The organism is Plantactinospora sp. B5E13 (assembly GCF_039871775.1).
Lineage (GTDB): Bacteria > Actinomycetota > Actinomycetes > Mycobacteriales > Micromonosporaceae > Plantactinospora.
In genome coordinates this window covers 1-57,671 of record NZ_JBDPLT010000038.1, presented here as the reverse complement: position 1 = coordinate 57,671, position 57,671 = coordinate 1, and the positions used below count along the sequence as shown (strand labels likewise).

The following is a 57,671-nucleotide window of genomic DNA, read 5'->3' as shown; positions in this document are numbered from 1 at the left end:
ATGGTGTGCCGGCGATGGCGCGGCATATCCCGGCGGCGCGGCATATCCCGGCGGCGTCGGATGTCCCGTCGGCTGCGGTGGGTAGCCCGCCGGTGCGGGATGTACCGGCGGTGGGCCGACGGTGGGACCGGCCCCGGTCGGCGGTGGAGCACCGGGAGCGCCGGGAGCGCCGGGCGGGAACCCCGCTGGCGGATAGGGCTGCGGCTGCCCGTACGGCGGCGGTTGGTGGTACGGATAGGACGGCTGTGACAACGCGGCGCTCTCTTCCCGCCCCTGAGCCACGTCGGGGCGATCACGAAAATCGGGGACCCGTGACGATGATCAACTGGTGATGTTATACCGATGCGTTCGGTAGGCCCTCGGCGTCGCTCGGGTGAGGAACGGCGGTTGGCGTGGGATGACGCGACTGGACCCGGGGGGTCAGCCGGTCGGTGCCCGGTGTTTCGCGGTCGCGGTGTCCTGGTGGCCCGGCCACCAGGCGGCGTGACCGAGCAGCGCGGTGATCGCGGGGGTGAGGAAGAGCGACATCACGAACGCGACGATGGCGATGCCGACCGAGATGGCGAAGCCCATCTGGGTGAGGGTGCTGTTGCCGGCCAGCATCAGCGAGGCGAACGTACCGGCCAGGATGAGGCCGGCGGCGGCGATGGTCGGTCCGGCGTGCCGGATCGCCATCGCGGCGGCGTCCCGGGGGTTACGTCCCTCCCGGGCCTCCTCACGGAGCCGGGCCACCATCAGGATGTTGTAGTCGGTGCCGAGCGCGACCACGAACAGATACATGATCACCGGCAGGATGAAGATCAGACCGGGTTCGCCGAGCGCGTCCTGGAAGAGCAGGACCGTGGCACCCAGCGTCGCGGCGAAGCCGAGGCCGACCGAGAGCATCAGATACCAGGGCGCCACGACGCTGCGCAGCAGCAGCCCCAGGATCACCATGATGAGCACGGCGGCGACCGGGAAGACGACCGCGTAGTCGCGGTTCACCGCGGCCTGGATGTCGACGAAGACCGCGGTGATGCCCCCGACGAACGCGCTCGTGCCCTCGGGTTCCGCCGCGTGTGCGGTGTGCCGCAGCGGGCCGCGTACGGTGCGCAGCGCCGCCGCGGACTGCGGGGTGTCGTCGAGGGTGACCTGGAAGTTCGCCACCGTCCGGTCGGCCGAGAGGGTCGGCGGGGCGACCTGGCCGACGCCCGGCACCCCGGCCAGTTCCGTCCGGTACGCGGCCAGCCGGTCGGCTGGCAGCGGTGCTCCGGTGTCCGAGCGCAGGAAGACGTTGGACGGTTCGGTCGCCCCGGCCGGCAGCCCTCTGAGCAGCTCCCGGCTCCACCGGTTGGACTCCGACTCGGTGGCGGTCGAGCCGCTGCTCAGGTCGAAGTTGGGGTGGAAGCCGAAGGAGAAGACCGCGAGCACGATCAGCGCGGCACCGGAGACCGCCGCGTACACCGCCGGTCGGCGGCCGAGGGAGCGGCCGAGCGCGGCGAACCGGGCTCCGCGCGGCTCGCGCCGCCACGCCTGGGACGGCCAGAACACCTTCGTGCCGAGCAGTGACACCAGGGCCGGGATGAGGGTGAGGCCGGCGAGCAGGGTGGTGGCGACGGCGATGGCCAGCGCGGGGCCCAGGGACCGGAACAGGCCCAGCGTCGACAGGGTCAGGGCGAGGAAGGCGATGATGACCGCCCCGGCGGCCGACGCGATCGCCTCGCCGGCCCGGGTGACCGCGCTGACCATCGCCGTCTTGGGATCCTCGCCGAGTCGCAGCCGTTCCCGGTAGCGGAACATCAGGAACAGGATGTAGTCGGTGCCGACGCCGAACAGCACGACGATCAGCATCGCGCTCACCGAGCTGTCGGTCTTCAGGTCGAACGCCTCGTTGGCCCAGGCGATCAGACCGGTCGCGATCTGGGAGATCAGGCCGATGGTGAGGACCGGGAGCAGGGCGATGATCGGGCTGCGGAAGATGATCAGGAGCAGCACCACGATCAGGCCGATGGTCGCCACGCCGATGATCAGGTTGGCCCGGTCCCCGGACTTCTCGGCGTCGAGCGCCTGGGCGGCCGTACCGGTGATGCCGGCCTTGAGGCCGGAGCCGGCGAGCTGGTCGCCGAGCGCGTCGCGTAGTGCCTGGACCGCCTTGGTCTGGGCCCGGTCGCCCGGGCCGCTCTGCGGGGTGAGTTGGACCGCGATGATCTGGATCAACCGGTTGGGTGACGGCGGTGTCGGGGTGAGCGCGCGGACGTCGGGGATCTGCCGGGCGGCCAGGGCCTGCCCGATGGCCGCGACCTTCGCCGCGTCGGCGTCGGTCAGCGCCGCGTCGTCCTGCCGTTCGAAGACGATGATCGCGGCCGGTGTGGCGGCCTGGGGGAAGGCGGTCTGCTGCAGTTCGGCGGCGCGGATCGACTCGTAGTGCGAGGGCAGGAAGGACGCCTCGTCGGTGGTGGCGGTCAGCCGGGGCGCGGCGCCGATCACCGCCGCCGCGATCACGACCCACGCGAGGATCACCCAGACCGGGTGACGGACCACGAACCGTCCCACAGGGGCGAACACGGCGGCACCTCTCGTGGTCGACGACTCTCTCTCCGTGATCAAGCTAGTCGTTCGGCCGGGTGTCCTGCGGTGAGTTCACCAGCTTTGCCCTGGTACGCGCGATGGCCCAGGGGTTATCCCGCCAGGTTGTCCGGTTGGAGCCCTTGCCGGACGTGGCGGGCGGCGCTATGTTGTTCTCCAGTTGAGAAATACTCGATCTGAGAATGACTGGGTGATGGACGTGGAGTCGCAGTTCCTGGCCGAGTACGACCCGACGGCCTATCCGTCGGTCGCGGTCACCGTCGACGTGGTGGTGCTGACCATCCGGGACGGGGCACTCAGCGTGCTGCTCGTCGAACGTGCCGAGCATCCGTACCAGGGGCGCCTCGCCCTGCCCGGCGGATTCGTCCGCGACGAGACCCTCGACGAGGCGGCCCGCCGCGAACTGTCCGAGGAGACCGGGCTGCGCCCCGGCGAGGACGCGCTGGCCCGGGTCCACCTCGAACAGCTCCGCAGCTACGGGGACCCGGGCCGGGATCCGCGGATGCGGGTCGTCTCGGTGGCCTACCTGGCCTTCGCGCCGAGCCTGCCGGACCCGCGTGCCGGCGGCGACGCCGCGAAAGCCGGCTGGTTCCCGGTCGAGACGGCCCGGGACCTGGCCTTCGACCACGACACCGTGCTCGCCGACGGACTGGAGCGCGCCCGCGCCAAACTCGAGTACAGCCCGCTGGCCGCCGCGTTCCTCGGACCGGAGTTCACCATCGCCGAACTGCGCGCCGTCTACACCGCCGTGTGGGGGGAGCAGCTGCACGCCGGCAACTTCCACCGCAAGGTGCTCTCGGTGCCCGGGTTCGTGGAGAGCACCGGGGGAACCACCAGCCGGGGCGGCGAACGCGGTGGGCCCCGGGCCCGGCTCTACCGGAAAGGCGACGCCGTCCTGCTGCACCCGGCACTGCTCCGGCCCACCCGTGAGGAGCAGGTGAGATGACCTCGACGAGGCCGGTCGATTTTGACGACGCCGTCGCGCTGGTCCAGCGGACGGACGATCCCGCCGAGGTGTTCGTCGACGGGGTCACCACGTACCGCCGACTGGTGAAGCTCCTGCACCCCGACGTGGCGCCGGCCGGCCGTACCGCCGTCGCCACCGCGGCCATGGCCCGGCTCGCCGCGCTCTGGGCCGCGACCACCCCCGTCATCCAGACCCGCCGACGCCGCTGGGTCGTCGGCACCGGCCACACCACCGGTGACCTCACCACCCTGCGCGAGGTCACCGACGGCGACCTGCGCGGCCTGCTCAAACTGCCCCGCGACCCGGCCGACAACGACCTGGTCCGAGCCGAGATCGACGCGCTCACCCGGCTCGCCGCCGAGGGCGACCCGCGACATCGGGCGTACGCGCCCCAACTGCTGGACACCGTCACACACGACGACCCGGCCACCGGGGTACGCCGTACCGGTCCGGTGCTGGAACACCTCGCCGGCTTCGTCAGCCTCGCCGAGGTGGCCCGGCACTTCCCCGACGGGCTCGACCCGCGCGACGCCGCCTGGATGTGGCGACGGCTGCTGGTCGGTCTCGGCTGGGCGCACCGGGCCGGCCTCGTGCACGGTGCGGTCCTGCCCGAACACGTCCTCGTCCACCCCGCCGCACACGGGCTCGCCCTCGTCGACTGGTGCTACTCGGTCCGGCCCGGCGAACGGATCCCCGCGATCGTCGCCCGCCACCGCGACCACTACCCGCCCGAGGTTTCGGGACGGCGACCCGCCACCCCGGCCACCGACCTCTACGCCGCCGCCGACCTGATGACCCGACTGATCGGCCCCCGACTGCCGGCACCACTGCGCCGCTTCGCCGACGGCTGCCGGCTCGACCGCCCGGCCATGCGCCCCGACGACGCATGGCGTCTCCTCGCCGAACTCGACGACCTGCTGCACCAGCTCTACGGCCCCCGCCGCTTCCGACCCTTCACCCTGCCGGCCTGACCAGAGGATCAGCCGGGATCACCCTGCCGGCCTGACCAGAGGATCAGCCGGGATCACCCTGCCGGTCTGACCAGAGGATCAGCCGGGATCACCCTGCCGGTCTGACCAGAGGATCAGGCCCCCACCCCGAAAGGAACCTGTCATGGGCAGTGGACGTTGGTCCACCGACGTGTACGCGGCCGCCGCGAGCTACCGCGCGGCCACCGGTACGAGCGCCTTCGCGTACAGCGACAGCGGTGCCCGCACCGTGCATCCCGACCTCGACCCGCGCGGCGTGACCGACCGGGAGAGCCGGGACAGTGCCGAACACCCCACCTCGACGCCGATCGCCGTGCTGTTCGACGTCACCGGCTCGATGCGGGCGGTGCCCCGGGTGCTGCAGGCCAAGCTGCCGCAGCTGCTCGGGCTGCTGCTCCGCAAGGGCTACGTCACCGACCCGCAGATCATGTTCGGCGCGATCGGTGACGCCACCTGTGACCGGGTGCCGTTGCAGGTCGGCCAGTTCGAGTCGGACAACCGGATGGACGACCAGCTGGCGAAGATCGTGCTGGAGGGCGGCGGTGGCGGGCAGCGCACCGAGTCGTACGAGCTGGCGATGTACTTCATGGCCCGGCACACCGCGTTGGACAGCGTGCGGCAGCGCGGCCGGCGCGGCTACCTGTTCCTGATCGGGGACGAGTTGCCGTACGACCGGGTCAAGCCGGCCGAGGTCCGCAAGATCATCGGCGACGAGCTGGCCGAGCCGATCCCGGTCAAGGAGATCGTCCGCGAGCTGTCCCGCAGCTTCGAGGTCTACTACATCCTGCCGAGCGGAGCGAGCTACGCCGGCGACGCGGGCATCCTGGACGCCTGGCGGGACCTGCTCGGCCAGAACGTGCTGGAACTCGACAACCTCGACGCGGTCTGCGAGACCATCGCGCTCACCATCGGCCTGGCCGAGGACTCCATCGACCTCGACACCGGACTGCGTGACCTCGACGACGTCGGTTCCACCGCCGGTCCGTCGGTCGGCCGGGCGTTGGCGCCGCTGCGTCGAGACCTGGTCGCCCGGACCTCGGTGCCGCTCACCGGCCTGCGGTCCGGCAGCGGCGACGGGACCATCCGGCTGTGACACACGTGGTCGTGGTCGACCTCGGCTACGGCGACGCGGGCAAGGGCACGACCGTGGAGTGGGTCTGCGCGCGACAGCCGGTCACCGCGGTGATCCGGTTCAACGGGGGTGCGCAGGCCGCCCACAACGTGGTGACGCCGGACGGGCGGCACCACACCTTCGCCCAGTTCGGGTCGGGGACGCTGGCCGGCGTCCCCACCCACCTGTCGCGGTTCGTCGTGGTCGACCCGCTGGCGCTGGCGGCCGAGGCCGAGCATCTGGCCCGGCTCGGCGTACCGGACCCGTTCGGGCTGCTCACCGTGGACGGCGACGCGTTGCTGGCGACGCCGTGGCACCGCGCCGCCAACCAGGTCCGGGAGCTGCGTCGGGGTGCCGGGCGGCACGGTTCGTGCGGCCTCGGCGTCGGCGAAACCATGCGGTACGCGTTGACCTGGACCGACGCGCCCCGGGCCGCCGACGTACGGGACCCGGCCCGGCTGCGTCGCCGGTTGACCGCGGTACGCGACCGGCTCGTCGACGAACTGCGGTCCGCCGACACCCCGCCGGTCGACGCCGCCTCGGTCGGGGCGGCTCTGCTGCGCGACTGTCCGCCGGTCGACGACGTGATGGCGGCGTTCCAGGCCTTCGGGGCGGCGGTGCCGGTGGTGGACGGAGAAGCCGTCCGGCGTCGCCTGCTCCGGGCCGGGCCCTGCGTCTTCGAGGGCGCCCAGGGGGTGCTGCTCGACGAGTGGTACGGCTGGCACCCGTACACCACCTGGTCGACGACAACCTTCGACAACGCGGCAACCCTGCTCGCCGAGGCGGACCAGTCGGCGCTGCGGCTCGGCGTGGTCCGGACGTACACCACCCGGCACGGCGCCGGCCCGTTGGTGACCGAGGACCCGACGCTGTCCGTTCCGGAGCCGCACAACGGAACCGGCTGCTGGCAGGGGCCGTTCCGGGTCGGGCACTTCGACGCGGTGGCCCACCGGTACGCGGTGCAGGTCTGCGGCGGGGTGGACGCGCTCGCGGTGACCCACGCCGACGTACCGGAACGGACACCCGCGCTGCGGATCTGCACCGGTTACGAGGTGGCCGGGACGCCGCTGCGGCAGCTGGTGCCCGGCCGCCGGGGTGACCTGACCCACCAGGCGCGGCTCACCGACCTGCTCCGGCAGGCCGGGCCGGCGGAGCTGCACCGGCCGGACGACTGGCCGTCGGCGATCGGTGAGCTGCTCGGCCTGCCGGTGCTGGTGACGTCGTACGGCCCGCGCGCCGGCGACAAGCACCCCGGCGCGCTCGCCCGCCGGCTCGACGCCGAGGTCGCAGCGGCCGGGCGGCCCGGGTAGGTCGGCGACGACCGACCCACCCGAGCCGCCCGGTGCCGCTGCCCGGGGCGCCGGCCCCGGGCAGCCACTCAGCCGAGCGGATTGAGCAGCTCGGCCCGGCCCTCGAAGGCGAACAGCAGCAGGTCGACCATCCGGAACCGCGCCTCGTCCGGGCCCAGGGTCGGCCGCCAGGCCGGGTCCCGCAGGATGGAGTCGCGGCTGCCCTCGATGGCCCGGTGGAACACCTCGGCGACGATCCGGGCACCGACCCCGTCGAGCCGCCCGCCGTTGAACTCGGCCTCGCGCAGGATGTAGAACCACAGTGGCGTGTTGCTGGTCAACGCGTCCTTCTGCGCGTCGCTCAGCCCGTCCAGCACGGCACCGTCGGCGCCGTGCAGGATCTCGTCGGGCTTGAGCGGCACCAGGTCGAGGAACTCGGCCATCTGCTGACCGCTGGCGAGCCGGACCATGACGGCCCGGGTCAGGTTGCGGAAGGCGAGGTTCCGCTCGAGGTCGGTCGGCGCGGTGCCGCGTCCGCCGAAGGACCCGAGCGGCAGGTTGCGCAGCGGGTCCACCAGCAGGGTGTCGATCCGCCGGGTCAGGTTCAGCCCGGGACCCTCCCGCTCCGGGTCGACCACCAGGTCGTCGCGGCCGGCCTCGGCGAAGTCGTAGAGCCGGCGGAAGTCGGCGATCCAGTTCGTCGGCAGCCGTTCGAACGAGCCGGACTCGGGATCGTCGAGCGCGCCGTCGGGGGAGAGGTTGCCGCTGGTTCCGGAGAACTGGAACAGCAGCTCCAGGGTGCCGGCCGGGAAACCGGTGGTGGTCCCGGTACGGAAGATCCGGTTCCAGTCGTACACCTCCCGGACCATGCTGTGCCCGAGCCGGTACGCCGCGACGGAGAACTCGATCGGCATGGTCGGCCGGTCGCCCGGCTGCACCCAGCGGCCCCGGTTCCGGCGGTCGTAGCCGGGGGAGACCTCGAAGAACCGGCGCCCGTTGGTGAAGACGTCGTCCACCACCTCGGGCGAGACGATCCGGGGCAGGAAGTCGGTGCGCAGCATCCACTGGTAGTGCTTCACCACGACCGACCGGGCGGCCCGGAACAGCGCCGGCCCGGCGAGGCCGCCGCTGGCGAGCTGGTCGACCACCCGGTTGTGGAACCGGATGAACGCCAGGTGGGTCTGGGCCACCGCGAGGTTCTCGTCGTTGCGGGCGTCCGGGATCAGCGCGGCCCGGCGCTCCCGCTTCGTTGAGCCCAGCCCGGACCGGGGCAGGTCGAAGCCGTCGAGGTCCTGGTTGGCGGCGGGGTCGACCGGCGGCGGTCCGGAGACCGCGGCGGTCCGCCCCACCAACAGGTGCACACCGTCGTCGGCGTAGAAGGTCCGGTCGTTCCGGTCGGTCGGGCCGCGCCCGTAGAGCGAGTCCAGGTCGAGCGCAGGCGACCGGCCCTGGAGCAGGTCGTCCACCGAGACGTCCGAGCCGAGTGCGGCGGCGGTGGCGTCCATGGTCAGGTCGTGGTCGACGAACTGGCCGAGGTAGGTGTAGCCGGCGGGAACCGCCGGGTCCGTCGAGTCGGTGGAGACGCCGGCGACCATCGCCCGGGCCAGTGCGGCGCGTAGTTCCTCCGACGGCTGCTCACCCTGCGGGCCGAGCCGGGAGAACCGGAACTTGCGCAGCTCCGCGGTTGTCGACGGCCGTCGCGCGGTCGGCTGCCGTTGCGCGTCGAAGGAGAGCAGGCCCTCGCCCTCGACGAGGTAGTCCTCCCGCATGTGCCGTTTCATCAGTCGTTCCTCCCTCGTGACGACCGGCGGCCGGCCGGGCCACCCGACAGCGGAGGACACCAATGGAAAATGCGCACGATTACGCGCGGAAAAGAGCCCCCGTGAACGTCCGCGATCGGCGCGGACCAGTCGATGTGGCGCGGTTCGGAATGCCGGTCTGGTCGACTGACCCCAGAGTCCGTCGCGTGTGCCGCAGCGTCCACCTACTGTCGACGTTGCGACTCCGGCAACCCAATCCAATTACGATTTGAATTTGCCCGATTACTCTCCGGAATTGATGTCCGGGTCTACGGCGTCTCAATCTTCAACGGGTACGGGACGAAGGTGCTGCGGTTCTCGTCCAGGTCCAGCCGGCGGCCGATCGGTGCGGCGGCCCGCTGCGGGCAGGTCAACCGCTCGCAGGTCTTGCAGCCGGGCCCGATCGGGGTCGCCGCCCCGGTCGCCTGCAGGTCCCGCCCGGCGGAGTAGACGAGCCGCCCGGCGTGCCGCAACTCGCAGCCGAGCCCGATCGCGAAGACCTTGCCCGGCTGGCCGTACCCGCCGTGGTGCCGGGTGACGGTCCGGGCGATCCAGAGATAGCGCTGCCCGTCCGGCATCGCGGCCACCTGGGTCATCACCCGGCCCGGTGCGCTGAACGCCTCGTAGACGTTCCAGAGTGGACAGGTGCCGCCCGAGCGGGAGAACGGGAAACCGGTCGCCGACTGGCGTTTGGACATGTTGCCGGCCCGGTCGACCCGGACGAAGGAGAACGGCACGCCGCGCGCCCTCGGCCGCTGCAGGGTGCTCAGCCGGTGGCAGACACTCTCCCAACCCATCACGAAGTGGTCGGTGAGCAGCCCGATGTCGTACCGCCGGGTCTCGGCGGCCTCGAGGAACTCCCGGTACGGCAGGATCAGCGCGGCGGCGAAGTAGTTGGCCAGCCCGACCCGCAGCAGGATCTGCGTCTGTACGTCGTAGATCCGCTCTTCCTCGATTATTTCGTCGATGACGTCGGCGTATTCCAGCAGGGCGATCTGGGCACCCATCCGGATCGCCTCCTGCCCGGAACGCAACGACGTCGACAGGTGCAGGGTGCGGCTCTGCGGCCGGTAGCGGTGCAGTTCCCCGGCGAGCGCGTCGGTCTCCTCGCGCACGATCCGTACCCCGTGCCGGTCGGCGAGCCGGTCGGTCAGCGCGGACCGGGCCTCGCCGCGCCGGATCCCGATCTCGGCGGCCAGCGCCTCGGCCGCCTCGTCCAGGTCCGGCACGTAGTTCTGGCGCCGGTAGAAGAAGTCGCTCACCTGGTCGTGCGGGCTGCGTCCGGGGACCAGCTCCCGGTCGCCGACCACCTCGGCGAGCTGGTCGTTGGTCTGCCGGTAGCGGCGGTAGAGGTCGATCACCGCCTCGGCGACCTCGGGCAGTTTGCCGGCCAGCTCGGTCAGGTCGGGCAGGGTGGCCCGGGCCGGCAGTGCCTCACGCAGTTCGGCCACCAGCCGTGGCGTGTCGTGCGGGGCGAAGTACGCGGTGTCGACACCGAAGACCTCGGTGATCCGGATCAGCACCGGCACGGTGAGTGGCCGGGTGTCGTGTTCGAGCTGGTTGAGGTAGCTGGGGGAGATGCCGAGCTGGCGGGCCAGTTCGATCTGGCTGACGCCGTGCTCCTCGCGCAGCCGCCGCAGTCGCGGGCCCGCGAACGTCTTGACCATGGCGCCTCCCAACGCCGCTGATCGGCTTACATTAACACAACTGTTAAGAATGCCTTTCGCAACTTCGCAAAATAGGGGTGGTGGATTTTCAATAATTCGCTGTTTCCGTATCTCGACCCCTCGATCGAGCCCGTGTCATGGTTTCGGTCAAACACCGGTGAACGGTACGTGATCACCGACCCCGAAGGAGCACACGATGAGCACGCCGGTCGAACAGTTGCGGAAAGAGTGGGCCACCGACCCGCGGTGGCGGGGCGTCGAGCGGAGCTACCGGGCCGAGGACGTCGTCCGGCTGCGCGGTGTGGTCACCGAGGAACACACCCTTGCCCGCCGGGGCGCGCAGCGACTGTGGCGGCTGCTGCACACCGAGGACCACCTGCCCGCGCTCGGCGCGCTGACCGGCAACCAGGCCGTGCAGATGGTCCGGGCCGGCCTCAACGCGATCTACCTCTCCGGCTGGCAGGTCGCCGCGGACGCCAACCTGGCCGGCCAGACGTACCCGGACCAGAGCCTCTACCCGGCGAACTCGGTGCCGGCGGCGGTCCGCCGGATCAACAACGCCCTGCTGCGCGCCGGCCAGATCGAGACCGCCGAGGGAGTCGAGCCGTCGGTCGACTGGCTCGCCCCGATCGTCGCCGACGCCGAGGCAGGCTTCGGTGGCGTGCTCAACGCGTACGAGCTGATGACCGCGATGATCGTGGCCGGCGCGGCCGGGGTGCACTGGGAGGACCAGCTCGCCAGCGAGAAGAAGTGCGGCCACCTCGGCGGCAAGGTGCTGATCCCCACCGGGCAGCACATCCGGACCCTCTCCTCGGCCCGGCTCGCCGCCGACGTCGCCGGTGTCCCCTCCGTGATCATCGCCCGTACCGACGCGCACGCCGCGACGCTGCTCACCACCGACACAGACGAGCGGGACCAGCCGTTCCTCACCGGCGAGCGGACCGCCGAGGGCTTCCACCGGGTCCGCAACGGACTGGAGCCGTGCGTCGCCCGGGGACTGGCGTACGCGCCGTACGCCGATCTGCTGTGGATGGAGACCAGCACCCCGGACCTGGAGCTGGCCCGCCGTTTCGCCGAAGCGATCAAGGCCGAGTACCCGGACCAGCTGCTCGCCTACAACTGTTCGCCGTCGTTCAACTGGCGCCGGCACCTCGACGACGCCACCATCGCCAAGTTCCAGCGGGAGCTGGGCCACATGGGGTACAGATTCCAGTTCATCACCCTGGCCGGATTCCACGCCCTCAACTACTCGATGTTCGAGCTGGCCCGGGGCTACGCCACCGGCGGGATGCCGGCGTACGTCGCGCTGCAGGAGCGTGAGTTCGCCGCCGAGCCGGCGGGCTACACCGCGGTCCGGCACCAGCGTGAGGTCGGCACCGGCTACTTCGACCTGATCAGTACCGTGCTCAACCCCACCGCCGAGACCACCGCGCTGCGCGGCTCGACCGAGGAGGAGCAGTTCGGCACCGAGCGGAAGTTCGGCCCGGAGCGGGACGGAGTGCCGGCATGAACATCCAGATCAGCGGCCCGATGGCCGACCGCTACGACGAGATCCTCAGCCCCAAGGCGCTGGACTTCCTGGTCGCGCTCGACCGCGAGTTCGCCGCCCGCCGGGTCGCGGTGCTGGACACCCGGCGGGCCCGACGCGCCCGGTACGCCGAGGGGCAGCTCCCCGGCTTCCTGCCCGAGACGGCGGCCGTTCGGGCCGACCCGGACTGGCGGGTCGCAGCACCCGCCCCCGGACTGGTCGACCGCCGGGTGGAGATCACCGGACCCACCGACCGGCGGATGACCGTCAACGCGCTCAACTCCGGGGCCCGGGTCTGGCTGGCCGACTTCGAGGACGCCCTCACCCCGACCTGGCACAACGTCATCGACGGACAGCTCAACCTGGTCGACGCCATCGACCGGCGGATCGACTTCACCGACGGTCGCGGCAAGCGGTACGTGGTCGGGTCCGACCCGGCCACCATCGTCGTCCGGCCGCGGGGCTGGCACCTGGTGGAGAAGCACCTGGTCGTCGACGGCCGGCCGATCTCCGCCAGCCTGGTCGACTTCGGGCTCTACTTCCTGCACTGCGCCCAGCGGCAGCTCGACGCCGGCAGCGGCCCCTACTTCTACCTGCCCAAACTGGAGGACCACCGGGAGGCGCGGCTCTGGAACGACGTGTTCCGCTTCGCCCAGCGGTACCTCGGCATCCCGCAGGGCACCATCCGGGCCACCGTGCTCGTCGAGACGATCACCGCCGCCTTCGAGATGGAGGAGATCCTCTACGAGCTGCGCGAACACGCCGCCGGGCTGAACGCCGGCCGCTGGGACTACATCTTCAGCATCATCAAAAACTTCGGCCACCGGGACGACTTCCTGCTCCCGGACCGGGGTGCGGTGACGATGACGGTGCCGTTCATGCGGGCGTACACCGAACTGCTGGTCCGGACCTGTCACCGGCGCGGCGCGCACGCCCTCGGCGGGATGGCCGCCTTCATTCCCAGCCGCGACCCCGAGGTCAACAGCGTGGCGCTGGCCAGGGTCCGGGCGGACAAGGAGCGCGAGGCGGCCGACGGCTTCGACGGCTCCTGGGTGGCCCACCCCGGCCTGGTGGAGATCTGCCGGGAGACCTTCGACGCGGTGCTCGGCGACCGCCCGCACCAGCTCGGGCGGCTCCGCGACGAGGTCACCGTCACCGCCGACGACCTGCTGGCGGTCGACCGGACACCGGGACGGGTCAGCGCGGCCGGCCTGCGGGGCAACATCGCGGTTGCGCTGCGTTACCTCGACTCGTGGCTCGGCGGCACCGGTGCCGCCGCCATCTTCAACCTGATGGAGGACGCCGCCACCGCAGAGATCGCCCGCTGCCAGGTCTGGCAGTGGCTGCACCACGCGACGCCGCTGGCCGACGGCGGACGGGTCACCTCCGACCGGGTCCGCGCGCTGGTCGCCGACGAGGTCGCCGCCCTCTGTGCGGAACGCCCGCCGGCCGACCGACAGCGGATCGCCGACGCGGCGGCGATCCTCGAACGCACCGCCCTCGCCGACGACCTGCCGGCCTTCTTCACCACCGAGGCCTACGCCCGCCACATGTAGGGACGGGCGCCTTCCCGTTCGGGTGAAAAGGGGGCCCTTTCCGACGTGTCAGGCCACCCGGGCGACCGCCCCGGCCGGCGGATCCGGTACGACACCCGGGTGCAGGACCGCCGCGAGCGCCTCGACCCCGTCGACCAGCCGGGGCCCGGGGCGTACCACGAGTCCGTCGGCGTCGATGGCCCAGACCGCTACGCCGGGCAGCCGCTCGGCGACCAGCCGGGCCTGTCCGACCGCACCCTCCAGGTGGAATCCACAGGGGGAGACGATCACCAGGTCCGGGGCGGCGCCGGCAAACTCCTGCCATGTCGTCTGGACCGACCGGGCGCCGGGCCGGGCCGCGACCGGTTCACCGCCGGCGGCCCGGACCAGGTCCGGAACCCAGTGACCGGCGGTGAACGGCGGTTCGACCCACTCCACCACCGCGACCCGGGGCCGGGGGCGTCCGGCGATGGCGGCGGCGACCGTGCCGAGCCGGGTACGCAGCCCCACGACGAGGGCCTCGGCCCGGTCCGGTACGCCGGTCCGGCTCCCCACCGCGACGATGGTGTCGAGCACCTCGTCCAGGCTGTACGGGTCGAGGGAGAGCACGTCGGACCGGCACCCGAGGTAGTCCAGGGCGTTCTCCACCTGGCCGGAGGGGAGCGCGCAGACCCGGCAGAGGTCCTGGGTCAGGATCAGTTCCGGGGCGAGGTCGGCGAGCGCGTCCGCGTGCAGCGTGTAGAGGTCCTCGCCGGCGGCCATCCGCGCCTTGACGTAGTCGTCGATCTCGCCGGGGCTCATGCCCCGGGTGTCTCGGCCGCCGACCACGACGGTCTTGTCGGTACGGGCCGACGGCGGTTCGTCGCACTCGAAGGTGACACCGACAAGGTCGTCACCGAGCCCGAGTGCGTAGACGATCTCGGTGGCGGATGGCAGCAGGGAGACCAGACGCATGTCCCCATCGTGCCGGGCCGGATGACACCCGGATCACCCGGCCCGGTCGTCCGATGCCCGGAGGTTGTCGTCAGGTCAGCCCTGGCGGGCCTTCCAACGCGGGTTGGTGCGGTTGACCACCATCACCCGGCCGTGCCGGCGTACCACCACCGAGCCCGGCTTCTGCTTCAACGCCCGCAGTGAACTACGAACTCTCATGGCCATCCTCCTCGGCTCAGGTCCGGAAACTGGTGTCCGTACGCCGAGCACAACGTCGGGGGAGGCGGTCGGGATTCCGGCGACCGATGGACCGCTGGGTGGTATGAGGTGTCATGTCCGGTTTTAATCGGCGACCCGGGAGTACGCCGTGACCTGGTCGATCCGCAGCCGGACCAGCAGCTCACCCGGTACGGCGTTGCGGGCGCCGAACTCCTCGGCGTGCTCCTCGCCGAGATAGCGGGCGGCGAGCCGGGTGGCCCAGTACCGCATCTCGTCCAGGTTCTCGCTGATCGTCGCCCGGCCCCGCAGGGTGACGAAGGCGAACGGTGGGTTCTCGTCGTCGACACAGAGCGCGGCCCGGCCGTCCCGGAGCAGCGCCCGGCCCTTCACCGAGGTCTTCCCGGTGTTGAAGACCACGTCGTCACGGTCGAGCAGGAACCAGATCGGCACGATGTGCGGCGAACCGTCGGCCCGTACGGTGGCGACCTTGCCGGTCCGGGTCCCCGCCGACACGAAGCTCCGCCATTCCTCCCCGGTCATCCGATGCGCCATGTGCCCATAATGCCCTTTGTCCCGACCTGGGTGGATCGTGCTTGGTAAAAACCTCGGAAGTGCGCCGCACCACCGCTGTTCAGAAGTACGTGTGCAGCACGTCGACCACGGTGTCGGTGTCGTCCAGGACCGGGATGTACCGCCACTTGTCGAAGGCGGTGCACGGGTGGGAGATGCCGAAGCAGACCAGGTCCCCGGGGTGCAGGTCGACGTCGGGCGGCGCGGCGAGGAAGGCGTGGTGGTCGTTGAGTCGGGTCACGGTCACGCCGGTCACCTCCGTGACCGAGCCGGAGGCCCGGCGGACCCGCAGCGGCACCGGGAGGCCCTCGTCGTACGGCGCATCGCGCTTGCCCATGGCGACGATCGCCAGCCCGGGTTCCGGGGTGGAGATGACCTGGGCCCAGAGTTCCAGCGCCCCGGCCAGCGACCCGTCCTCCGGACTGCGCCGGAACGGCGTGTGTGCGGCGTAGAAGCCGTGGTCGTGGCTGACGTACGCGCCGCTGCGCAGCACCACCCGCAGGTGACGGCCGGGGAGCCAGGCGCCGCCGAGCCGGTCGGCCACCACGTCGAACCAGGCGCTGCCCCCGGCGCTGACGATCACCTCGTCCGGTAGCAGCCCCCGGGCGGCCAGCTCGACCGTCGCCTCCCGGGTCCGGTCGAGGTACGTCGCCACCTCCGTCGCGTCCCGCAGGCCCCCCTCGTACGCGGTCACGCCGTCGAGGCGTACCCGGGCGGTGTCGGCGACCGCCTCGGCGACCTCGACCAGTTGCCGGATGGTCCGACAGCCGGTCCGGCCGCCGGCGTGGCCGAGTTCCGCGAGGACCCGTACCGCTGGGCCGTCCGGCCGGTCGGCGAGGGTGGTGCCGATCGCCTCGACCCCGGCGACCGAGTCCACGAAGAGGTACGCCTCGAAGCCCCGGTCGAGTTCGCCGGCCAGCCAGCGCAGTGGCACCGGGTCGAGCAGTTGGTTGGCGAGCAGCACCCGGGGCACCCCGAGGTGTCGACAGACGAGCAGCTGGTTGGCGGTGGCCACGGTGATCGCCCAGGCTCCGCCGGCGAGTTGGGCGGCGAACAGCGACGGGGCCATGGTCGTCTTGCCGTGCGGGGCGAACGAGAAGCCGTGCCGGGCGCAGAAGTCGGCCATCGTGGTGAGGTTGTGGTGCAGGGCGCTACGGCGGGCGACCAGCGCCGGCCAGCTGACGGCGCCGTCGAACAGCCGGTGGCCGGCGGCGACGAACTCGCTGGCCCGGATCGGTGGTCCCGGCTGCCAGAGGCCCTTGGCCCGCCAGTCGAGCGGTGGCTCGTCGAGGTCCTCGCGCAGCACCGGCCCGCCCTCCCGGTTCGCCTGATCAGGTTCGGATGTGGCTCGCTGTTGGCAGCTGAGATTGCCGGCTCGCCCGCGCCACGTCAACCTCGGACGGCCAGAAGTGGGCGGCGTTCCGGGGATCGGGTGGGGGTCTTGACGAGAGGGGGCGACAGGGCGCACCCTATCCCGACCGTAGTTAACGGACTAATTCCGAACCTGTTGCCCTAGTGTGGACTGGAGCGCCGATGGTGATCGGTCTGGTCATCCACGTCAGCCACCGGGCCGTCTTCGAGGACGCGGCCCGGACCCTGGCCGGGGTGAACCTGGAGTGGATGGTCTACGAGCACGAGGACCAGGTCCGGGACACCGTCGCCGACCGGCTCGCCCGACAGCACGTCGACGGCCTGCTGCTCGGCCCGGTGCCGTACGCGAAGTGCCGGGACCTGCTGCCGCCGGACCTTCCGGTGGCGATCCTCCGCTCGGCCGGGCTGGACCTCTCCCTGGCGCTGTTCAAGGCCCTGTCCCGGGGTTGGCGACCGACCCCGGTCAGCATCGACACCTACGACGCCCGCACGGTCGACGAGGTGGCCGGCGCGCTGGACCTGGACCCGGCCGGGATCAGTCTGCTGCCGTACGACCCGGAGCAGACCGTCGCCGAGATCGTCGGATTCCACCGCGCCGCACTGGCCCGGACCGGTGCCGACTACGTGATCAGCCTGCGCACCGCGGTCGCGGAACAGCTGCGCGGGGCCGTCCCGGTGCTCGGCGGACTGCCCGGCCCGGCGACCCTGCGGGCCCAGCTGCACGAGCTGGCGCTGCGGGTGCAGTCGAAACGGGCCAGCGCGCTGCGCTTCGCCGCCGGGGTCTTCCTGGTCGGCCGGACAAACCCGCAACCCGACCTCGACCGGGCCCGGGTAGGCCTGATGAACCTGCTGATCAACACGCCCGAGTTCGGCGACGCCTGGATCGAGAACCGGGGCCGCCGCGGTGTGGTGGTCTTCGCCCACCAGGCCCTCTTCGAACAGGCGACCAACAGCTGGGTGACCCTGCCGGCGCTGGGACAGGCACAGGAGACGCTCGGGATCCGGGTCGCCGCCGGGTTCGGGGTGGGCGCCTCGGCCCGCAGCTGCCTGCAGCTGGCCGAGCGGGCGGCCGCCCGGGCCGAACAGGAGGACACGCCGAGCGCGTACCTGGTCGAGGACAGCGGCGTGATCATCGGGCCGATGAGCCCGGCCGGATCGGCCGTCACCTTCACCTACCGGGGGCACGGCGCCGCACTGGAGCGGATTGCCGCCGAGGTGGGGCTCAGCGCGGCGACGCTGTCGCGGCTGGCGGCCGTCGAACGGTCGCTGGCGGGCCAGGCGATCTCCCCGGGTGACCTCGCCCGACAGCTCGGCATCACCGACCCGAGCGGGCGACGGCTGATCCGCAAACTGAGCGAGTCCGGACTCGTCGAGGTGGAGGGCAGCACCCAACTGCACCGCAAGGGGCGGCCCGCCCGGCTGTACCGACTGCGCATCGGCGCGACGGTCGAGCAGGCCCGATGACCGGGACCAGCGACACCCCCGGCTGGGACCTGCTGCTGACCGGCGGAGACCTGCTCGATCCGGCCGACCGGCGCGCCGGTCCGCACGACATCGCGATCCGGGCCGGTCGGATCGCCGCCGTGGCACCCCGGCTGCCCCGGGCCGGTGTGACCGAGGTGGTCGACCTGACCGGACGGTTGGTCACCCCCGGCCTGGTGGACCTGCACACCCACGTGCATCCCGGTGCGACGTACTGGGGAATCGACCCGGAACCGGTGGCCTGGCGGTCCGGGGTGACCACCTGGGTGGACGCCGGGTCGGCCGGGGCCTGGTCCTTTCCGGCCCTCGCCGCCGCCATCGCCGGCTATCCGGTACGGGTACCCGCCCTGCTGAACATCTCCGCGGCCGGGCTGGTCGCCCCGGTCGGCGAATCCCGGAACCTCGCGAACTGCGACGTCGACCTGGCGGTGGCGACCGTACAGGCGTACCGGGAGACCATCGTCGGCATCAAGGTCCGGATGGATCGGCACAACGTGGGATCACACGGGCTGGCCCCGCTCCGCCGGGCGGTCGAGGCGGCCGCGGCCACCGACCTGCCGGTGATGGTCCACATCGGAGCCGGACCGCCCACGATCGGTCAGCTGCTGCCCCTGCTGCGACCCGGCGACATCATCACGCACTGTGCCAGCGGCATCGCCGCGGGTCCGACCGGGTTCGACCCGGCGGCGAAGGACGCCTACCAGGCGGGCATCCGGTTCGACCTCGGGCATGGCTCCGGCGGCTTCGCCTTCGACGTCCTCGAGGCGCAGCTGGCCGCCGGTTTGCCGCCGCACGCGGTCTCCACCGACCTGCACAGCCGCTCGCTGCACGGCCCGGTCTTCGACCTGCCGACCACGATGGCCAAGCTGCTGGCCGTCGGGATGAGCCTGGAACAGGTGGTCGCGGCGGCGACGATCGGACCGGCCCGGGCACTCGGCCTCACCGACGGAGCCGGCACGCTCGCGATCGGCGCGCCGGCCGACCTCGCCGTCTTCACCGTCGAACCCGACCGGTTCGAGCTGTCCGACGTGCACGGACAACGCCGTACGTCGCCGATCCGGCTGGTCAACGAGGTGACGTACCGGGCCGGCCGGCCGATGCCGCCCCGGCTGTCCGGGCCCGTCCCGCCGTGGGTCCCGCTCACCGACGCCCAACGGCACGCACTCGCCGAACGGGACCGGGCGGTACGTCGACTGCTGACCACACCCCTGGTGGGCCCGGACGGGCTCGCCGAACAGTTCCCCCGAGACGGAGGCTGACCCATGCCCAAGCGGATCGTCGTCGCCGAGCAGGCGGCACCACCCGGCGGCCCCTACTCCCACGCGGTGGTCGCCGGCGACTTCGCGTACCTCTCCGGCGCCTGCCCGGTGCTACCGGACGGCACCTGGGTGAAGGGTGACTTCGCCGCGCAGGCGCGAGCCGCGTTCGGCAACCTGGCCCGGGTGGCCGAGGCGGCCGGCGGCGACCTGACCGACGCGGTACGGGTCGGGGTGTACCTGCGCGACTTCGCCGACTTCCCGGCGATGAACGAGATCTACCGGGAGTTCTTCGGCGCCGAGAACCTGCCGGCCCGGACCACCCTGCCGGTCGCGTTGAACGGCTTCGACATCGAGGTCGACGCGGTCCTCCACCTCGGCGGGTAGCCGGACGCGGCGCCCCGGCCCGTAGGACATCCAAGCCGACCCACCCCGAACCTGGCTCGCTACCAGAGGGAGACAACCTGTGCGGAAACTCCTCGTCCTGACCGCGCTCGGCGCCCTCGTCCTCGGCGCCGCGGCCTGCGCACCCTCCACCGACCAACCGACCACCAACACCGACTCCCGGACCGGCACCCTGCGGGTCTGGCTCTTCGACGAGGCCAACCGGACCGCCAAGGAGGCGGTGGTCAACGAGGCGATCGCCGAGTTCAGGACCCGCCACCAGGACGTCACGGTCGACGTCAGCTACCTCGCCACCGACACCCGGGCCGAGCGGTACCGGGGTGCGCTCAACGACCCGGCGAGCGCGCCGGACGTGACCGAGATCGGCAACACCGACCTGGCGAGCTTCGTCGCCTCGAACGGGATGGCCGACGTCACCGCGGAGAACCGGAACTGGGCCGAGGCCGCCGACCTGCCGCCCGACCTGGTCAGCACGGTGACCGTGGGCGACAAGGCGTACGGCGTACCGTGGTGGATCGGGGTACGGGCCCTGTACTACCGCACCGACGTCTTCGCCGCCCTCGACCTCGAACCGCCGACCTCGTACGCCGAACTGGTCACCGCCGCGAAGAAGGTGCGGGCGGAGAACCCGGAGATGCTCGGCATCGCGGTCGGCGGGCTCTACACCTTCGGCGCCCTGCCGTTCGTCTGGGACGCCGGCGGCGACATCGCCACCGGGTCGGCCGGCGGCTACACCGCCGCCATCGACTCACCGGCGGCCAAGGCCGGCGTCAAGGCGTACACCGACCTGTTCAGCCCGGACATCTGCCCGGCGCAGCAGTGCGTCGACCTGACCGGCGGCGGCACCGTCGAGGCGTTCGCGGCCGGCCGGGCCGGGATGGCCATCCTCGGCAACTTCAACCGTTCGGCGGTCGACGCCGGCGCGGTCAAGGGGAAGTACGGCGTCGTCCCGCTGCCCGGAGCCAGGCCCGGCTCGATCGCACCCGCCTTCGCCGGCGGCAGCAGCCTCGGCGTCTTCCGCTCCACCGGCCACCGCACCCTCGCGGTCGAGTTCATGCAGCTGCTGGCGAGCCGGAAGTACACGCTGAAGCTGTACGACGCGATGGGCTTCGTACCGGCGATGCGGTCGGCCCGGACGGAGGTGATCGGCAAGGAGCCGTTCCTCAAGCCGTTCGTCGACACGATGGACGCCGGTACGCGGTTCGTCCCGGTCGACAAGGCGTGGACCACCATCGACGCCGAACGGATCCTGCCGAACATGCTGCAGAAGATCATCACAGGTCGGGCGACCGTGGACGCGGCGACGGCCGAGGCGAAGACCCAGATCAGCACGGCGTTCGGGAAGTAGCCACCGGTGTCCGTGACGATCCGCCGGCGGCGGCTGACGCCCCTGTGGTTGCTGCTGCCGGCGTTCGCCGTACTGGTGCCGATGTTCGCGTACCCGCTCTACCAGCTTGGGCTGCTCTCCCTCTTCGAGTACGGGCAGCCGCAGGTCAGTGGCGGCGTACCGGCCCGGTTCCTGGGTGTCGGCAACTACCGGACGCTCGTCGCCGACCCGACGTTCTGGACCGTGCTCGGCCAGACGGTGCTCTTCGCCGCCGGCTGTGTGGTGGTGACCCTGGCGGTCGGCGCGGCACTGGCGGTGCTGCTGACCCGGGTCGGCCGGGTGGCCCGGGCGGTCCTGTCGTTCGCGGCGCTGACCGCCTGGGCCGCACCGGCGATGACCGGCTCGGTGGTCTGGATGTTCCTCTTCGACAGCAACCTGGGCCTGGTCAACGAGGTGCTCGGGCTGGGCGCGTACAACTGGCTCTACGACCGTACGGTGGCGTTCGCGCTGGTCGGCGCGGTGGTGGTCTGGCACTCCTTCCCGTTCGTGATGATCACCCTGTACGCCGGCATCGAGGCGATCCCCCACTCGGTGCGGGAGGCGGCCGCGCTGGACGGCGCGGGTGCGTTCACCACCTTCCGGCGGATCATCGCGCCGATGTTGCGGCCCCTCATCGTGATCGTGGTGATCCAGTCGATCATCTGGGACTTCAAGGTCTTCACCCAGATCTACGTGATGACCCGGGGTGGCGGCATCGCCGGCCAGAACCTGGTGCTCAACGTGTACGCCTACCAGAAGGCCTTCGCCTCCGCCCAGTACGGCCTCGGCTCGGCGATCGGAGTCGTGATGACGGTGATCCTGCTCGTGGTGACCCTGCTCTACCTGCGCGCCCTCCGCCGCACCACCGGCGAGTCCCTGTGAGTGCGAGGAGTGAGCGGGGTGTGCGAGCCCCGCAGTCACGAACGGACGGGGGTGCGGTGAGTGCGAGGAGTGAGCGGGGTGTGCGAGCCCCGCAGTCACGAACGGACGGGGGTGCGGTGAGTGCGAGGAGTGAGCGGGGTGTGCGAGCCCCGCAGTCGCGAACGGACGGGGGTGCGGTGAGTGCGAGGAGTGAGCGGGGTGTGCGAGCCCCGCAGTCACGAACGGACGGAAGTTGGGTGAGGACGAGCAGGAGTGGGCGGGGCACGACCCGGGTGTGGCGTCGGGCCGCCGACGCGGTCGCGGTCGGCGTCGCCGCGGTCACGGTCTTCCCGATCTACTGGATGGTGCTCTCCGCGCTGAAGCCGACCGGCGAGATCCTGTCCGCCGATCCGCGACCGTGGACCCTGCACCCGACCCTGGAGCACTTCCGTTCGGCACTCGGGGTCAGCGGATTCGGCCGGTACTTTCTGAACAGCCTGGTCGTGGCGCTGTCCGTGGTGGCGTTGAGCGCGCTGGTCGCGTTCCTGGCGGCGGTGGCGCTGACCCGCTACCGGTTCCGTACCCGCACCACGATCCTGGTGCTCTTTCTGATCGCCCAGATGGTGCCGGTCGAGGCGTTGAGCATTCCGCTCTTCTTCCAGATCCGCGACCTCGGCCGGAGCGTACCCGGGGTCGGGCTGAACACCCTCGGCTCGCTGGTGCTGGTGCAGTTGGCCTTCAGTCTGCCGTTCGCGATCTGGATGCTGCGCGGTTTTGTCGCGGCGGTGCCGCCGGAGGTGGAGGAGGCCGCCACCCTGGACGGCGCCGGCCGGTTCACCATCCTCTGGCGGATCCTCTTCCCACTGGTGGCGCCGGGTCTCGCCGCGACCTCCGTGTTCTCCTTCATCACCGCGTGGAACGACTTCCTGTTCGCCCGGACGTTCATCATCAGCGCCACCGAGAACCAGACCCTGCCGGCCGCGCTGCTGGTCTTCTTCAAACCGGACGAGAACGACTGGGGCGGCATCATGGCCGCCTCCACCCTGATGACCATCCCGGTGCTGGTGTTCTTCGTCTTCGTCAGGCGCCGCCTGGTCTCCGGCCTCGGTGGCGCGGTGAAGGACTGATGGAGGTCACGAGCGAGGCGGTCAACCTGCTGCCCCATCCGGTCGACCTCCGGGCCGGTTCCGGCGGCTGCCCGCTGACCCCGACCACCACGCTCGCCGCCGACCCCGCCTGTGCCGGGGTCGCCCGGTGGCTGCGGGAGACCCTGTCCCGGAGCACCGGCCTGCCGCTGCCCGCTGTCGGGCCCGGGGCGGACCCGCCGGCCGTCGTGCCACCGGACGGCGCCGGGCCGGCCACCGGCATCAGACTCTCCGTCGACCCCGCACTGCCCGCCGAGGGCTACCGGCTACGGGTACGCCCCGACGGTGTCACCGTCACCGGTGGTACGCCGGCCGGCGTCTTCTACGGTGCGCAGACCCTGCTCCAACTGCTGCCCCCGACGGTGTACCGGCGGGCGCCGGTGTCTTCCGGCCCGTGGACCGTACCGGTGGTGGAGATCGACGACCGGCCGCGTTTCGGCTGGCGGGGCTTCATGCTGGACGTCGCCCGGCACTTCATGCCGGTCGCCGGGGTGCTGCGGATCATCGACCTGCTCGCCGCGCACAAGCTCAACGTGCTGCACCTGCACCTCACCGACGACCAGGGTTGGCGGGTGCAGATCCGGCGCTACCCGCGGTTGACCGAGGTCGGGGCGGGGCGGGCCGAGTCGATGGTCGGCTCGCGCCAGCACGAGCGGTTCGACGGGCGGCCGCACGGCGGCTACTACACCCAGGACGACCTGCGGGAGATCGTGGCGTATGCGGCGCAGCGGTTCGTCACGGTGGTGCCGGAGATCGACCTGCCCGGCCACACCCAGGCGGCGATCGCCGCGTACCCGGAACTCGGCAACCGGCCCGACCAGCCGGTCACCGTCTCCACCCGGTGGGGGGTCTCGTCCCGGGTCCTGAACGTCTCCGACGAGACGGTCGCCTTCTTCCGCAACGTTCTGGACGAGGTGATGGAGCTCTTCCCGAGCCGACACATCGGGATCGGCGGTGACGAGTGCCGCAAGGACGAGTGGCGGACCAGCCTCGCCGCCCAGCGACGGATCCGCGAGCTCGGGCTCGCCGACGAGGACGCGCTGCAGGCCTGGTTCGTCCGACAGTTCCAGGAGCATCTCACCGCCGCCGGCCGGGTGGCGTACGGCTGGGACGAGATCCTGGAGGGCGGCCCGCCACCCGGCGCCACCGTCGCCGCCTGGCGGGGGCCGGCCCTGGCGGTGGCGGCGGCCCGGGCCGGTCACGACGTCGTCGCCTGCTGGGACAGTGCCGCCTACCTGGACTACCGGCAGTCCGCGGATCCGGGCGAGCCGATCCCGGTCGGTACCGTGCTCGACGTGGCGGCGGTCCGGGCCTTCGAACCGGTGCCGCCGGAGCTTCCGGCCGACCTGCGGCACCGGATCCTCGGCGCCCAGTGCAATCTCTGGACCGAGCACGCCGACAGTCCCCGGGCCGTCGACTACCTGGCCTTTCCCCGCCTCTCCGGATTCGCCGAGGCGGTCTGGTCGCCGTCGGGGGCCGCCCCGTGGCAGGGCTTCTCCCGGCGTCTGGCCGGGCACCTCGACCGGTTGACCGCGATGGGGGTGGAGCACCGCCCGCCCGACGGGCCGCTGCCCTGGCAGCGCCGGCCGGACGCGCGCGGCTGGCCCCGTGAGCCCGCCGACCGGGCGGCCGAACTCGCCGCCCTCACCGGCAACGTGCTGTCGACATCCGCCGCCGGTCACCCGACCGGCCGCCCCGGACCTACATGAAGTTGCGGGTGTGCAGGGCCGACACGGCCGCCGCCTCGTCGTCCGGAAAGCCGATGTACTCCAGCCGTCGACGTCGACCGGCGTCCATCGCCTCCTGCAGCCGGAGCACCTCCTGCCACCCCCGGGCGATCGCCGCCGGTTTCCACGAACCGGCGGCCAGCACCACCAGCGCGTCGAAGACCTGCCGGTTCAGGCCGGCGGTGTCGGCCAGTACCGCGTGGCGGCGTTCGACCGCGTTACGCAGCCGGTGCAGGAAGGCCGGGTCGGCGCGGACCACGTGCGCGGTGTGCGCGACCCCGAACGCGACGTGCCGAGCCTCGTCGCGGGCCGCGAGCCGGGTGACGTCGGCGGTGACCGGGTCGGGGGCGTGCCGGTGCAGGAAGTGCAGCAGGTCCAGGAAGCTTCCCTCACCGAGCACGGAGAGCAGGAACGAGGCGAGGGTGAAGTCCGGTTCGGCCAGCAGGGTCTGCAGCGAGGCCCGCCCACCGGCGCCGGAGAGCCCGAGTACGTCCCGCCGCAGCAACGCCCGACGGGTGAAGATCTCGACGTGCCGGGCCTCGTCCGCAGCCTGGGCCGCCAGCAGTTGCATCACCTCGCGGTAGTGCGGGTGCAGCCGGGCGAGCATCCGGGCCGGGATCATGAGCGCGGCCTGCTCGTTCTCCACCAGGTACGTCATCACCTGCACGACGAGGTCCTCGACGTCCTCCGGCACCGAACCGGCCGCCGCCCAGTCGACCGCGGTCGCCGGGTCCCACTGGTTCGCGGTCGCCTGCGCGTACAGCCGGGGTGCGATGTCGGCCCAGACGAGGTCGCGGTCGACCCAGTCCACAGCGAGCGGTGGACCACCCGGCTCGACCAGCGCGCCCCGGGCCGCCAGACCCCACTCCCGATCCGCGTGCGGTACGACGTCGGCGGCGGTCCGGCCGGCCCGCCGCGCCCCCCGCCACCGGTCGAGGTCGGCGCTGCCCCGGAGCACGGTCCGGGTGATCACCCCCGGGCCGGACGTCGCCGCCGACCCGTACCGGCCGCCGGTCGACACCTCCCCGCCCAGGTCACCGGTCGCGGTTGACATGGCTCCGCCCGGATTCCGCTCGTCCGGTCCGGGTTCGAGCCGGTGTCCCTCGGCCCGGCACCAGGCCGCCAGGTGCAGGCCGAGTGCCGGGTGACGGCCGTGCACGACCAGCCGGTCACCGGGGGAGAGCCCGGCCAGCGCCCGGTCGACCAGCAGGTGCCCGCCGGCGTCGAAGCCGAGGTCGTCAAGGTGAACGATGGCCGGCACCGAGGGCTCCGTCGGCTTGGTAGAAACCGGTGTCGGTGACCGCCCGGTCCAGTGCGGCGTACCGGTCGGTGCGGCCCGGCAGCCACTGCTTCAGTCCTTCGAGATCGAGCAGCGGACGGGCGGTGTCGTCCGCGTAGGACATTCCCAGCAGCAGGCCACCGAAGGTGTCGACGAGCGCGGAGTCGGCCCGGGGCCCGACGGTCATGGTGCAGTGGTCGTACGGTTCGGTCCGGGCGAGCACCCGTACCGAACCGGCCGGCAGGGTGCCCTCCCGCCCGAACAGCAGCAGGCTCGCGTCGAGCAGGCAGGCCGCGTCGGCCCGCCCGGTGCGCAGCGCCTCGGCGGCGTCCCGTTCGCCGCCGACGTGGTCACCGTGCAGACCGACGCCCACGTCGAAGCGGAGCAGGTCGAGCTCCTTCTCCGGGTCGACGCCGGCGTCGCGGAGCAGCGCCAGTGGCAGCAGTGTCGCCTGGGGTGAGTCGACGGCACCGGTGGCGACGGTCCGGCCGCGCAGGTCGGCGGGGGAGTGCAGGTCCGAGTCGGCTCGGACCACGATCACCGAGGTGAGGTCGCGGTCGGTGTCGCGCATCGCGACGGCGCGTACGGTGACGTTCCGGGCCCGGGCCAGCCGGTGGGCGCGGATCCAGGCCAGCGGTGAGTTCCAGGCCAGGTCGACCCGGCCGGCGAGCAGGTCGTCGACCTGCCGCTCGTAGTGGGCGTAGAGGACGTAGTCGAGGTCCAGGCCCCGCTGTGCGAACCAGGACCGGAAGCCGGTCCAGATGGTGACCACCTTGGGGTCGTAGGCGACCGCGCCGAGCAGCAGGGTGCGGGTCATCCGGCCGTTCCGTCCAGCAGTGGCAGGCCGCAGAGCGCCCGGCCGACGAAGTCCAGCAGCGCCGACGTGGTCGGGGCCATCACCCTGGCGGCCCGGGAGTCCCGGAACCGGCGTTCGATGCCGAGTTCGCGGCGGAACGCGGCACCGCCGCACGCCGTCATGGCCAGGTCGGCCACCTCGGCGGCGCCGCTGTCCGCCGCCGCCTTGACCTCCAGGACCAGCAGTTGGGCGTCGTCGCGACCCTCCTCCAGCGCGGCCAGGGTGCGGTCGAGGAGTGCGGTGGTGCGGTCGGTCTCGATCCGCATCCGGGCCAGCAGTGCCCGGGACTCGGGCTGCTGTGCCAGGGACCGGTCCAGGTGACGCAGGTGGGTACGGGTCAGGTGTTCCGCCGTCTCGCCGGTCACCGCCTGCATGAGCCCGCTGCTCGCGGCGGCGTTGAGCAGGAGGAACCACGGCAGTACGGCGGAGAGTGCCAGGTCGAGGCCGGCGCCGTCGGTGCCGAGCAGGGCCGTACGGGAGACCGTCAGGTCAGTGCCGGTGACCGGGCGGGAGTCGTTGCCGCGCAGGCCCAGCCCGTCGAATTCGGGACCGACCGACAGTCCGGGGGTGTCGGTCGGGACCAGCCACAGTGTCATCGGCCCGGGTGCGGCGAGTGGCCGGCTCGACCAGATGTAGCTGTCGGCGTGGCTGGCCGAGGTGACCCAGCTCTTGCGGGCGTCGAGTCGGATCTTGTCGCCGTCCCCGGTCGCGGTGCCCAGTGGCGCCCAGAAGTGGCTCCGGGAGCCGGTTTCGGAGAAGGCGAGGGTGGTCAGGTGCCGTCCGGCGGCGATCTCCCGCAGCACGTCCGCCCGGTCGGCGGCGACCAGGGCAGCAACCGCGCTGTAGTGCATCATCACCACCATCGCGGTCGAGCCGCAGGCGGTGGAGAGTTGCCGGACGACGTCGGCGGCGGCGGGTAGGCCCGCGCCGCCTCCACCGTGGCGGCTCGGCACGGTGAGGGCGAGCAGACCCGCGCCGGCCAGCGCGTCCACCGCCTCGCGGGGGAAGGTGGCGGTCCGATCGACGGTACCCGCCGAGGGTACGACGATCTCCTTGACGATGCGCTCCAACGGATTCTGGTAGGTCACGCGTCCTCCCGGAAAGTGGGCCGCCATCCATCGTAGGTGAATGCGTACTCTGCGTCACGGTCACGTTTCTGTGGGGATCCGGTCCGTTCCGTCGACCTCACCGGGGCCGGGCGACCGCCGGTACTTCCGGGGGATGCCCGCCGGCCCGGATCCGGGCCACCCGACGCTCCCGGGGTGGGCCGGCGACCAGGTGGCCGACGACCGCGAGCAGGCCGACCGCGCCGACGGCCAGCCAGTGCCCGTCGCCGAGGTACTGCAGACTCGTTCCGCCGATGGTCGGGGCGACGAACGCCGCGGCCGGGAAGGTGAGGTAGAAGACCGCCTGGTAGCGGCCGCGCAGCAGGGGCGGGGCCAGTTCGGCGTTGATCTCGGCGTTCGGCGGTGCGGCGAGCATCGAACCGACGGTCCAGACCAGCGCCGCCAGCAGGTAGCCGGGAAGTTGGTCGGCGAGTGCCAGGCTGGCGTACCCGATCGCCGTCAGGGCGGTCGCGGCGGCCAGCACCCGGTGTTTGCGGCGACCGTCGATCAACCGGGGCACGAAGAGCTGCCCGGCCACGATGAGTCCGCCGCCGAGCGCCACGACCAGCCCGTACGCCGAGGGGCTGAGTCCGTCGGCGCGCATCGACAGCGGCAGCACGGTGGAGTTCTGGGTGCTGAGGACGGCGAGCACGAAGGTCAGTCCGACGAAGGCCAGGAAGGTCCGGTCGGTGAGTGGGGTGCGCAGCCCGGCCCGGGGGCCGACGCTGGTCCGGTGCCCGGGGGTCAGGGTCTCCGGCACCTTCCAGGCGATGATGACGGCGGTGCAGAGCGTGGCGCCGGCGTCGACCAGGAACAGGGCCAGGTAACTCGCCTCGGCGAGCAGTCCGGCGAGCGCGGAGGCTCCCGCCGTGCCGAGGTTGAAGGCCCAGAACTGCAGGTTGAACGCGCGGGACCGCCGGGCCGCCGGCACCACGTCGACGATCGCGGCGACAAACGCGGGGCCGGGCATCGAGTGGGCGAGGCCGACCAGTGCGGCGAGCAGGGCGATGGTCGGCACGTCGGCGGCCACCGCCATCGCGGCCATCAACGCCGACGCGCCCAGGTGGGACCAGACCAGGGTGCGGCGTCGGCCCCAGCGGTCGGTGAGGACGCCGCCGAGCAGCACCCCGGCCACCCCGCCGATCCCGTACGCGCCGACCGCCAGCCCGGTGAGTGCCGGCCCGACCTGGCGGACCTCGGTGAGGTAGAGCGGGAGGAAGAGCATGGCGAACGCGCCGACGCGGTTGATCAGGAGTCCGGACCAGAGGTACCAGAAGGTTGCCGGTAGGCCACCGGCGGTGTCGACGAACCACGTCCGGACGGTGCGCACCGGTCCTCCGATAAAGATTGTTTCCAGTTCTTCGGCCGGGTAGACGCTAGGGCGGCAGCGGCCGCCACGCCAGGGTTTTCCTTGTCACGTACCTCGTGGGCAGGCCGACCGGCGACGTCCGTACTGTCACGATGGGGATACGCGCTGTTCTGGCCCGGGTGCGTTTCGTCCATCATGGTGGTGTGTTGGTGCCCCGACGCTGGATGCTGCCGATGTCCATGGCCCTCGCCGTAGGGCTGGGAGCGCTGACTGTCGCGGTGGTGCTGCGGTGGTGGGCTTGGCCCACCGGACCGGTCCCGGCCGCGGTGTGGGCCTGGACCGAGCGGGCGAGCTGGATCACCGGGGTGCTGGGCCTGCTGATCGCCGTACTGGCCCTTCGCAGCCAGCGCCGGCCGATGGTCCACCGCCCGGTCGGGACGACGGCCACGACACCACTGGCACCCGGTCTCGGCTCGGTCGAGGTCGGCCAGTTGACCACCCCGGTACGGGGCCGGGACGCACTGATCGACCAGGTGCTTCGGGAACTGCACAACGCGCCGCCGTCGCGGGTCCGCGTCCTCGCCGGGATGGGCGGGAGCGGGAAGACCACGGTCGCCCGGGCCGTGGCCAGGCGGGCCCGGGACGCCGGGTTCACCGTCTGGTGGGTTTCCGCCGCCACCACCACCGACCTCTGGACCGGCATGCGTCAGGTGGCGACCCGGCTCGGTGGCCGGGACAGTGAACTCGACCGGGCCTGGAGTGGCGCCCAGAGTGCACCGGACCTGCTGTGGCGGCTGCTGGCCGGATACCGTGGTCGATGGTTGCTGGTCATCGACAACGCCGACGATCCGGAACTACTCTCCGGCGGCGGCGCGACGGTGACGTTGGGTACCGGATGGCTCCGACCCGTGACGTCACGCCGAGGCCTGATCCTGGTCACCAGCCGCGACGCCGACCCGGAAACCTGGGGACCCTGGTGCCGGCTGTACCGGGTCGGCATGCTCGACCAGGCCGCCGCCGGGCGGGTGCTGCGCGACCACGCCGGCGATGCCGCCGGTACCGAGGCCGAGGCCGAGGCGCTGGCGGTACGGCTCGGCGGACTGCCGCTGGCGCTGCGGCTCACCGGAGCGTTCCTCCGCGAGGTTGCCGGCTCACCGTGGCCGGTGCCGGCCGCGACGTTCACCGGATACCGGAAGGTCCTGGACGCGGGGCGGCTCGACCCGTTGACGCCCCCGGACGAAGTCACCGACGCGACCGCGTCCGGGGTGGTCGGCCGGAGCTGGGATCTGTCGTTGGAACTGCTCGACCGGCGGGGGATGACCAGGGCCCGGCCGCTGCTCCAGTTGCTGTCCGGGCTCGCCGACGCCGACGTGCCGTACCGGATCCTGCTCGACCCGGCGACGCTGGCCGGTACGTCGCTCTTCACCGGCCTGGACGGCGCCGAACTGTGGCGGCTGCTCCAGGCGCTGGCGAGCCTCAGCCTGCTCGACCAACGCCCGGCGTACGGCCCAGCCGAGGAACTGCTCCGGATCCATCCGCTGGTGCGCAACGCCAGTTGGCGGAACGCCGACGAGGGTGACCGGGCCGTCCTCGCCGGCCTCGCCGCCGCGCTCACCGTCGGAGCCGCCGAACGCGAGCATGCGTCGTCGACACCCGACGGGCCCGATCGGTGGCCGGTCTGGCAGGCGCTGGCGCCGCACGTCCTACAGGTGCTGCAGACGGTCTCGGAGTCGGCGACGGTGCCGCCCGAGGCGGTCGTCCTGGCCGCGCGCGCCGCCCACCTGACCGCCCGGCACCTGCACCGGCGTGGGCTGTACGGGCAGGCGGAAGAGGGATACCGGGCGGTGCTCGAGACGCGTCGGAGGGTGCTCGGTGACGAGGCGCCGCAGACCCTCGCGGCGCGGCACGACCTCGCCCGGGTCCACCATGACCGGGGCAGGTACGACGTGGCCGAGGCGGCGCACCGGCAGGTGCTCGCGATCCGTCGGCGGACACTTGGCGACGGGCATCCGGACGTCGCCGCGACCCGGCACCACCTGGCCCGCGCGCTGCACCACGGGGGGCGGTACACCGAGGCGGAGGCGGAGTACCGGCGCGCCCTGGCGGTCCGTCGCCGTAGCCTTGGGGAAGAACACCGGCTGACCCTCGCGACCCGGCACCAGCTCGCCCGGGTGCTGCACAACCGGGGCCGGCTGGCCGCCGCCGAGGCGGAGTGCCGGGAGATCTACGCGACCGAGGTCCGGGTACTCGGCGCCGAACACCCGGACACCCTGATCACCCGGCACCAGTTGGCCGTGGTGGCGCAGGCCCAGGGACGGCACGGGCAGGCCGAGGCCGAGTACCGGGCGGTGCACGCGATCCAGCGTCGGATCCTCGGCGACCGCCACCCGGACACCCTGATGACCCTGCACAACGTGTACCGGGGCCTGCTCAACCTCGGCCGGCTGGAGGAGCAGTTGGCCGGATACCCCGACATCATCGACGGGCGGCGCGAGGTGCTCGGCGACGAACACCCGGCCACCCTGACCACCCGGAACAACTACGCCGTGGCCCTGCACGGCGCGGGTCGGCTGGCCGAAGCCGAGCGGGTGGTGCGCGACGTGTTGGAGGTCTACGTACGGGTCTTCGGCGCCGACCATCCCGACGTGCTGGCACCCCGGGACACCCTGGCCGCGATCCTGTTCGACCAGGGCCGTCTCGCCGAGGCGGAACGGGAGTTCCGGCTGCTGCGCGCCGTCGGTGCCCGGGTGCTCGGTGAGTCGCACTCCTACACGCTGATCATGCGGTACCAGATCGCCGCGACACACCTCAGCGCCGGTCGGTACGCCGAGGCGGAGGCGGGGTACCGGGCGGTGCTCGTCGACCAGGAGCGCCAGTTCGGCTCCGAGTCGACCGACGCCCTCATGTCCCGGCACGGCCTGGCCCGGAGCTGGTACGCCCAGGGACGGTACGCCGAGGCGGAGGCCGGCTACCGGGACGTCGTCGTGGCCTGGGGGCGTCGGCCCGGCGACCACCGGCTGGGAGCGCTGGCTCCTCGGGCGGACCTCGCGTTGGCGCTGGCCCGGCTCGGCCGGGCGGTCGAGGCCGAGGCCGAGGTCCGGGAGGTGCTGGACATCCAGTACCGGCTGTTGGGGCGGCGTCATCCGGACCTTCTCGACACCCGCGCGGCACTGGCCGAGATCCTCGCGGTGAGCGGCCGTCCGGACCGGAGCCGGGCCGAGGCCCGGGGGATCCTGCGGACCGCCCGGTCGGTGCTCGGCGACGACCACCCGTTCACCGGGTTCGTCCGACGGGCTGCCAGGACAGGCCGGTTCGACTGGTCTGATCGGACCCGCCCGAGACCGAACAGCCGCAGTTCCGACGTCTTCAACGACGCGGTGTCCGAGGTGAACATGCCACAGCACCGGCACGACGACTGGTGACGTAGTCCGGGTCGCCGCCGCCGAACGGACGGCTCGATAGGTTCCGCCTATTGATCAATCGGACCTACCGATATGCATATTGTATTCAGAGCGCCGTATCGTGGGACTCGACCGGTCGGAGCGAGCGGAGGGTGGGTCCCCGTGGGAAGTCCTGGCGCCACGACGAGGGCGGATCGGGTGCGGGCGCTGGTCGCCGCACACCGCGGCGACCGGGGTGCGCTGCTGCCGATCCTGCACCGGATCCAGCACGAGTTCGGCTACGTCGACGCCGACGACGTGCCGGTGCTGGCGAACGAACTCAACCTCTCCCGCGCCGACGTGCACGGCGTGGTCACCTTCTACACCGACTTCCGATCCGAGCCGGCCGGGCGGACCGTGGTCAAGCTCTGCCGGGCCGAGGCCTGCCAGTCGGTGGGCGCCGACCAGCTCGTCGGGTACGCCGAACAGTCGCTCGGCATCAAGCTCGGGCAGACCACACCGGACGGTGCGGTCACCCTGGAGCAGGTCTTCTGCCTCGGCAACTGCGCGCTCGGCCCGGCCGGTCAGGTCGACGATCGCGTCCACGGACGACTCACCCCGCAGCGGCTCGACGCCCTGCTCGACCCGGCCCGGCTGAGCGGATCCGCCGGGGTGGCGAACGGAAAGACGGTGAACCCATGACAACCCCGGTCACGGTGTACGTACCCCGGGACTCCGCCGCGCTCTCGGTCGGCGCCGACCTGGTCGCCGCCGAGCTGGAACTGGCGGCGGCGCGGGCCGGACGACCGGTCCGGGTGGTCCGCAACGGCTCGCGCGGCATGCTCTGGCTGGAACCGCTGGTCGAGGTGGTCACCGAGCGCGGCCGGATCGGGTACGGCCCGGTGCCGCCCGAGCGGGTCGGCGAACTGGTCGACGCCGGGCTGCTCGACGGCGCCGACCACGAACTCTGTCAGGGGGTCATCGAGGAGCTGCCCTGGCTGGCCGACCAGACCCGGCTCTGCTTCGCCCGGGTCGGGGTCACCGACCCGCTGGACCCGGAGGACTACCTCGCCCACGGTGGACTCGCCGGGTTGCGCCGCGCCCTCGAGCTGCCGCCCGCCGAGGTGGTCGCCCAGGTCACCGAGTCCGGCCTGCGTGGCCGGGGCGGCGCGGGCTTCCCGGCCGGCATCAAGTGGAAGACGGTCGCCGACACCCCGGGCGCGCTCAAGTTCGTCTGCTGCAACGCCGACGAGGGGGACAGCGGGACCTTCGCCGACCGGATGCTGATGGAGGGTGACCCGTTCGTCCTGATCGAGGGGATGACCATCGCCGCGTACGCGGTCGGGGCGACCGAGGGCTACGTCTACATCCGCTCCGAGTACCCGGACGCCGTCGCCACCATGCGGCGGGCGATCGAGCTCGCCCGGGCCCAGGGCTGGCTCGGTGTGGACGTCCTCGGCTCCGGTCTCCGGTTCGACCTGCACGTGCGGGTCGGTGCCGGCGCCTACATCTGCGGTGAGGAGACCGCGATGCTGGAGAGCCTGGAGGGCAAGCGGGGCATGGTCCGGGCCAAGCCGCCGATCCCGGCCATCACCGGGCTGTTCGGCCGGCCGACCGTGGTGAACAACGTGCTGACCCTCGCCTCGGTGCCGACGATCCTCGCCGACGGTGCGGCGGCCTACCAGGCGCTCGGGGTGGAACGGTCGCGCGGCACCCAGGTCTTCCAGTTGGCCGGCAACATCAACCGGGGCGGGGTCTTCGAGACCGCGTTCGGGATGACGCTGAGCGATCTGATCCACATCTACGGCGGCGGCACCCGCTCCGGCCGGCCGGTCCGGGCCGTGCAGGTCGGTGGCCCGCTCGGGGCGTACCTGCCGGCGGACGGTCTGGACCTGCCGATGGAGTACGAGGCGTTCGCCGCGGCTGGCGCGATGCTCGGCCACGGTGGCATCGTGGTCTTCGACGACACCGTCGACATGGCGGCGATGGCCCGGTTCGCGATGGAGTTCTGCGCCGAGGAGTCCTGCGGCAAGTGCACGCCGTGCCGGGTCGGCGCGGTGCGGGGGGTCGAGACCATCGACAAGATCGTCGCGGGTCAGGACCCGGACGACAACCTGGCCCTGCTGGGGGACCTCTGCGAGCTGATGACCGAGGGTTCGCTCTGCGCGATGGGCGGGCTCACCCCGATGCCGGTACGCAGCGCGCTGCTGCACTTCCCCGACGACTTCACCGCCCGTGAGAAGAAGCGCTCGGAACAACTCCCTGGCCGATTTGAGGAGGCCACGTCATGAGCCTGCTGAAGGAACCCGATCTCGGTACCCCGGCGAAGGACGGCCCGGCAACGGTGACGGTCGAGGTGGACGGCCTGCCGGTGTCCGTACCGGAGGGCACCTCGGTGATGCGGGCCGCTGCGTTGAGCGGCATCGACATCCCGAAACTCTGCGCCACCGACAGCCTGGAGGCGTTCGGCTCCTGCCGGCTCTGCCTGGTGGAGATCGACGGTCGCCGGGGCACCCCGGCCTCCTGCACCACCCCGGTCGCCCCGGGAATGAAGGTCACCACGCAGTCGCCGAAGTTGGAGAAGCTGCGCCAGGGAGTGATGGAGCTCTACATCTCCGACCACCCGCTGGACTGCCTCACCTGCTCGGCGAACGGCGACTGCGAGCTGCAGGACATGTCCGGCGTGGTCGGCCTGCGCCAGGTCCGGTACGGCTACGAGGGTGCGAACCACTACGAGGAGCCGACCGACACCAGCAACCCGTACTTCAACTTCGAGGCGTCCAAGTGCATCGCCTGCTCCCGGTGTGTCCGGGCCTGTGGTGAGGTGCAGGGGACCTTCGCGTTGACCATCGAGGGACGCGGCTTCGAGTCCAAGGTCTCCGCCGGCGGCACCGACTTCATGTCGTCGGAGTGTGTCTCCTGCGGCGCCTGCGTGCAGGCCTGCCCGACGGCGACGCTGCAGGAGAAGTCGGTCGTGCAGCTCGGCATGCCGACCCGTACCGTGCTCACCACCTGCGCGTACTGCGGGGTCGGCTGCTCGTTCAAGGCGGAGCTGCGGGGCACCGAACTGGTCCGGATGGTGCCGCACAAGGACGGCGGCGCCAACGAGGGGCACTCCTGCGTCAAGGGCCGGTTCGCCTTCGGCTACGCCACCCACCCGGACCGGGTACTCACCCCGATGCTGCGGGAGAGCATCGCCGACGAGTGGCGGCCGGTCGACTGGGAGACCGCGATCTCGTACACCGCGACGAAGCTGCGGGAGATCCAGGCCCGGTACGGTGTCGGCGCGATCGGCGGCATCACCTCGTCGCGGACCACGAACGAGGAGGTGTACGTCGTCCAGAAGATGATCCGGGCGGCGTTCGGCAACAACAACGTCGACACCTGCGCCCGGGTCTGCCACTCGCCGACCGGGTACGGGCTGAAGCAGACCTTCGGCACCTCGGCCGGCACCCAGGACTTCCGCTCGGTGGCCCAGTCCGACGTGATCATGGTGATCGGGGCCAACCCGACCGACGGGCACCCGGTCTTCGCCTCCCGGATGAAGCGCCGGATCCGCGAGGGCGCCAAGCTGATCGTGGTCGACCCGCGCCGGATCGACCTGGTCCGCTCGCCGCACATCGCGGCGACCCACCACCTGCAGCTCGCCCCCGGCACCAACGTCGCCGTGGTCAACGCGATGGCGCACGTGGTGCTGACCGAGGACCTGGTGGACCGGGACTTCGTCGCGCAGCGGTGCGAGGGCTTCGACGAGTGGGCGGAGTTCATCGCCCGGCCGGAGAACAGCCCGGAGGCGGTCGAGGAGCTGACCGGCGTACCGGCCGAGGAACTGCGGGCCGCCGCCCGGCTCTACGCCACCGGCGGCAACGCGGCGATCTACTACGGTCTCGGCGTCACCGAGCACAGCCAGGGCTCGACCATGGTGATGGGCATGGCCAACCTGGCGATGGCCACCGGCAACATCGGCCGGGAGGGCGTCGGGGTCAACCCGCTGCGCGGGCAGAACAACGTGCAGGGCTCCTGCGACATGGGCTCGTTCCCGCACGAACTGCCCGGCTACCGGCACGTGTCGGACGACGTGGTCCGCGGGGTGTTCGAGGAGATGTGGGGACGTGACCTGGTCGCCGAGCCGGGGCTGCGGATCCCGAACATGTTCGACGCGGCGATCGAGGGCAGCTTCCGGGCGCTCTTCGTCCAGGGTGAGGACATCGCCCAGTCCGACCCGAACACCAAGCACGTGACCGCCGCGCTGGCCGCGATGGAGCTGGTCGTGGTGCAGGACCTGTTCCTCAACGAGACGGCCAAGTTCGCGCACGTCTTCCTGCCGGGCACCTCGTTCCTGGAGAAGGACGGCACGTTCACCAACGCGGAGCGCCGGATCAACCGGGTCCGTCCGGTGATGCCGCCGAAGACCGGCAAGCACGAGTGGCAGATCGTCGCCGAGATCGCCCAGGCGATGGACTACCCGATGCACTACGACCACCCGAGCCAGATCATGGACGAGATCGCCGCCCTCACCCCGACCTTCGCCGGGGTCTCGTTCGACAAGCTCGACAAGCTCGGCAGTGTGCAGTGGCCGTGCAACGACAACGCCCCCGAGGGAACGCCGATCATGCACATGGACGGCTTCGTCCGGGGCAAGGGCCGGTTCGTGCAGACCCCGTTCGTACCGACCCGGGAACGCAGCACCCGCAAGTTCCCGCTGATCCTCACCACCGGCCGGATCCTCAGCCAGTACAACGTGGGGGCGCAGACCCGACGGACCGGCAACGTGGCCTGGCATCCGGAGGACGTACTCGAGATCCACCCGCACGACGCGGAGGTCCGGGGCATCACCGACGGCGACCTGGTCACCCTGGCCAGCCGGGTCGGTGAGACCTCGCTGCGGGCGGTCTTCTCCGACCGGATGCCGGTCGGGGTCGTCTACACCACCTTTCACCACCCGGTGACCGGGGCGAACGTGGTGACCACGGAGAACTCCGACTGGGCGACGAACTGTCCGGAGTACAAGGTCACCGCGGTCCAGGTCGGGCTGAAGAATCCGCCCCGACCGCAGGACACGGCCCAGACCGGGGAACTGCTTCCGGCGATGGCGGACTGACATGCACACCGACATCTCGCCCCAGGTACGGATGGCGAACGAGATCGCCGTGCAGTTCCGCCACCAGGCGCCGGAGCTGGCGGCGCCAGCGATCGCCGAGCACATCCAGGCGTTCTGGGAGCCTCGGATGCGGGCCGAGCTGTTGCGGCGGATCGAGACGGAGCCGGACGCGTTCGACCCGCTGGCCCTGGCCGCCGCGCGGCTGGTGCGCCGCTGACCGATCCATCCTGAACGGCCCCGTGGCCCTGTACCGGTACCGGACAGGGCCACGACCGTTCCTGCCTTGACGCGCTTCCATACTGCATACAGAATCCTAAACGTGACCATGTCACGTGAGCGCCAGGGAGGGCCCGTGCCGACACACCACCTCCGCTACGACGTGAACTGCTCGATCCTCTTCACCGAACTTCCGATCCTGGAACGTCCGGCGGCCGCCAAGGCGGCCGGATTCGACGCGGTCGAGTTCTGGTGGCCCTTCGCCGAGGCGGTGCCGCCCACCGCCGAGGTGGACGCGTTCGTCGCGGCGATCCACGACGCCGGTGTCCAACTGGTCGGGCTCAACTTCTTCGCCGGCGACATGCCCGGCGGGGACCGGGGCCTGGTCTCCTGGCCCGGACGCTCCGCGGAGTTCCGGGAGAACGCCGCCCTGGTCGCGGCGATCGGCGCCGCCACCGGCTGCCGGAACTTCAACGCCCTGTACGGCAACCGGCTGCCCGACGTCGACCCGACCGAGCAGGACGAGGTGGCGGTGGAGAACCTGGCCGTCGCGGCCGCCGCGGTGGGCCGGATCGGCGGCACCGTACTGGTCGAGGCGGTCAGCGGCCCGCAGCCGTACCCGCTGCGCACCGCCGCCGACGCGATCGCCGTCATCGAGGTCGTCCGGGACGAGCGCGACGTGGAGAGCCTCGCCTTCCTCGCCGACCTGTACCACCTCACGGTCAACGGCGACGACGTCGTCAAGGTGACCGAACACGCCCACCGGATCGGACACGTCCAGATCGCCGACGCGCCCGGCCGGCACCAGCCGGGGACCGGCGACATCGACCTCGACGGCCACCTGGCCCGGCTGGAGGCGGCCGGCTACCACGGCTGGGTCGGCCTGGAGTACGTGCCGAGCGGCCCGAGCGCCGAGAGCTTCGACTGGCTGCCCCGGGACCGTCGGGCCGGCTGACGGCTGCCGGCGGGCACGTCGGCCCGGCTGAGTCACCAACCGCCAACCAAAGGAGATCGCTGACATGACCACCGTCGGTTTCATCGGCCTCGGCATCATGGGCGGCCCGATGGCCATCAACCTGATCCGGGCCGGATACCAGGTCGTCGGCTACGACTACAGCCCGGCCCGCAACGACGTACTCGCCCAGGCCGGCGGTGAGGTCGCCGCCGACATCGCCGAACTCGTCCGGCGTGCCGACACCGTGATCACCATGGTCCGCGACTCGGCCGACGTCGAGACCGTGGCCCTCGGCGAGCAGGGCATCCTGGCCAACGCCCGGCCCGGACAGCTCTACGTCGACATGAGCAGCATCTCCCCGCAGACCGCCCGGCAGGTCGCCGAGGCAGCCAAGGCCCACCAGGTACGAGTCCTGGACGCCCCGGTCAGCGGTGGCGAGGCGGGAGCGGTCGAGGGCAACCTCTCCATCATGGTCGGCGGCGAGGCGGCCGACTTCGAGGCGGCGCGACCGATCTTCGAGGTGGTCGGTGCGACCGTCGTCCACGTCGGGCCGCACGGCGCCGGGCAGACGGTGAAGGCGGCGAACCAGCTCATCGTCGCCGGCACCATCGAACTCGTCGCCGAGGCGATCGTCTTCCTCGAGGCGTACGGGGTGGACACCGAGGCGGCGGTCCGGGTCCTCGCCGGCGGGCTGGCCGGCAACCGGATTCTGGACCGCAAGGCGGCCGGAATGCTGGCCCGGCAGTTCCAACCCGGTTTCCGGATCGACCTGCACCACAAGGACATGGGGATCGTCACCTCGGCGGCCCGTGAGGCCGGCGTGGTCATCCCGCTCGGTGCGGCGGTGGCCCAGCTGATCGCCGCGCTGAAGGCCCAGGGCGACGGCGGACTCGACCACACGGCGCTGCTCAAGCTGGTCGAGCAGCTCTCCGGCCGGACCGGCGCCTGAACCGGCCCGAGATGCCGGCCCCGCGTCCGACGACTCCGGACGGGGCGGGCGGGCATGTCCTGCTCGCCCCGGACAAGTTCAAGGGTTCGCTGAGCGCCGCCGAGGTCGTCCGGTATCTCACCGTGGGTCTGCGCCGGGCCTGCCCGGCCGTCGAGGTACGCGGCTTCCCGGTGGCCGACGGCGGGGAGGGCACCCTCGACGCGGCGCTCTCGGCGGGCTTCACCCGGGTGCCGGTCCGGGCGACCGGGCCGACCGGGGAGCCGGTGGTGACCGCCTACGCCCGGCGCGCCGGGGCGGCGGTGGTCGAACTGGCCGACGCCTGCGGGCAGCGTCGGCTGCCCGGCGGACGTGCCGACCCGTTGCACGCCGGCACCCACGGCGCCGGTGAGGTGGTCCGGGCGGCACTCGACCACGGCTGTACGGAGGTCGTGCTCGGACTGGGCGGCAGCGCCAGCACCGACGGGGGCGCGGGGCTGGCCGGCGCGCTCGGGGTACGGCTGCTCGACGAGCACGGTGCGGAACTGCCGCCCGGCGGCGCCGCCCTGCGTCGGCTGCACCGCATCGACGCCTCCGGGCTGCATCCGGCGGTCCGGCGTACCCGGTTCGTGCTGGCCAGTGACGTGGACAACCCGCTGCTCGGCCCGACCGGGGCAGCCGCCGTCTACGGTCCGCAGAAGGGTGCCACCGAGGCCGACGTCGCCGTCCTGGAGGTCGGGCTGGCCCGCTGGGCCGAGGTGGTCGACAGCCACCTGCCGGCGGTGGCCCGACAGGCCGGAGCACCTGGAGCCGGCGCGGCCGGTGGGGTCGGCTTCGCCGCGCTCGCCTTCCTCGGCGCCACCTTCCGGCCCGGCATCGAACTCCTGCTCGACCTGCTCGGCTTCACCGCCCTGCTTACCGGCGCCCGGTTGGTGGTCACCGGCGAGGGCTCGCTGGACGGGCAGAGCCTGCGCGGCAAGGCTCCGGTCGGGGTGGCGTCGGCCGCCGCCGGGCGCGGGGTGCCGACCGTGGCGGTGGTCGGCCGGCTCGCGGTCGGCGAGGACGAGCTGCGGGCGGCCGGGATCGGCCGGGCGTACCCGCTCACCGACCTGGAGCCGGATCCGGAGCGCTGTGTCGCGGAGGCACCCCGGCTGGTCGAGCAGACGGCCGCCCGGGTCGCCGCCGACTGGCTGGCGCCGTCCGGCCGCCCCGGGCCCGACCGCTGACCGGGGCGGTTCCCTGCCGTACACCTCGCCTCCCCGGCAGGGAACCGCCCCGGTGCCGCCGCTGTCAGGGCCTCTTCGCGACCGTGTACCGGACGACGTCGGTACGCAGGACGTCGCCGGAGACCTTCACGATCCGAAGGGTGTGTACGGCGTCCGTCAGGCCGGTGACCGCGAACACCGGTCGGGCGGTGACCCGGACGTCGTTCGAGAGGTTCACCCGCTCGACGAGCCGGCCGTCGAGGTAGACGTCGGCCTCGCCCTGGTCGGGGCCGAGCGCCGTCCGCCACTCGACTCCGACGCCACGGAAGGTGAAACTCACGGCCGCGCCGTTGTCGGTTGTCGAGTGCACGTCGTCGCGGTGGTCGCCACGGAACCGGAAGTCGAGGACGGTGTCGCCGACCGGCCGGCCCGCCAGGAAGCCCTTCCGGATCGTCACGACCCGACCGTCGACGGTGTAGTCGGTTCCCCGGACCAGTTCCGCCCCGCCTCCGGCGACCGCGACGAGTTCGCCGGGATCGCGCCCGATCTCGACGGTGACGTCGGCCTGCGCGGACGGCCGCTTGTCAAACGTCGCCGTGGTGGTGCTCAGCAGGCTCTCCTGCCGCACGTCGAGCTTGTCGAGCAGCATGAACGACCCCGAGCGCTTCACACCCCGGATCGTGTGGGTGCCACTGGGCAGGTCGGAGACGCTGTACACCACCTGCTGCGCCCTGCGCCCCTCGGCGGGGTCGAGGTGGGTGCTGACCGTCTGCTTGAACTCGCCGTCCAGGTAGATGTCGACATCACCCTGAGACTCGTGGGTTTCCGTCACGTAGTCGACGCCGGTGCCGACGAAGGTGTACTCGAAGGAGTCACCGTTGGTCTCGGTGTAGTGCACGTCGTCCTCGTGGTCACCGAACCCGCGGTTGCCGCTGCGCCCCCACGAGCCCGTGTAGACGATCTCGGAACTGTTGTTGTTCACCGGGATCGTCCGTACGGCGGAGGTCTCCGACCGCCGCGGAGCGTCGGGCGTCGACGAGTCCGTCACGTCGATCGTCAGCTGTTCCGAGACCGCGGGCACCTCACGGTTGCCGTTGCGCTGCCACGCACCCTCGTACGACATCCGCAGGTCGTCGTCGTTGACGCCGATCGTCGAGTTCTTCTGCGGCGTGACGGTGAGCAGCCGGACCCCGTGGATCGGCAGTCCGGTCGCGACGAAGCCGGTCCGGAACTCCCCGAGATCCTTCCGGGCCCACAGGTCACGTACCTCGGCGGGACCGGTCAGCCCGAGGTCAGCCCAGTTCACCGCGACGTCCGCCTCGGTGGAGCCGAGGTTGAACAGGGCCACGGTGAACGTGCTGTCCTCGTTGAGCGAGTACCAGACCTGCCGGTTGGTCCTGGTCGACAGGGGTTGTGCGGGTCGTCCGGCCTGGTTGACCGCGATCACCTCGCGGTTGGTGAGCAGTTCGAGGCCGTACGGGTCGAGCCGGGTCAGGTCGTTGCCGAGGTAGAACGGCGCGGCGGAGATCGCCCAGAGGGTGGCCGCGGTGCGCCGCTCGTCCCGGGTGAGTCCGTCCATCGTGCCGTTGCCGACGTTGAGGGAGTCGAGGTCGTTCCACCCGCCCGGTCCGCCGTGCCGCCACCACTCGGCCAGCCGGGGGAAGAGCCGGGCGACGTTCTGCCAGTTCGTGAGCGCCTCGCCGGTGCAGTAGCACTCGACGTCCCAGTCGATGCGCCAGCCGTTCGCGTACTGCTTCCAGTAGTCCGCGTACCGGATGTCGAGCGCCCAGGAGAGTTCGAGCCAGATGCCGTGCCGGGCGAGCGCCTGCGACCAGGCCCTGACCTCGTCACGTGCGTCGAGGGAGAGGTCGCTGACGCCGGAGCCCGGGGTCACGCTGTCGAACTTCAGGAAGTCGACGCCCCATTCGGCGTAGAGGTCGGCGATCGAGTCGACGTAGGCCTGCGCGCACGGGCCGGAGAAGTCGATCCGGTGTCCCAGGCCCCAGTAGTCGCCCTTCTGCAGCGGGCGGACGGGCAGGTCCCCGGTGGTGCAACCCGGGGCGCCGTGGATGGGAACGTCGGCCTCGACCAGTGCCGGTGAGATCCCCGGGATCCCGTACAGCCCGAACTTCTGGCCGTTGGCGTGGACGTGGTCGATCACCTCCTGCAGCCCGTTCGGATAGAGCGTCCGGCTCGGCACCGGGCGGCCGTGGTCGTCCGTACCGCCGTTCCAGCCGGCGTCGACGTTGATGTACTCGTAGCCGTACCGCTGGAGTTTCTGGTGCATGGCGTCGGACTGCGACTTGAGCTGGTCGGCGGTGATCCAGCCGCCGCCGTTGGGGGTGTACACCTGCATGCTGTAGCTGCTCCAGCCCATGTAGGGCCTGCGCGCCCGTTCCCCGGCCGGGGCGTACGGGTCAGCCACGGTGACGGCGGTGCCGGGTGTGGCGGCGGTGGCGCCGGGCACCGTGGCGGCGGTGCCGGGTGTGGCGGCGACCGGCGATGTGGTCGCCACCGGCTCGGCGAAGGCCGCGGCGGAGGGCGGTCCGACCGGCAGGAGGGCGGCGACGGCCAGCCCCACGAACGCGCCCCGCGCCGCTCTGGCGCCGAGGGGGAGGGTCATGAACATGTGCCTCTCTGTCTGACAGCTCGTCCCGGCGGAGGGGACGGATCGACACCGGGGCTCGGGAGTCACGAGTCACCGGAGTTGTCACCCCGGCCCGATGGCGCGCCGAGGTGGTGGCCGACCAGCGGCCACTGTGGAAACCTGGCGGAAACCATCGCCTAAATACTTCACGCCGTCAAGTATTGATTCGGGTCGGCGTCGCTCCTACCCTCGGTGCGGCCCGCTCGACGACACGGAGTCGCCGGGCCGCGCTGCCATGCCCACGATCAGCCGAGGCGGAGGAGTTCGACCTCGCCGGTGCCGTCCCACTCCGGCGGTACGACGGCGAGCGCGTCCGCCCCGGCGGCGCCCCGGAGCGAGCCGGGACGGTCGTGGTGCAGCGGGGTGGCGGTGGCACCGGTCCGCAGCACCGGAACCAGCCGGGTGTCGTGCGGATGGCTGGCCACCGGCCCGGCCAGGGTGCTGGTCAGCGGTGGGGGTTCGGTACGGCCGGCGAGCCGCCCGAGCAGCGGCACGAGCAGGGTCAGTGCGGCGGCCAGTGCGGCGTACGGGTTTCCGGGCAGGCCGACGACGTACCGGCCGTCCGGCAGGATCGCCAGGAGTTGCGGATGCCCGGGTCGGCAGGCGACCCCGTGCACCGGCACGTCGGCGCCGAGGGTGTCGAGCGCCCCGCGCAGGTGGTCGGCGGCACCGGCCGAGGTGGCCCCGCAGACCACCAGGACCTCGGCGTCGGAGCGGAGCAGGGCGGCGACCAGTGCCGCCCGGTCGTCGGCGACCCGGGTCTCCCAGGCCGGCTCGGCGCCGGCGGAGCGGAGCAGCCCGGGCAGCATCGGCCCGATCGCGTCCCGGACCTGCCCCGGAGCGGGCAGGCCGCTGGTCCGCAGTTCGGCGCCGGTGACCACCACGCCGACCCGGGGGCGGCGGTGCACGGTCAGCGTGTCGTGGCCGAGGCTGGCGGCGAGACCGAGCAGGACCGGGGTGACGACCGTGCCGGCGGGCAGCACCTCCCGGCCGGTCGGGCAGTCCTCGCCCCGACGGCGTACGTGCCGACCGGGTTCGATCTCGCCGGTGACCGTTCGGCCGTGTCGGACGGCGCGTTCGTACGGCAGGACGGCGTCGGCGCCGCCCGGCACCACGGCACCGGTGGCGATCTCGACCGCGTATCCGGGCAGCAGGGCGACCGGCGGGTGCGGGTCACCGGCGAGGACCCGTCCGGTGACCTGCCACGGTCCGGGGCCGGCGACCGCGTACCCGTCCATCGCGGCGGCGTCGTAGGCCGGCAGCGGGGAGAGGGCGACCAGGGGTGTCGCCAGGGCCGCACCGACCGCGTCGGCCAGGGGTGTCTGGACCGGTGGGAGGGGGCGGGCCGTGTCGCGGGCGTACCGCCGGGCCTGCTGCCAACCGGTGGCGCTGACCGTGCCGAGTCTCATCCGCGCTCCTCGCCGCTCGTCCGCACCAGTATCAACGACATCGGCCGGCCTGGCCGATCGATCTGGACAGTCGCCGGTCGCGTGATAGAGAATAGTGCACTCGACATACTGTATACAGTGGCCCGGTTGGAGGAACCCATGGACTCCAGCGATCACCCCGCCCCGGTACGCGAGATCAGCGACCTCTACGGCCGCCGCTACCGGATCGGCGAGAGCGACCGCGCCCTGCTGGGGCGCTCCCGATCGTGGATGACCCGGCTGCCCTGGGCCGCGATGCTGGCGATCAGCCTCTTCCAGTACGGCTTCGGCGCGGCCCTGCCCACCCTCACCGAGGCCAACGGCTGGAGCCTCTGGCAGGCGTTCGGCGTACTCGGGCTGTGGGTGGCCTGCCAGGCCGCCAGCTCACCACTCGGCGGCTGGCTGTACCAGCGACTGCGGGTCCGGCTCGCCGTACCGATGCTGGTCGGGGCGGCCGGCTGCGCGGTCGCGTTGGTCACCCTGGCGCACCGTACCGACCTGGCCAGCGTCCTGCTCGGCTATTCGGTACTCGGCGGGTTCGGCGCCGGCCTGGTCTACATGACCTGCGTCGCCACCGTCACCGAGTGGTTCCCCGAGCGGATCGCGGGCCGGGTCGCCATGGTCAGCGCCGCCTTCGGGTACGGCGCGATCCCGTTCGTGGTCTTCGCCGGCTACGCCCTCGACCCGGGCAACCGTACCGCCGTCCTCGACGGCACCGCGGTGGCCGTCTTCCTGGTCGTCGGGCTCTGTGGACTGTTGATGCGCCGACCACCGAGGAACTGGTGGCCGGTGGAGATCGATCCACAGCGGTGGGCGGTCGACCGCCGGATCAACCGGAGCATCCCGCACAACCGGCCCGCCGTCCGGCCGTACCCGCCGAGGGCGGCGTGGCGCAGCGGCATGCTGCCGATGATGTTCGTGGTCGTGGTCCTCACCGCGGCGATGGCGCTGTTCGACATCGCGTACCTCGCCGGTTCCGCGCACGCCGGTCGGCTCTCCGCGCTGGCCCTGGTGGCCGCGATGAGTGCGCTGGCCGCGTCGAACGGCATCGGACGGGCGGTGACCAGTTCCCTCTCCGACCGGATCGGGCGGCGGGGCACCCTGGGGCTCGCCCTGCTGGTCGGTGGGGTGGCACAGTTCGGGCTGCTCGCCGCCGCGGCCAACAACAACCACCCGGCGGTCGTGGTGGGCTTCGCGGCGGCGGCCGGCGCCGGTACCGGAGCCGGGTACTCCCTGTTGGTCAGTCTGGTCCGGGACTGGTTCGGCGACGACGCGACGGTGCCGAACTACGGGATCGTCTACACCGGCAAGGCGGTCGGCGGCGTACTCGGAATTCTGCTCGCCGGGCTGGTCGTGACCACACCGGATTCTGTCGTACCGTTCGTGGTAGCCGGTTGCCTCGGTCTGCTCGGCGCGGCGCTGACCCGGTGGATGCGTCAGCCCGGGCTCGCCGTGGTCCGGCTGCCGTCGCCACTCGGCGTCGACCGCGTCTGACGCGCGGAGACGGCGTACGGGTGACCGGTGGTCCGCGGTGACGCGGGTGCGGATCCCGCGACGCGGTGTGCCCGGTGTGCCGGGCCGGAGAGGATCGGTGGTGGCGGGATGGGACGGGTGACGAGTCGACGCCGGGTCGTCCGGATCGTCGACGGGGTACGCAGCGAGCCGGTCGACACCCTGGCGGCCGAGGAACCGCTGGAGATCCGGGTGAACGGCCGCTCGCTGGTGATCACGATGCGCACGCCGGGCGACGACTTCGACCTGGCGGCGGGGTTCCTGGTCAGCGAGGGGGTGGTCCGGGCCGGCACCGAGATCGCCAACATCCGCTACTGCGCCGGCGCCACCGCCGACGGGGTGAACACCTACAACGTGGTCGACGTGGTGCTGGCCCCGGGGGTGGCGCCACCGGACCCGTCGTTGGAGCGCAACTTCTACACCACCTCGTCCTGCGGGCTGTGTGGCAAGGCGAGCCTGGAGGCGGTGCGGACGATCGCCGCCTGGTCGGTCCGGGACGACCCGGTGCGGATCGATCCCGCGGTGGTCAGCACCCTGCCCGACACCCTGCGCAACGCGCAGCGGGTCTTCGACCGGACCGGCGGACTGCACGCCGCCGGGCTCTTCTCCGCCGACGGCCGGCTGCACTGCCTGCGTGAGGACGTGGGCCGGCACAACGCGGTCGACAAGGTGGTGGGCTGGGCGTTGCGCAACAGCCGGGTGCCGTTGCGCGGCACCGTGCTGATGGTCAGCGGCCGGGCCTCGTTCGAGCTGGTCCAGAAGGCGGTGATGGCCGGCGTACCGGCGCTGGCGGCGGTCTCCGCGCCCTCCTCGCTCGCCGCCGAGCTGGCCGAGGACTCCGGTCTGACCCTGATCGGCTTCCTGCGCGGTGCGTCGATGAACGTGTACGCCGGTGCGGACCGGCTCGTGCGGCGGGACCGTACCGAGGCCCCAGCCTGACCGAGCCTAGGCTCCTTTTCGCGCGGTTGTGGCTTCCTTGGTCCCTGTCCTCCTGGATACTGCCGGTAACGGCGGTATGTCGGATATGGCTGGAGGCCGCATGAGTCGAGACGACGGACACCGGGGCGCCGGACGGACGGTCACGCCCACCGGCGCCACCGGGATCGACCTGACCCTGACCGTCAACGGAGCCCTCCGCGACCTGCGGATCGACAACCGGGTCACCCTGCTCGACGCGCTCCGCGACGAACTCGGGCTGACCGGCACCAAGAAGGGCTGTGACCAGGGCGCCTGCGGGGCCTGCACGGTGCTGGTCGACGACCGGCGGGTGCTGGCCTGCCTGACGCTGGCCGCCCAGTGCGAGGGCCGGCGGGTGACCACGATCGAGGGACTCGCCGAGGACGGGCGACGGCACCCGCTCCAGGACGCCTTCCTGCGCCACGACGGCTTCCAGTGCGGCTACTGCACCCCCGGCCAGATCATGTCGGCGGTCGCCCTGCTCCGGGAGGGCCGAGCCGGCAGCGACGAGGAGATCCGCGAGTTCATGAGCGGCAACATCTGCCGCTGCGGCGCCTACCCGAACATCCTCGCCGCGATCCGCGAGGTCGCCCGTGAGGCGGTGGGATAGCCGTGCGCCCGTTCGAGTACCTGCGCCCCGACGACGTGGGCGCGGCGGTGGCGCTGGTCAGTGCCGACCCCGCCGCGCAGTACCTGGCCGGCGGCACCACCCAGGTCGACCTGATGCTCAAGGACGGCATCCTCGACCCCGAGCGGCTGGTCGACATCACCCGGCTGCCGCTGCACGGGATCACCGCGGACGACCGGACGCTGCGGGTCGGCGCGCTGACGACGATGGAGGAACTGGCGGCCGACCCCACCGTGGCCCGCCGCCTCCCGCTGGTCCGGACGGCACTGCTCGCCGGGGCCTCGGCCCAACTGCGCAACATGGCGACGATCGGCGGCAACCTGTTGCAGCGCACCCGGTGCCGGTACTTCCGGGATCCGACCGTGCCGGACTGCAACAAACGGCGACCATCGTCGGGCTGCGCCGCGATCACCGGCGCGGCGGCCCGGATGCACGCCATTCTCGGCGCGGGCGAGACCTGCATCGCCCTGCACGCCTCGGACCTCTGCGTACCGCTGGTGGCGCTGGACGCCGTGGTGGAGGTACGCGGTGTCGACGGCGGGCGGCGGATCCCGCTGACCGAGTTCTACGTCCTGCCCGGTGAGCGGCCGGACGTCGAGACCGTACTGCGGCACGGCGACCTGGTCACCGGGGTGGAGGTGCCGCTACTCCCATCGACGGCCCGGTCGCTCTACCTGAAGGTGCGTGACCGCGCCTCCTACGAGTTCGCGCTCGTCTCGGTGGCCGCCGTGCTGACCGTGGAGGACGGGACGATCACCGAGGCCCGGGTCGGGCTCGGGGGCGTCGGGACGGTTCCCTGGCGGGCCCGGGCCGCCGAGGCGGTGCTGACCGGCGCGGCGGCGACCACCGCGACCTACCGGTGGGCGGCCGAGGCCGAGATCCACGACCCGTTCACCGTGCCGGGTACGGCGTTCAAACCGGAGCTGGCCAGACGGACGATGGTCCGGGCGCTGGAGACCGTCGTGGGGGACCGGCCATGACCATGACGGAACCGACGCGGGTGGTCGGGGCCGGACTGGACCGGGTCGACGGACCGTTGAAGGTGGCCGGCGCGGCGCCGTACCCGTCGGACGTCAGGTATCCGGCGATGGCGCACGCCGCGCTGGTCCGGTCCACCGTCGCCGCCGGCCGGATCGCCGCGATCGACACCGCCGCCGCCGAGGCGCTGCCCGGGGTGCTGGCGGTGCTCACCCACCACAACGCCCCACGGCTGCGGCCGGGGCCGGAGAACAACCTCGGACCGACCCCGCCGCCACCGCTGCAGGACGACCGGATCCTGCACAACGGGCAGTACGTGGCGGTGGTGGTCGCCGAGCAGGCGTACCAGGCGACGGACGCGGCCCGGTCCGTCACCGTCACGTACGAGCGGGCCGAGGCCGCCCTGGACATCGACGACGACCGGGGCGAGTTGAAGATCGACCCGTTCGGTTTCGACGGCGGACGGGGTGACCTCGACGCCGGACTGGCCGCCGCGGACGTGGTGCACGAGGCGACGTACACCACGGCGGAGAACACCAACAACCCGTTGGGGCTCTTTGCGACCGTGGCGGCCTGGGACGGCGACCGGGTCACCGTGCACGACTCCACCCAGTGGACGTCCAACGTGCGTACGACTTTGGCCCAGGTGTTCGGTCTGCCGGAGGCGGCGGTCCGGGTCTACGCGAAATACGTCGGCGGCGGCTTCGGGTCGGGGCTGCGGGTGTGGCCGCACACCGTGCTGGCGGTGCTCGCCGCCCGGGTCGTCGGGCGGCCGGTGAAGCTGGTGCTCTCCCGCCCGGAGATGTTCACCGGGGTCGGCCACCGGCCCAACACCGTGCAGCGGATCCGGATCGGCGCCCGCCGGGACGGTGGGCTGGTCGCCCTCGACCACGAGGCCGTGCAGACCGTCGCGATGGAGGACGAGAACCCGGAGCCGGTCGCGGCGGTCAGCGCCAACGCGTACGCCTGCCCGAACGTGCGGTACCGGGACCGGCAGCGGCGGCTGCACATCCCGTGCCCGGGGTCGATGCGCGCGCCGGGGGAGGCGCAGGGCAACTTCGGGCTGGAGTCGGCAATCGACGAACTCGCCCACCGGCTCGGGATGGACCCGCTGGAGCTCCGGTTGCGCAACTACGCCGAGGTCCAGCCGCAGTACGGCCTGCCCTGGTCGAGCAAGGCGCTGCGCGAGTGCTACACGGTCGGGGCGGACCGGTTCGGCTGGTCGCGGCGGGACCCACGGATCGGTGCCATGCGGGACGGCCGGTGGCGGGTCGGTTACGGCATGGCCGGGGTGAGCTACCTCTGGTGGCAGATGCCGTGCGCGGCGCGGGCCACGATCAGCCGGGACGGCACCGGCTACGTCCGCAGCGCCGCGACCGACATCGGCACCGGGACCTACACGGTGATGTGGCAGCTCTCGGCCGAACTGCTCGGACTGGACCCGGACCGGGTCCGGTTCGACCTGGGCGACTCGGACATGCCACCCGCACCGCAGGCGGGCGGGTCGGGGCTGACCGGTGCGCTGGGCAATGCGGTGTACGACAGCTGCCGCAATCTCCTGCGGCGTTTCCTCGACCGGGTCGCCGACGATCCTGGCTCGCCGCTGCGCCGCTGCACCGTGGACGACGTCGCGGTCAGCGGTGGGCGGATCCACCACCGGACCGACCCGCGGCGGGGGGAGAGCTATGTCGCGATCCTGGAACGGCACCGGCTCGACGAGCTGACCGCCGACGGGGCGAGCAGCCCGCCCGAGGCCCAGCAGGTCGGGATGGCACCGGCCGGGGCCTTCGCGGCCAAGTTCGTGGAGGTGCACGTCGATTCCGAACTGGGGCTGATCCGGATACCCCGGGTGTTGTCGGTGGTCGACGGCGGGCGGATCCTCAACGAGAAGCTGGCCCGTAGCCAGATCATCGGCGCCACGGTGGGCGGGATCGGCCAGGCGCTGTTCGAGGAGACCCGCACCGACGCCCGGACCGGGCGGGTGGCGAACGCCAACCTCGGCGACTACCTCGTCCCGGTGCAGGCCGACATCGGTGACCTGGACGTCGTTTTTGTCGGTGGTCCGGACCGGCTGACCCCGGTCGGTACCAAGGGGGTCGGCGAGGTGGGCCTGCCGGGGACGGCCGCCGCGATCGCCAACGCGGTCCACCACGCGACCGGGGTACGGATCCGGTCCCTGCCCATCACACTCGAACAGCTGATCGCCCCGAGCTGATCGGCTCGGGCTGATCGGCTCGGGCTGACCGGCCCGGCGGGGTGGCGGCGGACGTGGGGCCGGTCGGGGTCCGGGCGGAGGTGTCGGTCTCCGCCCGGACCTGCGCCGACCGGCGCGGTGGCGCCGGAGCCCGCCTGCCGAGTTCGGCGGGCGCCGGCCGCTCGCGGTCGGTCAGCGCGCGAGCAACGTCTCCCGCATCAGCGCGGCGGTCTCGGACGGCGTCCGGCCGACCCGCACCCCGACCGCCTCCAACGCCTCCTGCTTGGCCACCGCCGTCCCGGAGGAGCCGGAGACGATCGCGCCGGCGTGCCCCATCGTCTTGCCCTCCGGGGCGGTGAAGCCGGCGACGTAGCCGACCACCGGCTTGCTGATGTGCTCCCGGATGTAGTCGGCGGCCCGCTCCTCGGCGTCGCCACCGATCTCGCCGATCATCACGATCGCGTCGGTCTCCGGGTCGTCCTCGAACGCCTGCAGGCAGTCGATGTGGGTGGTGCCGACGATCGGGTCGCCGCCGATGCCGACGCAGGTGGAGAAGCCGAAGTCGCGCAGTTCGTACATGAGCTGGTAGGTGAGGGTGCCGCTCTTGCTGACCAGCCCGATCCGCCCCCGCTTGGTGATGTCGGCCGGAATGATCCCGGCGTTGGACTGGCCGGGACTGATCAGTCCGGGACAGTTCGGCCCGATGATCCGGGTACGGTTCCCGGCCGCGCTCGCGTACGCCCAGAAGGTCGCGGTGTCGTGCACCGGGATCCCCTCGGTCAGCACCACGGCGAGGCCGAGTTCGGCGTCGACCGCCTCGATCACCGCCGCCTTGGCGAACCGGGGCGGTACGAAGACCACGGTGACGTCGGCGCCGGTGGCCTGGACCGCCTCGGCGCAGTTGTTGAAGACCGGGATGTCGTCGACCTGCTGGCCGCCCTTGCCCGGGGTGACCCCGGCGACGATGTTGGTGCCGGCGGCGACCATCCGCCGGGTGTGCTTCGTGCCCTCGGTACCGGTGATGCCCTGCACCAGCACCCTGCTCTTCTCGGTAAGGAAGATTGCCATCGTGCTCACGCCCCCTTGCCGGCGAGTTCGGCGGCGAGCCGCGCCGCGCCGTCCATCGTGTCCACGGTCCGTACGCCCTCCAGCGCGGCCTCGGCGAGGATCCGCCGGCCCTGCGCTGCGTTGTTGCCGTCCAGCCGGACGACCAGTGGTTTGGTGATCGTCTCGCCCCGGGCGGTGAGCAGCCCGACCGCCTGGACGATGCCGTTGGCGACGGCGTCGCAGGCGGTGATCCCGCCGAAGACGTTGACAAAAACGCTCCGGACGTCGGGGTCGCCGAGGATGATCTCGAGCCCGTCGGCCATCACCTCGGCGGAGGCGCCGCCGCCGATGTCGAGGAAGTTGGCGGGTCGTACCCCGCCGTACTCCTCACCGGCGTAGGCGACCACGTCGAGGGTGCTCATCACCAGGCCGGCGCCGTTGCCGATCACCCCGACCTGGCCGTCGAGCTTGACGTAGTTGAGGTGCTTCTCGGTGGCCCGGACCTCGAGCGGGTCGGTGGCGCTGTTGTCGACGAACTCCCCGTGGCCGGGCTGGCGGAACCGGGCGTTGCCGTCCAGGGTCACCTTGCCGTCCAGGGCCCGGACGGTGCCGTCGGCGAGCCGGGCCAGCGGGTTGATCTCGACCAGGGTGGCGTCCTCCTTGCGGAACACGTCCCAGAGCCGGACCAGGATGTCGACCACGGCACCCCGTACCTCGTCGGGCAGGTCGGCGTCGGCGACCAGCCGGCGTGCGGTGTCGGGGTCGAGGCCACGGGCCGGGTCCACGTGCAACCGGGCGAGTGCCTCCGGGTTCTCGGCCGCCACCTGTTCGATGTCGACGCCGCCCTGCCGGGAGACCATCGCCAGGAAGGCCCGCTGCGAGCGGTCGAGCAGCAGTGAGGCGTAGTACTCGTCGACGATCTCGCTGGCCTCGGTGACCAGCACCTTGTGCACGGTGTGGCCCTTGATGTCCATGCCGAGGATCGCGCTCGCGACCTCCCGGGCCCCGTCCGGTCCGTCGGCCAGCTTCACCCCGCCGGCCTTGCCCCGGCCGCCGGTCTTCACCTGGGCCTTGACCACCACCCGGCCGCCGATCTCGGCGGCCGCGGCGTACGCCTCGTCAGGGGTGGTGGCGACGCGGTTCCGGCTGACCGGTACGCCGTGTTTGGCGAACAGTTCCTGTGCCTGGTGCTCGAACAGATCCACCGGGTCTCCCTTCTCTTCGACCTCTTGGTGGTGGTTGGTCCCGCTCGCGGGTGTACGTCGACCGGGATCGGACATCGGGATCGGAGGTGGAACGTGGAACCGAGCGGCGGGTCCGCCGACGGGGGGAGTGGGGTCGGACGCCGGTGCCGGGCCGTGGCCGTCCCGGCGAACCGGGGGGCAGGTCCGTCCGCGCCGCCGGGCGGGAGTCCGGTCTGCCGGCCCGCCGGGCGGTCACGCGGAAAACGTCTTGCTACCCCCTAGACACTCCGCTGTTACATGCGCCACGATATTGCCTACCCCATACGGTATGCAATCCTCGAAGGTGGGCGGAGATCCGGACGTCGGACCGCGACAGTGGTCACACAACGGATCCCTCGCACCACGATCGGCAACGCATGGCGCGGCGCGTACAGGAGGTTCGCTCATGGGTAAGGCACTGGAGGGCGTACGGGTCCTCGACATGACGCACGTACAGTCCGGTCCCTCGTCCACACAACTGTTGGCGTGGCTGGGCGCGGACGTCATCAAGCTGGAGGCGCCCGGACAGGGGGACATCACCCGTGGCCAGCTCCGCGACCTCCCCGACGTGGACAGCCTCTACTTCACGATGCTGAACGCCAACAAGCGGAGCATCACCCTGAACATGAAGCACGAGCAGGGCAAGGAGGTCTTCACCAAGCTGGTGTCCGAGGTGGACATCCTGGTGGAGAACTTCGGCCCCGGCGTCGTCGAACGGTTCGGCTTCCCCTGGGAGCGGCTGCAGGAGATCAACCCCGGTCTCATCTACGCCTCCATCAAGGGCTTCGGCCCCGGGCGGTACGCCAACTTCAAGGCCTACGAGGTGATCGCCCAGGCGATGGGCGGCTCGATGAGCACCACCGGCTTCGAGGACGGCCCGCCGACCGCCACCGGCGCGCAGATCGGCGACTCCGGCACCGGCATCCACCTGGTGGCCGGCATCCTCGCCGCGCTCTACCAGCGCACCCACAGCGGACGCGGCCAGCGCGTCCAGGTCGCCATGCAGGACGCGGTGCTCAACCTGTGCCGGGTCAAGCTCCGGGACCAGCAGCGGCTGGCCCACGGCCCGCTCGGCGAGTACCCGAACGAGAGCTTCGGCGACGAGGTCCCACGCTCCGGCAACGCCTCCGGCGGCGGCCAGCCCGGCTGGGCGGTGCGCTGCGCCCCCGGCGGCCCGAACGACTACATCTACGTCATCATCCAGCCGGTCGGCTGGAAGCCGATCTGTGAACTGATCGGCCGCCCCGAACTGGCCGACGACCCGGCCTGGAACACCCCGCAGGTGCGCCTGAACAAGCTCGACAAGGCGTTCGCGCTGATCGAGGAGTGGACGGAGAAGCACACCAAGTGGGAGGTCATGGAAAAGCTCAACGCACACAACATCCCGTGCGGGCCGATCCTGTCGACCAAGGAGCTGATCGAGGACGAGACCCTCGCCGAGCTGGGCTCGGTGGTGGAGGTCGCGCACCCGACCCGGGGCACGTACAAGACGGTCGGCAACCCGCTCAAGCTCTCCGACTCGCACGTCGAGATCGAGCGCTCGCCGCTGCTCGGTGAGCACACCGCGCAGGTCCTGGCCGAGCTCGGTTACGACGAGCGGCAGGTCGGCGAGCTGCGCGCCGCCGGCGCCGTCTGAGGCCCGCGACCGCCGACCGAACCAGACCCGCCCGCCGTAACCGGCGGAATGTGACGTCCCTAAGGAGACGACAGAGAATGCCAGTGAACGACAGCAGCTACGACCGCGAGGCCGTACGGCGGGTGCTCGACCAGGTGAAGGCCGAGGGCCGGACCTCGCTGACCGCGCCCGAGGGCCGGCTGGTGGTGGAGGCGTACGGGATCAGCACTCCCGGCGAGGGCCTGGCGACCAGCGCCGACGAGGCGGTGGCGCTGGCCGGACGGATCGGTCTGCCGGTGGTCCTGAAGATCGTGTCGCCGGACATCCTGCACAAGACCGAGGCCGGCGGGGTGCTGGTCGGACTGCACACCGCCGAGGCGGTCGCGGCCGGCTACCAGACGATCATCGACAACGCCCGGGCGTACCGGGCCGACGCCACGATCGTCGGAGTCCAGGTGCAGCAGCAGCTCGACTCCGGCCACGAGGTCATCGTCGGTACGGTCACCGACCAGACCTTCGGCAAGGTGGTGGCGTTCGGCCTCGGCGGCGTGCTGGTCGAGGTGCTCAAGGACGTCACCTTCCGGCTCGCCCCGACCGACACCACGACCGCGCTGTCGATGATCGACGGGATCGCCTCCGCCGAGATCCTGCGCGGCGTACGCGGTGCCGAGCCGGCCAACCGGGAGATCCTCGCCGACCTCATCGTCCGGGTCTCCGACCTGGTCACCGACTTCCCGGAGCTGGCCGAGGTCGACCTCAACCCGGTGCTGGCCACCTCGACCGGCGCCACCGCGGTCGACGTACGGATCCTGATCGACGAGGAGGCCGCGAAGCAGCCGGAGCGGTTCTCCGAGGAGGAGATCCTGGCCAGCATGAACCGGATCATGCGGCCCGCCTCGGTCGCGGTGATCGGGGCCTCCGCCGAGGCCGGCAAGATCGGCAACTCGGTGATGAAGAACCTGGTCAACGGCGGCTACCAGGGCGAGATCTACCCGATCAACCCGAAGGCCACCGAGATCCTGGACCGCAAGGCGTTCAGGAGCATCGCCGACGTACCCGGCCCGGTGGACGTCGCGATCTTCGCCATCCCGGCCAAGTTCGTACCGGCCGCGCTCGAGGAGGTCGGCGCCAAGGGCGTCGCCGGGGCGATCCTGATCCCGTCCGGCTTCGGCGAGACCGGCAACCACGAGCTGCAGGCCGAGGTGGTGGCGATCGCCCGCCGGCACGGGGTACGCATCCTCGGACCGAACATCTACGGCTACTACTACACGCCGGAGAACCTGTCGGCGACCTTCTGCACCCCGTACGACGTCAAGGGCGGAGTCGCGCTCACCTCGCAGAGCGGCGGCATCGGGATGGCGATCCTCGGCTTCAGCCGCTCCGCGCAGATGGGGGTCTCCTCGATCGTCGGGGTCGGCAACAAGTCCGACATCGACGAGGACGACCTGCTCACCTTCTTCGAGAGCGACCCGAACACCCAGCTGGTCGCCATGCACCTCGAGGACCTGAAGGACGGCCGGGGCTTCGCCGAGACCGCCCGCCGGGTGTCGAAGACCAAGCCGGTGATCGTGCTCAAGGCCGGCCGCACCTCGATGGGCGCCCGGGCGGCCAGCTCGCACACCGGTGCGCTCGCCGGTGACGACAAGGTCTACGACGACATCCTCCGCTCCAACGGCGTGATCCGCGCCCCCGGCCTCAACGACCTGCTGGAGTACGCCCGCGGAATTCCGCTGCTGCCCACCCCGCAGGGCGAGAACGTCGTCATCATCACCGGCGCCGGGGGCTCCGGGGTGCTGCTCTCCGACGCCTGCGTCGACAACGGGCTCACCCTGATGGAGATCCCGGCCGACCTCGACGAGGCGTTCCGGAAGTTCATCCCGCCGTTCGGCGCGGCCGGCAACCCGGTGGACATCACCGGCGGCGAGCCGCCGTCGACGTACCGCAACACCGTCGCGCTCGGCCTGTCCGACCCCCGGATCCACTCGCTGATCCTCGGCTACTGGCACACCATCGTCACCCCGCCGATGGTCTTCGCCGAGCTGGTCGTCGACGTGGTCAACGAGTTCCGGGCCAAGGGCATCCACAAGCCCGTCGTCGCCTCGCTCGCCGGCGACGTCGAGGTGGAGCAGGCCAGCGAACACCTCTACCGGCACGGGATCGTCGCCTACCCGTACACCACGGAGAAGCCGGTCGCCGTGCTCGGTGCCAAGTACCGGTGGGCACGCTCCGCCGGTCTGCTCGGTGGTTGACCGGGCGACCGTCGCACCAACGGACCTTTCCCGACCCGGTCCGTCGCGGCGACCGGCTTCTCCGTGGTGTACGGGTA

General features: G+C 71.9%; 43 protein-coding genes. 28 read left to right on the top strand and 15 right to left on the bottom strand.

Going from position 1 to position 57,671, the window contains the following annotated elements; translation table 11 throughout:
- Positions 1 to 420: 420 nt before the first annotated feature.
- Complete coding sequence (locus tag ABGB05_RS27090) at positions 421 to 2,544, bottom strand: MMPL family transporter (protein ID WP_347656672.1); 2,124 nt, start codon at positions 2,542 to 2,544, stop codon at positions 421 to 423.
- Between the two features lie 214 nt (positions 2,545 to 2,758).
- Between ABGB05_RS27090 and ABGB05_RS27085 the strand changes: the two genes are divergently transcribed.
- From ABGB05_RS27085 to ABGB05_RS27070, 4 genes are all read left to right on the top strand, one after another.
- A complete protein-coding gene (locus ABGB05_RS27085; RefSeq protein ID WP_347656707.1) occupies positions 2,759 to 3,511 on the top strand; it encodes an NUDIX domain-containing protein in 753 nt (250 codons plus the stop codon).
- Entirely contained in the window at positions 3,508 to 4,503 is a 996-nt protein-coding gene (locus ABGB05_RS27080) for a molecular chaperone DnaJ (RefSeq protein WP_347656670.1), read from the top strand. Before ABGB05_RS27085 ends, ABGB05_RS27080 begins: the two co-directional genes overlap by 4 nt.
- A 142-nt stretch (positions 4,504 to 4,645) precedes the next feature.
- Entirely contained in the window at positions 4,646 to 5,614 is a 969-nt protein-coding gene (locus ABGB05_RS27075) for a hypothetical protein (protein ID WP_347656668.1), read from the top strand.
- The gene (locus tag ABGB05_RS27070) at positions 5,611 to 6,942 is read left to right on the top strand and encodes an adenylosuccinate synthetase (protein ID WP_347656666.1); all 1,332 of its coding nucleotides are present in this window, start codon (positions 5,611 to 5,613) and stop codon (positions 6,940 to 6,942) included. The genes ABGB05_RS27075 and ABGB05_RS27070 overlap by 4 nt, the downstream gene beginning before the upstream one ends.
- A 68-nt stretch (positions 6,943 to 7,010) precedes the next feature.
- Here ABGB05_RS27070 and ABGB05_RS27065 read toward each other — a convergent pair whose 3' ends face one another.
- On the bottom strand, positions 7,011 to 8,702 hold the full coding sequence (locus ABGB05_RS27065) for a heme peroxidase family protein (RefSeq protein WP_347656664.1): 1,692 nt from the start codon (positions 8,700 to 8,702) through the stop codon (positions 7,011 to 7,013).
- Between the two features lie 287 nt (positions 8,703 to 8,989).
- Positions 8,990 to 10,387 carry a short-chain fatty acyl-CoA regulator family protein gene (locus ABGB05_RS27060; protein ID WP_347656662.1) on the bottom strand — a complete coding sequence of 466 codons (1,398 nt, stop codon included), beginning with the start codon at positions 10,385 to 10,387 and terminating at the stop codon, positions 8,990 to 8,992.
- Positions 10,388 to 10,583: 196 nt separating this feature from the next.
- Between ABGB05_RS27060 and aceA the strand changes: the two genes are divergently transcribed.
- Both aceA and aceB read left to right on the top strand, forming a co-directional pair.
- Positions 10,584 to 11,897, top strand: a complete 1,314-nt coding sequence (aceA, locus tag ABGB05_RS27055) for an isocitrate lyase (protein ID WP_347656660.1) — start codon at positions 10,584 to 10,586, stop codon at positions 11,895 to 11,897.
- Entirely contained in the window at positions 11,894 to 13,471 is a 1,578-nt protein-coding gene (aceB, locus tag ABGB05_RS27050; protein ID WP_347656658.1) for a malate synthase A, read from the top strand. The genes aceA and aceB overlap by 4 nt, the downstream gene beginning before the upstream one ends.
- 48 nt (positions 13,472 to 13,519) lie before the next feature.
- On the opposite strand, the gene ABGB05_RS27045 is transcribed toward aceB, so the two are convergent.
- The 4 genes from ABGB05_RS27045 to ABGB05_RS27030 form a co-directional block, all read right to left on the bottom strand.
- Complete coding sequence (locus ABGB05_RS27045) at positions 13,520 to 14,404, bottom strand: ABC transporter substrate-binding protein (RefSeq protein ID WP_347656656.1); 885 nt, start codon at positions 14,402 to 14,404, stop codon at positions 13,520 to 13,522.
- 75 nt (positions 14,405 to 14,479) lie between these two features.
- On the bottom strand, positions 14,480 to 14,602 hold the full coding sequence (locus ABGB05_RS27040) for a ribosomal protein bL36 (RefSeq protein ID WP_347656654.1): 123 nt from the start codon (positions 14,600 to 14,602) through the stop codon (positions 14,480 to 14,482).
- A gap of 123 nt (positions 14,603 to 14,725) precedes the next feature.
- Positions 14,726 to 15,154, bottom strand: a complete 429-nt coding sequence (locus ABGB05_RS27035) for a PPOX class F420-dependent oxidoreductase (RefSeq protein ID WP_347656652.1) — start codon at positions 15,152 to 15,154, stop codon at positions 14,726 to 14,728.
- Between the two features lie 79 nt (positions 15,155 to 15,233).
- Entirely contained in the window at positions 15,234 to 16,478 is a 1,245-nt protein-coding gene (locus ABGB05_RS27030; RefSeq protein WP_347656650.1) for an alanine racemase, read from the bottom strand.
- 227 nt (positions 16,479 to 16,705) lie between these two features.
- Between ABGB05_RS27030 and ABGB05_RS27025 the strand changes: the two genes are divergently transcribed.
- The 7 genes from ABGB05_RS27025 (at position 16,706) to ABGB05_RS26995 (ending at position 24,767) form a co-directional block, all read left to right on the top strand.
- Positions 16,706 to 18,007: a helix-turn-helix domain-containing protein gene (locus ABGB05_RS27025; protein ID WP_347656648.1), complete on the top strand. Its 1,302-nt coding sequence runs from the start codon at positions 16,706 to 16,708 to the stop codon at positions 18,005 to 18,007.
- On the top strand, positions 18,004 to 19,284 hold the full coding sequence (locus tag ABGB05_RS27020; RefSeq protein WP_347656646.1) for an amidohydrolase/deacetylase family metallohydrolase: 1,281 nt from the start codon (positions 18,004 to 18,006) through the stop codon (positions 19,282 to 19,284). Before ABGB05_RS27025 ends, ABGB05_RS27020 begins: the two co-directional genes overlap by 4 nt.
- A 3-nt stretch (positions 19,285 to 19,287) precedes the next feature.
- Positions 19,288 to 19,668 carry a RidA family protein gene (locus ABGB05_RS27015; protein ID WP_347656644.1) on the top strand — a complete coding sequence of 127 codons (381 nt, stop codon included), beginning with the start codon at positions 19,288 to 19,290 and terminating at the stop codon, positions 19,666 to 19,668.
- Positions 19,669 to 19,747: 79 nt separating this feature from the next.
- Positions 19,748 to 21,034 (top strand): extracellular solute-binding protein, encoded by a 1,287-nt coding sequence (locus ABGB05_RS27010; protein ID WP_347656643.1) that lies wholly within the window; start codon positions 19,748 to 19,750, stop codon positions 21,032 to 21,034.
- Between the two features lie 6 nt (positions 21,035 to 21,040).
- Entirely contained in the window at positions 21,041 to 21,934 is an 894-nt protein-coding gene (locus tag ABGB05_RS27005) for a sugar ABC transporter permease (RefSeq protein WP_347656641.1), read from the top strand.
- Positions 21,935 to 22,170: 236 nt separating this feature from the next.
- The gene (locus ABGB05_RS27000; protein ID WP_347656639.1) at positions 22,171 to 23,040 is read left to right on the top strand and encodes a carbohydrate ABC transporter permease; all 870 of its coding nucleotides are present in this window, start codon (positions 22,171 to 22,173) and stop codon (positions 23,038 to 23,040) included.
- Positions 23,040 to 24,767 carry a beta-N-acetylhexosaminidase gene (locus ABGB05_RS26995; protein WP_347656637.1) on the top strand — a complete coding sequence of 576 codons (1,728 nt, stop codon included), beginning with the start codon at positions 23,040 to 23,042 and terminating at the stop codon, positions 24,765 to 24,767. Before ABGB05_RS27000 ends, ABGB05_RS26995 begins: the two co-directional genes overlap by 1 nt.
- On the opposite strand, the gene ABGB05_RS26990 is transcribed toward ABGB05_RS26995, so the two are convergent.
- From ABGB05_RS26990 to ABGB05_RS26975, 4 genes are all read right to left on the bottom strand, one after another.
- Positions 24,760 to 26,046 carry a ferritin-like domain-containing protein gene (locus ABGB05_RS26990; RefSeq protein WP_347656635.1) on the bottom strand — a complete coding sequence of 429 codons (1,287 nt, stop codon included), beginning with the start codon at positions 26,044 to 26,046 and terminating at the stop codon, positions 24,760 to 24,762. The two genes, ABGB05_RS26995 and ABGB05_RS26990, sit on opposite strands and share 8 nt — an antisense overlap.
- Entirely contained in the window at positions 26,024 to 26,881 is an 858-nt protein-coding gene (locus ABGB05_RS26985) for a phosphate/phosphite/phosphonate ABC transporter substrate-binding protein (RefSeq protein ID WP_347656633.1), read from the bottom strand. The genes ABGB05_RS26990 and ABGB05_RS26985 overlap by 23 nt, the downstream gene beginning before the upstream one ends.
- Positions 26,878 to 28,008, bottom strand: a complete 1,131-nt coding sequence (locus ABGB05_RS26980; RefSeq protein WP_347656631.1) for an acyl-CoA dehydrogenase family protein — start codon at positions 28,006 to 28,008, stop codon at positions 26,878 to 26,880. Before ABGB05_RS26980 ends, ABGB05_RS26985 begins: the two co-directional genes overlap by 4 nt.
- 97 nt (positions 28,009 to 28,105) lie before the next feature.
- A complete protein-coding gene (locus tag ABGB05_RS26975; RefSeq protein ID WP_347656629.1) occupies positions 28,106 to 29,356 on the bottom strand; it encodes an MFS transporter in 1,251 nt (416 codons plus the stop codon).
- Between the two features lie 182 nt (positions 29,357 to 29,538).
- On the opposite strand from ABGB05_RS26975, the gene ABGB05_RS26970 reads away from it, so the two are divergent.
- The 8 genes from ABGB05_RS26970 (at position 29,539) to ABGB05_RS26935 (ending at position 41,138) form a co-directional block, all read left to right on the top strand.
- Positions 29,539 to 32,757, top strand: coding sequence for a tetratricopeptide repeat protein (locus tag ABGB05_RS26970; RefSeq protein ID WP_347656627.1), 3,219 nt, complete (start codon positions 29,539 to 29,541; stop codon positions 32,755 to 32,757).
- A 141-nt stretch (positions 32,758 to 32,898) separates the two neighbouring features.
- Complete coding sequence (locus ABGB05_RS26965; protein WP_347656625.1) at positions 32,899 to 33,417, top strand: formate dehydrogenase subunit gamma; 519 nt, start codon at positions 32,899 to 32,901, stop codon at positions 33,415 to 33,417.
- On the top strand, positions 33,414 to 35,006 hold the full coding sequence (locus ABGB05_RS26960) for an NADH-quinone oxidoreductase subunit NuoF (RefSeq protein WP_347656623.1): 1,593 nt from the start codon (positions 33,414 to 33,416) through the stop codon (positions 35,004 to 35,006). Before ABGB05_RS26965 ends, ABGB05_RS26960 begins: the two co-directional genes overlap by 4 nt.
- The gene (gene fdhF, locus ABGB05_RS26955; RefSeq protein ID WP_347656621.1) at positions 35,003 to 37,816 is read left to right on the top strand and encodes a formate dehydrogenase subunit alpha; all 2,814 of its coding nucleotides are present in this window, start codon (positions 35,003 to 35,005) and stop codon (positions 37,814 to 37,816) included. The genes ABGB05_RS26960 and fdhF overlap by 4 nt, the downstream gene beginning before the upstream one ends.
- A gap of 1 nt (position 37,817) precedes the next feature.
- Entirely contained in the window at positions 37,818 to 38,033 is a 216-nt protein-coding gene (locus tag ABGB05_RS26950; RefSeq protein WP_347656619.1) for a formate dehydrogenase subunit delta, read from the top strand.
- Between the two features lie 135 nt (positions 38,034 to 38,168).
- Positions 38,169 to 38,987 (top strand): TIM barrel protein, encoded by an 819-nt coding sequence (locus tag ABGB05_RS26945; RefSeq protein WP_347656617.1) that lies wholly within the window; start codon positions 38,169 to 38,171, stop codon positions 38,985 to 38,987.
- 64 nt (positions 38,988 to 39,051) lie between these two features.
- Positions 39,052 to 39,936, top strand: coding sequence for a 2-hydroxy-3-oxopropionate reductase (locus ABGB05_RS26940; RefSeq protein ID WP_347656615.1), 885 nt, complete (start codon positions 39,052 to 39,054; stop codon positions 39,934 to 39,936).
- Positions 39,937 to 39,947: 11 nt separating this feature from the next.
- A complete protein-coding gene (locus tag ABGB05_RS26935; protein ID WP_347656613.1) occupies positions 39,948 to 41,138 on the top strand; it encodes a glycerate kinase in 1,191 nt (396 codons plus the stop codon).
- A 64-nt stretch (positions 41,139 to 41,202) separates the two neighbouring features.
- Here ABGB05_RS26935 and ABGB05_RS26930 read toward each other — a convergent pair whose 3' ends face one another.
- Both ABGB05_RS26930 and ABGB05_RS26925 read right to left on the bottom strand, forming a co-directional pair.
- On the bottom strand, positions 41,203 to 43,740 hold the full coding sequence (locus ABGB05_RS26930) for a X2-like carbohydrate binding domain-containing protein (RefSeq protein ID WP_347656611.1): 2,538 nt from the start codon (positions 43,738 to 43,740) through the stop codon (positions 41,203 to 41,205).
- Between the two features lie 269 nt (positions 43,741 to 44,009).
- Complete coding sequence (locus tag ABGB05_RS26925; protein ID WP_347656609.1) at positions 44,010 to 45,173, bottom strand: molybdopterin molybdotransferase MoeA; 1,164 nt, start codon at positions 45,171 to 45,173, stop codon at positions 44,010 to 44,012.
- Positions 45,174 to 45,311: 138 nt separating this feature from the next.
- Between ABGB05_RS26925 and ABGB05_RS26920 the strand changes: the two genes are divergently transcribed.
- The 5 genes from ABGB05_RS26920 to ABGB05_RS26900 all read left to right on the top strand — a co-directional run bounded on the left by ABGB05_RS26920 (position 45,312) and on the right by ABGB05_RS26900 (position 51,481).
- Complete coding sequence (locus ABGB05_RS26920) at positions 45,312 to 46,685, top strand: OFA family MFS transporter (RefSeq protein ID WP_347656607.1); 1,374 nt, start codon at positions 45,312 to 45,314, stop codon at positions 46,683 to 46,685.
- Between the two features lie 108 nt (positions 46,686 to 46,793).
- Positions 46,794 to 47,642 (top strand): formate dehydrogenase accessory sulfurtransferase FdhD, encoded by an 849-nt coding sequence (gene fdhD, locus ABGB05_RS26915; RefSeq protein WP_347656605.1) that lies wholly within the window; start codon positions 46,794 to 46,796, stop codon positions 47,640 to 47,642.
- 100 nt (positions 47,643 to 47,742) lie between these two features.
- Positions 47,743 to 48,270: a (2Fe-2S)-binding protein gene (locus tag ABGB05_RS26910; RefSeq protein WP_347656603.1), complete on the top strand. Its 528-nt coding sequence runs from the start codon at positions 47,743 to 47,745 to the stop codon at positions 48,268 to 48,270.
- Between the two features lie 2 nt (positions 48,271 to 48,272).
- A complete protein-coding gene (locus ABGB05_RS26905) occupies positions 48,273 to 49,268 on the top strand; it encodes a xanthine dehydrogenase family protein subunit M (protein WP_347656601.1) in 996 nt (331 codons plus the stop codon).
- Complete coding sequence (locus ABGB05_RS26900) at positions 49,265 to 51,481, top strand: xanthine dehydrogenase family protein molybdopterin-binding subunit (protein ID WP_347656599.1); 2,217 nt, start codon at positions 49,265 to 49,267, stop codon at positions 51,479 to 51,481. The genes ABGB05_RS26905 and ABGB05_RS26900 overlap by 4 nt, the downstream gene beginning before the upstream one ends.
- A gap of 171 nt (positions 51,482 to 51,652) precedes the next feature.
- Here ABGB05_RS26900 and sucD read toward each other — a convergent pair whose 3' ends face one another.
- Both sucD and sucC read right to left on the bottom strand, forming a co-directional pair.
- Entirely contained in the window at positions 51,653 to 52,528 is an 876-nt protein-coding gene (gene sucD, locus ABGB05_RS26895) for a succinate--CoA ligase subunit alpha (RefSeq protein WP_347656597.1), read from the bottom strand.
- Positions 52,529 to 52,533: 5 nt separating this feature from the next.
- Positions 52,534 to 53,712 carry an ADP-forming succinate--CoA ligase subunit beta gene (gene sucC / locus ABGB05_RS26890; RefSeq protein ID WP_347656595.1) on the bottom strand — a complete coding sequence of 393 codons (1,179 nt, stop codon included), beginning with the start codon at positions 53,710 to 53,712 and terminating at the stop codon, positions 52,534 to 52,536.
- Positions 53,713 to 54,136: 424 nt separating this feature from the next.
- On the opposite strand from sucC, the gene frc reads away from it, so the two are divergent.
- Entirely contained in the window at positions 54,137 to 55,366 is a 1,230-nt protein-coding gene (gene frc, locus ABGB05_RS26885) for a formyl-CoA transferase (protein WP_347656593.1), read from the top strand.
- Positions 55,367 to 55,443: 77 nt separating this feature from the next.
- Positions 55,444 to 57,594 carry an acetate--CoA ligase family protein gene (locus tag ABGB05_RS26880; protein ID WP_347656591.1) on the top strand — a complete coding sequence of 717 codons (2,151 nt, stop codon included), beginning with the start codon at positions 55,444 to 55,446 and terminating at the stop codon, positions 57,592 to 57,594.
- Positions 57,595 to 57,671: the final 77 nt, after the last annotated feature.

Bases quoted from the DNA above. Each gene is read 5' to 3' on its own strand.
- ABGB05_RS27085 (WP_347656707.1), top strand. From the start codon at position 2,759: ATGGACGTGGAGTCGCAGTTCCTGGCCGAGTACGACCCGACGGCCTAT.
- ABGB05_RS27015 (WP_347656644.1), top strand. From the start codon at position 19,288: ATGCCCAAGCGGATCGTCGTCGCCGAGCAGGCGGCACCACCCGGCGGC.
- ABGB05_RS27025 (WP_347656648.1), top strand. From the start codon at position 16,706: ATGGTGATCGGTCTGGTCATCCACGTCAGCCACCGGGCCGTCTTCGAG.
- ABGB05_RS26935 (WP_347656613.1), top strand. From the start codon at position 39,948: ATGCCGGCCCCGCGTCCGACGACTCCGGACGGGGCGGGCGGGCATGTC.
- ABGB05_RS26910 (WP_347656603.1), top strand. From the start codon at position 47,743: ATGAGTCGAGACGACGGACACCGGGGCGCCGGACGGACGGTCACGCCC.
- ABGB05_RS26920 (WP_347656607.1), top strand. From the start codon at position 45,312: ATGGACTCCAGCGATCACCCCGCCCCGGTACGCGAGATCAGCGACCTC.
- aceA (WP_347656660.1), top strand. From the start codon at position 10,584: ATGAGCACGCCGGTCGAACAGTTGCGGAAAGAGTGGGCCACCGACCCG.
- ABGB05_RS27080 (WP_347656670.1), top strand. From the start codon at position 3,508: ATGACCTCGACGAGGCCGGTCGATTTTGACGACGCCGTCGCGCTGGTC.
- ABGB05_RS26930 (WP_347656611.1), bottom strand. From the start codon at position 43,740: ATGACCCTCCCCCTCGGCGCCAGAGCGGCGCGGGGCGCGTTCGTGGGG.
- ABGB05_RS27035 (WP_347656652.1), bottom strand. From the start codon at position 15,154: ATGGCGCATCGGATGACCGGGGAGGAATGGCGGAGCTTCGTGTCGGCG.
- frc (WP_347656593.1), top strand. From the start codon at position 54,137: ATGGGTAAGGCACTGGAGGGCGTACGGGTCCTCGACATGACGCACGTA.
- sucD (WP_347656597.1), bottom strand. From the start codon at position 52,528: ATGGCAATCTTCCTTACCGAGAAGAGCAGGGTGCTGGTGCAGGGCATC.
- ABGB05_RS27040 (WP_347656654.1), bottom strand. From the start codon at position 14,602: ATGAGAGTTCGTAGTTCACTGCGGGCGTTGAAGCAGAAGCCGGGCTCG.
- ABGB05_RS26940 (WP_347656615.1), top strand. From the start codon at position 39,052: ATGACCACCGTCGGTTTCATCGGCCTCGGCATCATGGGCGGCCCGATG.
- ABGB05_RS26925 (WP_347656609.1), bottom strand. From the start codon at position 45,173: ATGAGACTCGGCACGGTCAGCGCCACCGGTTGGCAGCAGGCCCGGCGG.
- ABGB05_RS27060 (WP_347656662.1), bottom strand. From the start codon at position 10,387: ATGGTCAAGACGTTCGCGGGCCCGCGACTGCGGCGGCTGCGCGAGGAG.
- ABGB05_RS26985 (WP_347656633.1), bottom strand. From the start codon at position 26,881: ATGACCCGCACCCTGCTGCTCGGCGCGGTCGCCTACGACCCCAAGGTG.
- ABGB05_RS26960 (WP_347656623.1), top strand. From the start codon at position 33,414: ATGACAACCCCGGTCACGGTGTACGTACCCCGGGACTCCGCCGCGCTC.
- fdhF (WP_347656621.1), top strand. From the start codon at position 35,003: ATGAGCCTGCTGAAGGAACCCGATCTCGGTACCCCGGCGAAGGACGGC.
- ABGB05_RS27020 (WP_347656646.1), top strand. From the start codon at position 18,004: ATGACCGGGACCAGCGACACCCCCGGCTGGGACCTGCTGCTGACCGGC.
- ABGB05_RS27045 (WP_347656656.1), bottom strand. From the start codon at position 14,404: ATGCGTCTGGTCTCCCTGCTGCCATCCGCCACCGAGATCGTCTACGCA.
- ABGB05_RS26900 (WP_347656599.1), top strand. From the start codon at position 49,265: ATGACCATGACGGAACCGACGCGGGTGGTCGGGGCCGGACTGGACCGG.
- aceB (WP_347656658.1), top strand. From the start codon at position 11,894: ATGAACATCCAGATCAGCGGCCCGATGGCCGACCGCTACGACGAGATC.
- ABGB05_RS26950 (WP_347656619.1), top strand. From the start codon at position 37,818: ATGCACACCGACATCTCGCCCCAGGTACGGATGGCGAACGAGATCGCC.
- ABGB05_RS27065 (WP_347656664.1), bottom strand. From the start codon at position 8,702: ATGAAACGGCACATGCGGGAGGACTACCTCGTCGAGGGCGAGGGCCTG.
- ABGB05_RS26995 (WP_347656637.1), top strand. From the start codon at position 23,040: ATGGAGGTCACGAGCGAGGCGGTCAACCTGCTGCCCCATCCGGTCGAC.
- fdhD (WP_347656605.1), top strand. From the start codon at position 46,794: ATGGGACGGGTGACGAGTCGACGCCGGGTCGTCCGGATCGTCGACGGG.
- ABGB05_RS26880 (WP_347656591.1), top strand. From the start codon at position 55,444: ATGCCAGTGAACGACAGCAGCTACGACCGCGAGGCCGTACGGCGGGTG.
- ABGB05_RS27075 (WP_347656668.1), top strand. From the start codon at position 4,646: ATGGGCAGTGGACGTTGGTCCACCGACGTGTACGCGGCCGCCGCGAGC.